Annotated in this window: 53 protein-coding genes (1 of these 53 only partly in view); 37 read left to right on the top strand and 16 right to left on the bottom strand. The window is 71.5% G+C overall.

Features of this window, described 5'->3' with window-relative positions; genetic code table 11:
* From ABD466_RS24350 to ABD466_RS24315, 8 genes are all read left to right on the top strand, one after another.
* Positions 1 to 314, top strand: the 3' portion of a protein-coding gene (locus tag ABD466_RS24350; protein ID WP_344659471.1) for an ABC transporter substrate-binding protein. It extends 1009 nt beyond the left edge of the window; the window shows 314 of its 1323 coding nt (coding positions 1010-1323); its start codon lies beyond the left edge, outside the window; its stop codon occupies positions 312 to 314.
* Between the two features lie 35 nt (positions 315 to 349).
* Positions 350 to 1078: a ThuA domain-containing protein gene (locus tag ABD466_RS24345; RefSeq protein ID WP_344659470.1), complete on the top strand. Its 729-nt coding sequence runs from the start codon at positions 350 to 352 to the stop codon at positions 1076 to 1078.
* The gene (locus tag ABD466_RS24340; protein ID WP_344659469.1) at positions 1075 to 2112 is read left to right on the top strand and encodes a Gfo/Idh/MocA family protein; all 1038 of its coding nucleotides are present in this window, start codon (positions 1075 to 1077) and stop codon (positions 2110 to 2112) included. The genes ABD466_RS24345 and ABD466_RS24340 overlap by 4 nt, the downstream gene beginning before the upstream one ends.
* Before the next feature lie 155 nt (positions 2113 to 2267).
* Positions 2268 to 4733 carry a glycosyl hydrolase family 95 catalytic domain-containing protein gene (locus ABD466_RS24335; protein WP_344659468.1) on the top strand — a complete coding sequence of 822 codons (2466 nt, stop codon included), beginning with the start codon at positions 2268 to 2270 and terminating at the stop codon, positions 4731 to 4733.
* Positions 4730 to 5650, top strand: coding sequence for a carbohydrate ABC transporter permease (locus tag ABD466_RS24330; protein WP_425558724.1), 921 nt, complete (start codon positions 4730 to 4732; stop codon positions 5648 to 5650). The genes ABD466_RS24335 and ABD466_RS24330 overlap by 4 nt, the downstream gene beginning before the upstream one ends.
* 95 nt (positions 5651 to 5745) lie before the next feature.
* Positions 5746 to 6591 carry a carbohydrate ABC transporter permease gene (locus ABD466_RS24325; RefSeq protein WP_344659523.1) on the top strand — a complete coding sequence of 282 codons (846 nt, stop codon included), beginning with the start codon at positions 5746 to 5748 and terminating at the stop codon, positions 6589 to 6591.
* A 9-nt stretch (positions 6592 to 6600) separates the two neighbouring features.
* A complete protein-coding gene (locus ABD466_RS24320) occupies positions 6601 to 8760 on the top strand; it encodes an alpha-galactosidase (protein WP_344659467.1) in 2160 nt (719 codons plus the stop codon).
* 47 nt (positions 8761 to 8807) lie between these two features.
* On the top strand, positions 8808 to 9848 hold the full coding sequence (locus ABD466_RS24315) for an alcohol dehydrogenase catalytic domain-containing protein (RefSeq protein ID WP_344659522.1): 1041 nt from the start codon (positions 8808 to 8810) through the stop codon (positions 9846 to 9848).
* On the opposite strand, the gene ABD466_RS24310 is transcribed toward ABD466_RS24315, so the two are convergent.
* Positions 9845 to 10444, bottom strand: a complete 600-nt coding sequence (locus tag ABD466_RS24310; RefSeq protein ID WP_344659466.1) for a TetR/AcrR family transcriptional regulator — start codon at positions 10442 to 10444, stop codon at positions 9845 to 9847. The two genes, ABD466_RS24315 and ABD466_RS24310, sit on opposite strands and share 4 nt — an antisense overlap.
* Positions 10445 to 10514: 70 nt before the next feature.
* Here ABD466_RS24310 and ABD466_RS24305 point away from each other — a divergent pair, with 70 nt between their 5' ends.
* The gene (locus tag ABD466_RS24305) at positions 10515 to 10703 is read left to right on the top strand and encodes a hypothetical protein (RefSeq protein WP_344659465.1); all 189 of its coding nucleotides are present in this window, start codon (positions 10515 to 10517) and stop codon (positions 10701 to 10703) included.
* Here the strand turns inward: ABD466_RS24305 and ABD466_RS24300 are convergent, their stop codons facing one another.
* On the bottom strand, positions 10704 to 11618 hold the full coding sequence (locus ABD466_RS24300; protein ID WP_344659464.1) for a helix-turn-helix domain-containing protein: 915 nt from the start codon (positions 11616 to 11618) through the stop codon (positions 10704 to 10706). It abuts the gene before it with no gap.
* A 207-nt stretch (positions 11619 to 11825) separates the two neighbouring features.
* Here ABD466_RS24300 and ABD466_RS24295 point away from each other — a divergent pair, with 207 nt between their 5' ends.
* The 7 genes from ABD466_RS24295 (at position 11826) to ABD466_RS24265 (ending at position 18952) form a co-directional block, all read left to right on the top strand.
* Positions 11826 to 12410: a papain-like cysteine protease family protein gene (locus ABD466_RS24295; protein ID WP_344659463.1), complete on the top strand. Its 585-nt coding sequence runs from the start codon at positions 11826 to 11828 to the stop codon at positions 12408 to 12410.
* An 11-nt stretch (positions 12411 to 12421) separates the two neighbouring features.
* Complete coding sequence (locus tag ABD466_RS24290; RefSeq protein ID WP_344659462.1) at positions 12422 to 13237, top strand: hypothetical protein; 816 nt, start codon at positions 12422 to 12424, stop codon at positions 13235 to 13237.
* Between the two features lie 129 nt (positions 13238 to 13366).
* Positions 13367 to 16210, top strand: coding sequence for an AfsR/SARP family transcriptional regulator (locus ABD466_RS24285; protein WP_344659461.1), 2844 nt, complete (start codon positions 13367 to 13369; stop codon positions 16208 to 16210).
* 99 nt (positions 16211 to 16309) lie between these two features.
* Positions 16310 to 16873: a UbiX family flavin prenyltransferase gene (locus ABD466_RS24280; protein WP_344659460.1), complete on the top strand. Its 564-nt coding sequence runs from the start codon at positions 16310 to 16312 to the stop codon at positions 16871 to 16873.
* 13 nt (positions 16874 to 16886) lie between these two features.
* Complete coding sequence (locus ABD466_RS24275) at positions 16887 to 18380, top strand: UbiD family decarboxylase (RefSeq protein WP_344659459.1); 1494 nt, start codon at positions 16887 to 16889, stop codon at positions 18378 to 18380.
* A gap of 21 nt (positions 18381 to 18401) precedes the next feature.
* Positions 18402 to 18815 (top strand): DUF3224 domain-containing protein, encoded by a 414-nt coding sequence (locus tag ABD466_RS24270; RefSeq protein ID WP_344659458.1) that lies wholly within the window; start codon positions 18402 to 18404, stop codon positions 18813 to 18815.
* Complete coding sequence (locus ABD466_RS24265) at positions 18812 to 18952, top strand: hypothetical protein (RefSeq protein ID WP_344659457.1); 141 nt, start codon at positions 18812 to 18814, stop codon at positions 18950 to 18952. The genes ABD466_RS24270 and ABD466_RS24265 overlap by 4 nt, the downstream gene beginning before the upstream one ends.
* A gap of 95 nt (positions 18953 to 19047) precedes the next feature.
* On the opposite strand, the gene ABD466_RS24260 is transcribed toward ABD466_RS24265, so the two are convergent.
* Both ABD466_RS24260 and ABD466_RS24255 read right to left on the bottom strand, forming a co-directional pair.
* Positions 19048 to 19590, bottom strand: coding sequence for a YbaK/EbsC family protein (locus ABD466_RS24260; RefSeq protein WP_344659456.1), 543 nt, complete (start codon positions 19588 to 19590; stop codon positions 19048 to 19050).
* 31 nt (positions 19591 to 19621) lie between these two features.
* Positions 19622 to 20116 (bottom strand): MarR family winged helix-turn-helix transcriptional regulator, encoded by a 495-nt coding sequence (locus ABD466_RS24255; protein ID WP_344659455.1) that lies wholly within the window; start codon positions 20114 to 20116, stop codon positions 19622 to 19624.
* Positions 20117 to 20233: 117 nt separating this feature from the next.
* Here ABD466_RS24255 and ABD466_RS24250 point away from each other — a divergent pair, with 117 nt between their 5' ends.
* Complete coding sequence (locus ABD466_RS24250; protein ID WP_344659454.1) at positions 20234 to 21757, top strand: MFS transporter; 1524 nt, start codon at positions 20234 to 20236, stop codon at positions 21755 to 21757.
* A 127-nt stretch (positions 21758 to 21884) separates the two neighbouring features.
* A complete protein-coding gene (locus tag ABD466_RS24245; protein ID WP_344659453.1) occupies positions 21885 to 22289 on the top strand; it encodes a hypothetical protein in 405 nt (134 codons plus the stop codon).
* Positions 22290 to 22292: 3 nt separating this feature from the next.
* Here the strand turns inward: ABD466_RS24245 and ABD466_RS24240 are convergent, their stop codons facing one another.
* Positions 22293 to 22706 carry an organic hydroperoxide resistance protein gene (locus tag ABD466_RS24240; RefSeq protein WP_344659452.1) on the bottom strand — a complete coding sequence of 138 codons (414 nt, stop codon included), beginning with the start codon at positions 22704 to 22706 and terminating at the stop codon, positions 22293 to 22295.
* A gap of 110 nt (positions 22707 to 22816) precedes the next feature.
* Here ABD466_RS24240 and ABD466_RS24235 point away from each other — a divergent pair, with 110 nt between their 5' ends.
* Positions 22817 to 23347, top strand: coding sequence for a TetR/AcrR family transcriptional regulator (locus ABD466_RS24235; RefSeq protein WP_344659451.1), 531 nt, complete (start codon positions 22817 to 22819; stop codon positions 23345 to 23347).
* Between the two features lie 2 nt (positions 23348 to 23349).
* On the opposite strand, the gene ABD466_RS24230 is transcribed toward ABD466_RS24235, so the two are convergent.
* On the bottom strand, positions 23350 to 24054 hold the full coding sequence (locus ABD466_RS24230) for a DUF4097 family beta strand repeat-containing protein (RefSeq protein WP_344659450.1): 705 nt from the start codon (positions 24052 to 24054) through the stop codon (positions 23350 to 23352).
* A 159-nt stretch (positions 24055 to 24213) separates the two neighbouring features.
* Between ABD466_RS24230 and ABD466_RS24225 the strand changes: the two genes are divergently transcribed.
* Positions 24214 to 24813: a helix-turn-helix domain-containing protein gene (locus ABD466_RS24225; protein WP_344659449.1), complete on the top strand. Its 600-nt coding sequence runs from the start codon at positions 24214 to 24216 to the stop codon at positions 24811 to 24813.
* A gap of 10 nt (positions 24814 to 24823) precedes the next feature.
* Here ABD466_RS24225 and ABD466_RS24220 read toward each other — a convergent pair whose 3' ends face one another.
* Positions 24824 to 26425 carry a CocE/NonD family hydrolase gene (locus ABD466_RS24220; protein ID WP_344659448.1) on the bottom strand — a complete coding sequence of 534 codons (1602 nt, stop codon included), beginning with the start codon at positions 26423 to 26425 and terminating at the stop codon, positions 24824 to 24826.
* 103 nt (positions 26426 to 26528) lie between these two features.
* On the opposite strand from ABD466_RS24220, the gene ABD466_RS24215 reads away from it, so the two are divergent.
* Positions 26529 to 27218 carry a TetR/AcrR family transcriptional regulator gene (locus tag ABD466_RS24215; RefSeq protein ID WP_344659447.1) on the top strand — a complete coding sequence of 230 codons (690 nt, stop codon included), beginning with the start codon at positions 26529 to 26531 and terminating at the stop codon, positions 27216 to 27218.
* Here ABD466_RS24215 and ABD466_RS24210 read toward each other — a convergent pair.
* Positions 27202 to 28164 (bottom strand): AraC family transcriptional regulator, encoded by a 963-nt coding sequence (locus ABD466_RS24210; protein ID WP_344659446.1) that lies wholly within the window; start codon positions 28162 to 28164, stop codon positions 27202 to 27204. The genes ABD466_RS24215 and ABD466_RS24210 overlap by 17 nt on opposite strands.
* Positions 28165 to 28255: 91 nt before the next feature.
* Between ABD466_RS24210 and ABD466_RS24205 the strand changes: the two genes are divergently transcribed.
* The 3 genes from ABD466_RS24205 (at position 28256) to zwf (ending at position 31308) form a co-directional block, all read left to right on the top strand.
* Entirely contained in the window at positions 28256 to 29086 is an 831-nt protein-coding gene (locus ABD466_RS24205; protein WP_344659445.1) for an NmrA family NAD(P)-binding protein, read from the top strand.
* A gap of 389 nt (positions 29087 to 29475) precedes the next feature.
* Positions 29476 to 29691, top strand: coding sequence for a hypothetical protein (locus ABD466_RS24200; RefSeq protein ID WP_344659444.1), 216 nt, complete (start codon positions 29476 to 29478; stop codon positions 29689 to 29691).
* A 144-nt stretch (positions 29692 to 29835) separates the two neighbouring features.
* Positions 29836 to 31308 (top strand): glucose-6-phosphate dehydrogenase, encoded by a 1473-nt coding sequence (gene zwf, locus ABD466_RS24195; RefSeq protein ID WP_344659443.1) that lies wholly within the window; start codon positions 29836 to 29838, stop codon positions 31306 to 31308.
* 105 nt (positions 31309 to 31413) lie between these two features.
* Here the strand turns inward: zwf and ABD466_RS24190 are convergent, their stop codons facing one another.
* Positions 31414 to 32241: a helix-turn-helix domain-containing protein gene (locus ABD466_RS24190; RefSeq protein ID WP_344659521.1), complete on the bottom strand. Its 828-nt coding sequence runs from the start codon at positions 32239 to 32241 to the stop codon at positions 31414 to 31416.
* A 95-nt stretch (positions 32242 to 32336) separates the two neighbouring features.
* On the opposite strand from ABD466_RS24190, the gene ABD466_RS24185 reads away from it, so the two are divergent.
* On the top strand, positions 32337 to 33350 hold the full coding sequence (locus ABD466_RS24185) for a zinc-dependent alcohol dehydrogenase family protein (protein ID WP_344659442.1): 1014 nt from the start codon (positions 32337 to 32339) through the stop codon (positions 33348 to 33350).
* Positions 33351 to 33444: 94 nt separating this feature from the next.
* Entirely contained in the window at positions 33445 to 34371 is a 927-nt protein-coding gene (locus ABD466_RS24180; RefSeq protein ID WP_344659441.1) for an RNA polymerase sigma-70 factor, read from the top strand.
* Between the two features lie 13 nt (positions 34372 to 34384).
* On the opposite strand, the gene ABD466_RS24175 is transcribed toward ABD466_RS24180, so the two are convergent.
* Positions 34385 to 35167 carry an ABC transporter permease gene (locus ABD466_RS24175; protein ID WP_344659440.1) on the bottom strand — a complete coding sequence of 261 codons (783 nt, stop codon included), beginning with the start codon at positions 35165 to 35167 and terminating at the stop codon, positions 34385 to 34387.
* Positions 35164 to 35901, bottom strand: coding sequence for an ABC transporter ATP-binding protein (locus ABD466_RS24170; protein ID WP_344659439.1), 738 nt, complete (start codon positions 35899 to 35901; stop codon positions 35164 to 35166). Before ABD466_RS24170 ends, ABD466_RS24175 begins: the two co-directional genes overlap by 4 nt.
* Before the next feature lie 131 nt (positions 35902 to 36032).
* Here ABD466_RS24170 and ABD466_RS24165 point away from each other — a divergent pair, with 131 nt between their 5' ends.
* Both ABD466_RS24165 and ABD466_RS24160 read left to right on the top strand, forming a co-directional pair.
* The gene (locus ABD466_RS24165) at positions 36033 to 37289 is read left to right on the top strand and encodes a sensor histidine kinase (RefSeq protein ID WP_344659438.1); all 1257 of its coding nucleotides are present in this window, start codon (positions 36033 to 36035) and stop codon (positions 37287 to 37289) included.
* Positions 37286 to 37939 (top strand): response regulator, encoded by a 654-nt coding sequence (locus ABD466_RS24160; RefSeq protein WP_344659437.1) that lies wholly within the window; start codon positions 37286 to 37288, stop codon positions 37937 to 37939. Before ABD466_RS24165 ends, ABD466_RS24160 begins: the two co-directional genes overlap by 4 nt.
* Here the strand turns inward: ABD466_RS24160 and ABD466_RS24155 are convergent.
* Positions 37902 to 38936, bottom strand: a complete 1035-nt coding sequence (locus ABD466_RS24155) for an RNA ligase family protein (RefSeq protein ID WP_344659436.1) — start codon at positions 38934 to 38936, stop codon at positions 37902 to 37904. The two genes, ABD466_RS24160 and ABD466_RS24155, sit on opposite strands and share 38 nt — an antisense overlap.
* 483 nt (positions 38937 to 39419) lie before the next feature.
* On the opposite strand from ABD466_RS24155, the gene ABD466_RS24150 reads away from it, so the two are divergent.
* The 5 genes from ABD466_RS24150 (at position 39420) to ABD466_RS24130 (ending at position 46148) form a co-directional block, all read left to right on the top strand.
* Positions 39420 to 41438 (top strand): S53 family peptidase, encoded by a 2019-nt coding sequence (locus ABD466_RS24150; RefSeq protein WP_344659435.1) that lies wholly within the window; start codon positions 39420 to 39422, stop codon positions 41436 to 41438.
* 171 nt (positions 41439 to 41609) lie between these two features.
* Positions 41610 to 41825, top strand: coding sequence for a hypothetical protein (locus ABD466_RS24145; RefSeq protein ID WP_344659434.1), 216 nt, complete (start codon positions 41610 to 41612; stop codon positions 41823 to 41825).
* Between the two features lie 116 nt (positions 41826 to 41941).
* A complete protein-coding gene (locus ABD466_RS24140; RefSeq protein WP_344659433.1) occupies positions 41942 to 43474 on the top strand; it encodes a hypothetical protein in 1533 nt (510 codons plus the stop codon).
* Positions 43475 to 43476: 2 nt separating this feature from the next.
* Positions 43477 to 44712, top strand: coding sequence for a sigma 54-interacting transcriptional regulator (locus tag ABD466_RS24135; RefSeq protein WP_344659432.1), 1236 nt, complete (start codon positions 43477 to 43479; stop codon positions 44710 to 44712).
* On the top strand, positions 44709 to 46148 hold the full coding sequence (locus ABD466_RS24130) for a vWA domain-containing protein (protein WP_344659431.1): 1440 nt from the start codon (positions 44709 to 44711) through the stop codon (positions 46146 to 46148). Before ABD466_RS24135 ends, ABD466_RS24130 begins: the two co-directional genes overlap by 4 nt.
* Before the next feature lie 81 nt (positions 46149 to 46229).
* On the opposite strand, the gene ABD466_RS24125 is transcribed toward ABD466_RS24130, so the two are convergent.
* From ABD466_RS24125 to ABD466_RS24110, 4 genes are all read right to left on the bottom strand, one after another.
* A complete protein-coding gene (locus ABD466_RS24125) occupies positions 46230 to 46970 on the bottom strand; it encodes an SDR family NAD(P)-dependent oxidoreductase (RefSeq protein WP_344659430.1) in 741 nt (246 codons plus the stop codon).
* Positions 46971 to 47087: 117 nt separating this feature from the next.
* The gene (locus tag ABD466_RS24120; RefSeq protein WP_344659429.1) at positions 47088 to 49313 is read right to left on the bottom strand and encodes a hypothetical protein; all 2226 of its coding nucleotides are present in this window, start codon (positions 49311 to 49313) and stop codon (positions 47088 to 47090) included.
* A 197-nt stretch (positions 49314 to 49510) separates the two neighbouring features.
* Positions 49511 to 49954 carry an Ohr family peroxiredoxin gene (locus tag ABD466_RS24115; protein ID WP_344659428.1) on the bottom strand — a complete coding sequence of 148 codons (444 nt, stop codon included), beginning with the start codon at positions 49952 to 49954 and terminating at the stop codon, positions 49511 to 49513.
* Positions 49951 to 50406: an SRPBCC family protein gene (locus ABD466_RS24110; RefSeq protein WP_344659427.1), complete on the bottom strand. Its 456-nt coding sequence runs from the start codon at positions 50404 to 50406 to the stop codon at positions 49951 to 49953. The genes ABD466_RS24115 and ABD466_RS24110 overlap by 4 nt, the downstream gene beginning before the upstream one ends.
* A gap of 247 nt (positions 50407 to 50653) precedes the next feature.
* Between ABD466_RS24110 and ABD466_RS24105 the strand changes: the two genes are divergently transcribed.
* The 4 genes from ABD466_RS24105 to ABD466_RS24090 all read left to right on the top strand — a co-directional run bounded on the left by ABD466_RS24105 (position 50654) and on the right by ABD466_RS24090 (position 56024).
* Positions 50654 to 51259: a VOC family protein gene (locus tag ABD466_RS24105; RefSeq protein ID WP_344659426.1), complete on the top strand. Its 606-nt coding sequence runs from the start codon at positions 50654 to 50656 to the stop codon at positions 51257 to 51259.
* A 44-nt stretch (positions 51260 to 51303) separates the two neighbouring features.
* The gene (locus ABD466_RS24100; RefSeq protein ID WP_344659425.1) at positions 51304 to 52077 is read left to right on the top strand and encodes an AAA family ATPase; all 774 of its coding nucleotides are present in this window, start codon (positions 51304 to 51306) and stop codon (positions 52075 to 52077) included.
* A gap of 41 nt (positions 52078 to 52118) precedes the next feature.
* Positions 52119 to 54857: a helix-turn-helix transcriptional regulator gene (locus ABD466_RS24095; protein ID WP_344659424.1), complete on the top strand. Its 2739-nt coding sequence runs from the start codon at positions 52119 to 52121 to the stop codon at positions 54855 to 54857.
* Between the two features lie 99 nt (positions 54858 to 54956).
* Entirely contained in the window at positions 54957 to 56024 is a 1068-nt protein-coding gene (locus ABD466_RS24090) for an alpha/beta fold hydrolase (protein ID WP_344659423.1), read from the top strand.
* Positions 56025 to 56250: the final 226 nt, after the last annotated feature.

The following is a 56250-nucleotide window of genomic DNA, read 5'->3' as shown; positions in this document are numbered from 1 at the left end:
TGGGCTTCCAGCTCGACAAGGACAACCTCGACAACAACGTGCTGCACGACGCGCTGTTCCCGGCGATCAAGGGCTACACCCCGCCGGACGGCACCGGGCCGGTGTTCAAGGCGTCCTACGACCTTTACCGAAAGGCGAAGAGCGACGGCACCATCGTCAAGGCCTTCAGCTGGGAGGCCGGCGACGACGCGCTGATCCCCGGGATGACCGACGTGGTGTACGGCGCGATCGAGGACGTGATGCTCGGCAAGAAATCGGCCGAGGACGCGGCTTCGTATCTGGACTCCGAGTGGGCCAAGAAGGCCTCCAACTAGTCGCGCGGTAGCAGAACCCCGAGAGGACTTCGCCAGTGCGGATACTCGTGTTCAACGAGAACCACCACGAACTCACCCGGCCCGAGATCGCCGAACGCTACCCGCTCGGCATCCACGGCACCGTCGCCGCAGGCCTGGCGGACCGGCTGGGAGCGGCGGCCGCCATCGTCACCGCCACCCAGGACCAACCCGGATACGGGCTCACCGCGGAAGCGGTCGAGGCCACCGACGTCCTGGTCTGGTGGAGCCACCTGCTGCACGCCGAGATGGACGACGAGACCATCGCCCGCGTGCGGCGCCGCGTGCTGGACGGCATGGGGCTCGTGGTGCTGCACTCCGGCGCCGGGTCGAAGCTGTTCAGGTCCCTGATGGGGACCAGCTGCGACCGGCGCTGGCGGCACGGTGACGACCGGCAGCTGGTGTGGACCGTCAAGCCCGGCCACCCGATCGCGGCCGGCATCCCGCAGCCGCTGGTGATCCCGCACGACGAGATGTACGGGGAGCCGTTCGACGTCCCGGAGCCGGACGAGCTGGTGTTCCTGTCCTCGTTCACCGGCGGCGAGGTGTTCCGCAGCGGCGCCTGCTACACCCGCGGCGCCGGCCGGGTCTTCTACTTCGGCCCCGGCGATCAGGAGTGTCCGGTCTACCACCAGAAGGAGGTCCAGGACGTGATCGCCAACGCCGTCCGCTGGGCGGCTCCCGCCGGCCCGGTCGGCGGCCACTTCGCGGACGCTCCGTCGCCGGTCGGGTGGTGGGAGCGGTGAATGCCTTCCACACCGTCGCCACGCCCGGACCGCTGCGCGCGCTCATCGTCGGCGCCGGGTTCATGGGCCGCAACTGGGCTCGCGAGATCGCGCTCCAGCCCGACACCGACCTGGCCGGGTGGGTCGACCTCGACGAGGCGGCCGTCCGCGACGCGGCGAAGGAGGCCGGTGCCGCCGTCGCGGTCGGCACCGACCTCGCCGCGATGCTGGACGAGCTCGGACCGGACATCGTCTTCAACAGCGCGCCGCCGGCCGCACACCGGGCCGTGACCACGACTGCCCTCGAACACGGCTGCGCCGTGCTGACGGAGAAGCCGATGGCCATGTCCCTGGCCGAAGCACGGGACTTGGTCGCGGTCGCCGAGCGGACGGGCCGGCTGCTGGCCGTCACCCAGGACCGGCGCCACCTGTCCGGCACCAAGGCGCTCCAGCGAGCCGCCGCGCGTCTGGCACCGCTGACCCGCCTCGAAATCGACTTCCGCCTCCCGCACCGCGCCGGGCCCTACGTCCACCTGTGGGACGAGCCGCTGCTGCGCGAGATGGCGATCCACCTTTTCGACGCGGCGCGCGCCGTCACTGGAGCTGAGGCGCAGTCCGTGTTCTGCAACGCGTACCGCACCCCGTGGTCCTGGTATCCCGGCAACGACTCCGCCGAGGCGCTGTTCCGGATGGACGGCGGCCTGCACTTCGCGTTCACCGGCTGCTGGACCGCGCGCTCGGACTTCACGTCCTGGACCGGCTCCTGGTACCTGGAGGGCGCCGGCGGATGCGCGACCTGGGACGGGGTCACCGCCCCGGTGCTCACCCCGGCCCGCGAGGAGGGCGGACCCGCACCCGCGTCCGAGACGTTGCCGGTCGCCCCCCAGTCCGCCGAGTTCCCCGGCCTGGCCGAGGTGCTCGCCGGGTTCGTGCGCGCGCTGCGCAGCGGCGAGGTCCCCGAGGGGGAGTGCCATGACAACCTGCGCAGCCTGGCGATGGTCGAGGCCGCGGTGGCCTCGGCCCGCACCGGGGCACCCGCCGTCGTCGAGAACTGACAGGAGACCTGCCCGTGTCCTCGGAACTCAGCCGCGGATCCCTGATCACGGCCTCGGCCGGTGCGGCCCTGTTTCCGACGGCTTCCGGCCGGACTTACCGGATCACCCCTTGATGTCCAGCTCAGTCCATCTTTGCGCACCAGTGAGGAGAGAACGTGAGCACCAACGAGCAACAGCAGGTCGGGCGTCGGGCACTGCTCGGCGGGACCGCCGCCGGGATCGGCGCGGCCATCGTCGGGAGCGGGGTTTCGAGCGCTGAGGCTGCTGCGACGCCGGGACGTGGCGGGTCGGCTGGCTCCGTCGCCGGCCCCCCAGCCCCAGCCCCAGCCCCAGCCGCAGCCGCAGCCACCGCCACCGCCACCGCCACCGGCGTCGACTGGTCCGCCGTCCAGGCCCAGCTGGCCGCCGTCGGCCCGCACGTCAGCGCCCCGATCAGCGGCGTGGTGACGAACAAGTACACGACCGGCATGCTGCTGGGCAACGGCTACTTCGGCGCCGTGGTCGGCGACTCCTCGGCCGCGCAGCAGACGTACCACTTCGGCTTCCACAGCCACTGGGGCAATGCGCGCAACGGCACGTCGTGGCAGAACTCGATCCTGGCGGCGAGCACGCTGACCGTCGCCGCGCCCGGGGCGACCGCCGCGTCCGGCTACTCGATGAAGACCGACTTGGCCGGTGCCGCGGTCACCACGGTGCTGGCGTTCTCCGGGGTCAAAGTGACGCTCCGTTCATGGACGGCCGACCAGGACAGCGTGCTGGTCACCGAGATATCGTCCCCGGCCGGCAGCGCGTCGATCACGCTCAGCGCGCAGCAGATCGTCGCCTCCGACGCCGCGTATCCCTCGGCTGGCGGCGTGAGCAACGGCGCGGTGTGGACGACCCGCCAGAACAACGCCTCCGCTTACAGCCCGACCAGTCTGCGCTCCACCGTGGCCGCGGCGACCAAGCTCGTGGGCTCCTCCTACAGCAGCACCAGTTCGACCTCCGTGTCCGGGACCGGCAAGTTCACGCTGCCGGGCGGTGGCACCGTCACGCTGGTCACGGTGCTGCGGGCGGCCGCGCAGGACGTGTCGGCGACGACGACCATGCCGTCGCCGACCCAGCTGCGGGACAAGGCGGTCACCGCCGCGGCTGCGATCGACGCCACGTGGCTGACGAACGCCAAGGCCACGCACACGGCGTTCTGGCAGGACTTCTGGACCCGGTCGAACATCGTCGTCGGCGACTCGCAGCTGGAGACGTACTACTTCAACGCGCAGTACGTGCTGGGCAGCGCCACCCGCGCCGGGGCCAACCCGCCGTCGCTGTGGGGCATGTGGCCGACCAACGACACGCCGAGCTGGGGCGGCCGGTACTTCCTGAACTACAACGAGGAGGCGCTGTACTACGGCGCCTTCTCCTCGAACCACGCGGATCTTTCGGAGCCATACCGGCGGCTGATCTACAACGAGGTCCCGTGGCAGCGGAACAAGACGCACAGCGCCGGGTATCAGGGCACCGCTTTCCAGCGAAGCCTCGCGCCGTTCCATCTGTACGAGACCGCGCCGTCCACGACGCCGGTCGCGTCGACGAAGGACTACACCAAGCTCCCCGCCGACCAGAAGTCCAACGCGAGCTTCGCGGCGCTGCCCTTGATCTGGCACTGGGAGTACACCCGCGACCAGACCTACCTGCAGAGCCAGCTGTATCCGCTGTTGAAGGAGCTGGACGCGTTCTGGCGGGACTTCGCGGTGTGGGACGGTTCGCGGTGGGTCTTCGAGCACACCTCGGCACATGAGGGCGGTGACGACACCAACCCCAACCTCGACCTCGGCTTCGCGCGCAAGGTGATCAACACGCTGTTGGAGACGTCGGTGATCCTCGGCGTGGACGCCTCGCTGCGGCCCACATGGCAGGACTTCCTGAACAAGCTCAGCAAGTACCCGACCGGGACCTACAACGGCGTGACCGTCTTCTACACGGCCGAGGTCATCAACAACCCGCAGCTGCCGGACAAGTTCGAGCCGGGCAACCAGCCGATCAACATGGAGGGCGTCATCTTCCCCGGTGAGCAGTGCTCGATCGGCGGTGACGCGAACCTCGTGCAGTACGCCATCAACTCCCTGGCGCAGATGAACTCGTGGGGCGTCACCTCCGGTGGGAACTCCAACAACGGGTTCCCCAAGGAGTTCCCGATCGCGGCCCGCGTCGGGTGGCCCGCGGAAGACCTTTTCCAGAAGTTCAAGGCGTCCATCGCGCACCTGTGGCGGTCCAGCAACGACACCGTCTTCCAGGGCGGCGGCGGCATCGAGACCACCGCCTCCACCGAGACGCTGAACTCGATGCTGATGCAGAGCGAGGGCGGCGTGATCCGGGTCTTCCCGTGTTGGCCGACCGCGCGGAACGCCTCCTTCACGCTGCTGGCCAAGGGGGCGTTCCTGGTGAGCAGTGCGATCAGCGGCGGCGCCGTCGCCTCCGTCGGGATCACCAGCCAGGCCGGCGGGAACGCGACGCTGGTCCTGCCGTGGACCACCGGCACGGCGACCGTCACCGCCGACGGATCCACCGTCCCCGTCACCGTCTCCGGTGGCCGGGCCACCTTCGCCACCACGGCGGGCACCACGTACAAGGTCACTCCATGACATCGATGCAAGACACACGGGGTCCACAGCGCTCGGCGCTGCCCCGGCGCGCGAACCTGGGGTACTTCCTCGGGTTCGGCGCGCCGGGTCTGCTCTTCTACGCGTGTTTCGTCTTCGCGCCGCTGGTCCTCAGTGTCGGCTACAGCTTCACCAACGCCGACGCGTTCCTGCCGCACACGAAGTTCACCGGGTTCCACAACTACGTGCGGCTGTTCCAGGACCCCGACTTCCTGATGCAGATTCGGGTCACGGCGATCCTGACGTTCATCATCGTGCTGGTGCCCAACCTCGGCGGGCTGGCGATCGCGGTGCTGCTGAACCGGCAGGGGCGCCTCTATCGCGCACTGCGGACGGTGTTCTTCGTGCCGGTGGTGCTCAGCTCGGTGGTGGTGTCCGTGGTGTGGCAGGCCATGCTCGCCGACGGGGGGCTGCTGGACACCGTGCTCAAGTCGCTCGGGGTGGACGACCCGCCGGGCTGGCTGTCCGATCCGTCGATCGCGCTGTACTCGGTGGGCTCGATCGCGAGCTGGCAGCTGCTGGGCTTCTGCACGGTGGTCTATCTGGCCGGGCTTCAGGGCGTGCCGGACGAGCTGCTGGAGGCGGCGGCGATCGACGGCGCGGGACGGTGGACGCGGTTCCGGCGGGTGACGTGGCCGATGCTGGCGCCGGCCTTGACGATCAACACCGTGATGCTGCTGATCACCGGGTTCAAGACCTACGACTTCGTGCAGGTGATCACGCACGGCGGCCCCGGGAGCGGGACCACTGCGACGGTGGCGTACAGCGTGATCCAGACCGGGTTCACGGAGAACAAGACCGGGCTGGCTTCGGCGATGGCTGTGGTGATGCTGGCGATCGTCGCCGTGGTGTCGAGCGTGGCCCTGCGGCTGTTGCAGCGGCGGGAGGTGGAGCTGTGATGGCCGGTTCGGTGGCGGGGGTGGAGCGGGCCGGGGCGGCCGGAACAGCCGAGGGGGCCGAGCGGGACGGGCGCCCGGACCGGCTCGGGTCCGGCATGCGGGCCGGGCGGCGGGACGAATCGCGGGCGCCGTGGGTGCGGCCGTTGGTCGCTCTGATGGTCACAGCGGTGTTCGCGCTGCCTCTGTATCTGGTCGTGGTGAACGTCTTCAAGCCGGGTGACGACATCAGTGGGTCGCCGACCTCGGTGCCGTGGCCGCCGACGCTGGACAACCTGAAGGCCGTGATGGACCGGCCGGACAATCTGTACTGGGCCGGTCTGCTGAACAGCGCTGAGATCACGGTGGTGTCGATCGTCGTGCTGGCGGTGTTGTCGGCGATGCTCGGCCACTACCTGTGCCGCACCCGGAGCCGGTTCGCCCGGCTGACGCTGCTGGTGCTGCTGGCCGGGCTGATGATCCCGCCGCAGGTGATCCTGGTGCCGGTGGTGCGGATCCTGCGCCTGACGCATCTGATGACGACGCTGAGCGGGATGGTCGCGTTCAACGTCGGCTACTACATCCCCTTCGGGGTGTTCGTGTTCGCCGGCTTCATCCGCTCGATCCCCATCGAGCTGGAGGAGGCGGCGGCCTTGGACGGCGCCGGCCGGTGGCGGACGTTCTGGACGGTGGTCTTCCCGCTGCTCCGCCCGGCCACGGCGAGCGTCCTGATCTTCCTCGGGGTATGGATCTGGAACGACTTCCTGGACCCGCTGATCATCCTCGGCCCGGTCGGGGGCACGACGGTGACCGTCGGCGTCTATCGCGCTCTGGGCGAGCACCAGTCGGACTACGGGCAGCTGTTCGGCTTGATGTTCCTGGCCGCGCTCCCCGTGGTGATCTTCTACTTCCTGTTGCAGAAGCACTTCGTCAAGGGCCTGACCGGCGGCGCGGTCAAGGGCTGAAAGGGAATCATGACGCTCATCAGGCCGATTCCCGGAGCACGCGCCTGGGTGCTGACGGCCGGCGGGTCGTGCTCGGTGCTGTGGATCGATGCGAAGGATCGGTTGCTCTCCGCGCACTGGGGTCGAGGGCTGAGTTCGGAGCAGGCGGCGGGGCTGGTGGGAGGCTGCCAGGCGAGCGGTGCCGGCGCCGGCTTCGGAGCGGTCGCCCTGGGTGGGCAGTGGCCGTTCGAGGACGACGTGGAAGGGCCGCTGGAGCTGGCGGTCGGGGCGGCTTTCCAGTTCGGGCACGCGCAGTTGGCGGTGCGGTTCGCCGACGGGACGCGCGAGCTGGAGGTGGAGTTCGCCGGTGCCGACGTCGACGCCGGACCCGACGCCGCGGAACTCGTCCTGAGCTTCGCCGACCGGCACTATCCACTGGCTGTGGAAAGCCACCATCGGGTTCGGAGGGGAAGCCCGGTGATCGAACGCCATCTCGTGGTGCGTCACACCGGTGCCGCCGGCGACGAACCCGTCGACGTGCTGCGGGCCGACTCGGCGTCGTGGACGCTCCCGCCGCTGGCGGACTACCGGCTGAGTCAGGTGCGGGGGCGATGGGCGGCGGAGACGCGCCTGAACAGGTCGTCGCTGCCCTATGGCGAGACCGTGCTGACGAGCCGGCGCGGCATCACGAGCCACCACGCGAATCCGTGGGTCATGGTCGACGACGGCACCGCGGGGACGAGCCACGGTCAGGTGTTCAGCTGCACGCTCGCGTGGAGCGGCAGCTGGCGGATCACGGCCGAGCGGACGCCGGCCGACCGGATGGCGCTGTCCGCCGGGTTCGGCCACGAGGATCTGGTGTGGCCGCTGGCTCCGGGCGAGACGCTGACCACGCCGGTGAGCGCGGGCGCCTGGACGGACGGCGGGTTCACCGCTGCTTCGCAGGCTTGGCACGCGTACCTGTCGGGCCATGTCCTGCCGCACACCGACGAGCTGCGGCCGGTCGTCTACAACTCGTGGGAAGCGACCGGCTTCGACATCTCCCTGGAAGGCCAGCTGGCCTTGGCACGGCAAGCGGCCGAGCTCGGTGTGGAGCTGTTCGTCATGGACGACGGCTGGTTCGGGCGGCGGACGTCGGACCGAGCAGGGCTGGGGGACTGGTGGCCGAGTCCGGAGCGGTTCCCGGACGGGCTCGCGCCGTTGGTGAAGGGCGTACGGGAACTGGGGATGGACTTCGGCTTGTGGGTCGAGCCGGAGATGGTGAACGCGGACTCCGAGTTGTACCGGGAGCATCCGGAGTGGGTTCTGCACCAGCCCTTTCGGCAGCGGAGCGAGCACCGGAACCAGCTGGTGCTGAACCTGGCGCGCGCTGACGTGGCGGCCTGGGTGCACGAGCGCCTCGACCGGTTGGTGGCCGAGAACGACATCGGGTTCTTGAAGTGGGATATGAACAGGCCGCTTTCGGAGGTGGGGCCAGGCCCCGAGTTCGGCGACGCGGTTTGGCGGGGCTACGTCGACAACCTCTATGCGGTGCTGGACCATTTGCGCACTGACCATCCAGGACTGCGGATCGAGGCGTGCAGCGGGGGCGGTGGCCGGCTCGATGCGGGGATCCTGCGGCGGGTCGACCAGGTCTGGACTTCGGATAACACGGATGCCTTGGACCGGTTGGCGATTCAGGACGGCTTCGCGCAGATGTATCCGGCGCGGGTGATGTCCGCGTGGGTGACGGACTCGCCGAATCCGCACACCGGGCGCGCGATCCCCCTGGAGTTCCGCTTCCACGTCGCCATGGCGGGAGTGCTCGGCATCGGCGGCGACTTGACGCGGTGGAGCGGGGCGGAGCGGGAGACCGCGAAGGAGCTGGTGACGCAGTACAAGCGGATCCGGCCGGTGGTGCAGCACGGAATCCGCTACGGCTTCGGCGACGCGGCGGGTGATCTGAGCGGTGTGGAGTACGTCGCGGCTGACGGGTCGGAGGTCGTGCTGATCGCGTATCGGCGGGAGCGGCGCTTCGCGCAGGTGGAGCGTCCGGTGGTGCTGCGGGGAGTTGATGCCGGGGGACGGTACCGGGACGTGCGGACCGGGACGGTGCATCACGGTGCTGTGCTGCTGAGCCGGGGACTGCCTCTGGGACTGGGAGGTGGGGATCCGGCGAGTGTGGTGGTGCATCTGGTGCGAGAGACATGACCGCTTGGTGATCCGTGATCCTCGGTGCTTCGGAGAGGCGTAGGGCTATGCGTGCTGTGCAGGTGGTGGAGTTCGGGCGGCCGCCGGTCGTGGCGGAGGTGCCGGAGCCAGTGGTTCAGGGGCCTGATGACGTGGTCGTGCGGATCGCCGGGGCGGGGATCTGCCGGACCGATCTGCATATCGTCGAAGGCGGGTTGGAAGCGGCGTTCCAGCAACGGCTGCCGTTGACGCTCGGGCACGAGAACGCAGGGTGGGTCGAGGCCGTCGGCACGGGTGTCTCGCACGTGGCGGTGGGCGATCCGGTCATCGTGCACCCCGCGGTCACCTGCGGGTTCTGCGACGCATGCCGCCGCGGGATGGACATGCACTGCGGGACGTGGCGGTTTCCGGGCGTCGACGGCTGGGCTGGCGGCTACGCCGAGCTGATGGTGACGTCGGCCCGCGCGTTGGTGAAGCTGGCGCAGGGGACCGAGCCCGCGACCCTGGCCCCGTTCGCCGACGCGGGTCTGACGGCCATGCATGCGGTGCGGCGGCTGGCGCCGTTTGTGAGCGGGGGTGGTGTGGGCGCGACAGTGGTCTGTCTTGGCGCTGGGGGAGTGGGTCAGATCGCCGTGCAGCTCCTGAAGATTCTGACCCCCGCCACGGTCGTGGTCGTCGAGCCTGACTCCGTGCGCGCCGAAACCGCACGGACTCTGGGCGCCGACGCGGTCCTGCCCCTCCCGGCCGAGCAGGCGGCCGACGCGGTCTTGGACCTGACCGGCGGCCGCGGCGCCCAAGCCGTCCTGGACCTCGTCGGTGAGGGCGCCGTGCCCGAGCAGGCGATGCGCATGCTGGCGAAGGGCGCGGTCTACTCGATCGTCGGCTACGGAGGCGGCGTGCGTATCGAGCATCTCGACATGATCAACCGTGAGCTGACCTTGCTCGGCAACCAGATCGGCACGCACGCGGAGTTGAGCGAGCTGATGAGGCTGGTGGCGGCGGGGAGGGTTTCGCTGGCGACGGAGGTCTTCCCCTTGGATGCCGCTGCGGAGGCCATGGCGGCGGTCGGTGAGGGGAAGGTTGCGGGACGGGCCGTGTTGGTGCCTTAACCTTCTGCCAGATCCGCCAAGTGTCGCGCGACCACCGCTTGCGCGTCCTCCGCTCCCAACCGCGGCGGCTCCGCCATCAGTTGCAGCACCAATCCATCGAGCAACGCGTGCAGTCGCTGCGTCTCCACTGTCTCGTCGCGGCCTTCGCCCAGCTGACCGATCTCGCGGAGTGCCAGCACGACGCTGTGGACCGAGTCGCGGATCATGCCGTCGATCTGGGTTCGGCGTTCGGCGACGCGGGCGTCCGTGTGGGCGAGGGTGACCAGGGCGAACCAGACCTCTGACTCGATACGGCGCGGGGTGTCGAGGGGGAGCAGTTGCTCGAGATGCTGCTGGATCGCGGCGGGGGTGGCTTCCTGCATGCCCGCGTAGACCGTCTGGATGCGGCGGGCTGACTCCTCGGCCACCAGGTCCATGGCGAACAGAACCATCTCCGCCTTGTCCGGGAAGTAGTGGCGGAGGGCGCCGGGGGACCAGCCGGCCTCCTGCGCCACGGAGCGGACGGTCACCGCGTCGAAGCCGTCGCGGAGGGCCACGCGCCAGAGAGCTTCGGTGAGCTCGGCGCGGCGGGCGGTGTGGTCGACGACTTTGGGCATGGCGCGATTATCACACGCGTGTGCTAGATTGGTTGTGATACGGGTGTGTTAAAAACGACGGGAGTCGGGGATGCGGCGCTTTCCGTGGGGCGTGTTCATCGTGGTGGCGGTCGTGCTGAACGTGGTGCGGCAGATCGTCTTCCCGCCGGGGGACGTGGGTGCGGGGGCGACGGTGGGGCTGTTCTTCGTCGTGCTGGCGGTCTCGTATGCGGTGGTCGGGGTGCTGCGTGCGCTCGGGATGGGGCGCGTGCGGGAGTGATCAGCGCCAGTCCCATCGGATGCCGACGATTCCGGGTGGAACCGGGGCGACGTTGATGTGGACGGCGTGGTGGCCGGTCATCGGCAGTTCCTGTTCGGTGCTGCCCTGGTAGGCGAAGCAGGCCACCGGGAGCCTCTGCTGGTCGAAGCGGACTTGGAGGGCGTACTGGCCGGCCGGGAAGCGGAAGCCGCGGTGGAAGTCACTGCACTCGACCGCTGAGCGGTCCACCACCGCGTAGCGGATCAGGTGGGTCTGGTTCGGTCGGAGGGTGAGGTCGAAGAGCAGCTCGGCCACGAGGAGGCCGGCCTCGGCGTCTCTGCGGATGCGGCCGACGCGGCAGTTCTCCAGTGCCTCCAGGTCCACGCGCTCTATGTCGGCGCCCGGGTCGGCGTCGACGATGGCCACGTAGCGGTCGACGCTGTCCTGGTGGGCGCGGAGGACCTGGAAGGTTTCGCGGCGGGGGCTGGAGCCGGTGGCGTCGATCCAGACCTGTTCGTGCTGGGCTGCTATGTGGAGTTTGGTGTCGGCGGCTGTGCCCAGGGAGGCGAGCAGGCCGGTCAGTGCGGCCCAGGTGGGGAGGATGTGCCGGTACTCCCGGGAGCCGGCGGGCAGTCCGATGCCGTGGCCCCGGGGGCGCGGTGGGCCGAGGAGGACCAGCAGGGAGCCGGAGGGCAGTCCGAGGATGTCCTCGAGGGCTGATACGGCGCGGAGCGAGGACGGGCGCTCGGGCCGTCGCCGGCCGTTCTGCCAGCAGCTGAGGGTGGCGGTGCCGACGCGGACGCCGCGGTCGGCGAGGTGGCGCTGGAGGCTGTCCAGGGAGAGGCCGCGGGCGGTGATCGCGGCGCGGAGGGCGTCGGCGAAGGGGCCGGTGCGCAGGGCTGTCGTGGGGTTGGGCGAACCGGTGTGAATGTTCACAGGGAAACAGGCAACTGCGGTGTTCAGGAGCCTGTCAAGGTGCGCTGACCCGGGGTTTGCGCAGTGTTCACAGGAGGGGCGGGTGTGAACCCTTGACGGGGCCTTCACCGTGTCGCCGTGGGGGCTCGACGGGCTCTGTCCGGGCTGGTCAGGGCGGTCCTACGCTCACGCCACCATCCACCCGGACGGACCCGAAGGGAGTCCCCCGTGCCCCCCACCTCGCATGCCAAGCACACCGGACGGCTGCGGGCCGCCGTGCTCGCGGCGGCACTCGCGCTGTTCACCGCCGTCGCCGCACCGGCCTCGGCCGCGACCGCCAACAAGCTCGACATCACCATGCAGGCTCAGCAGTACTCGAACTGGTGCTGGGCCGCCTCCGGCAACACCGTTGCCACGTTCTACGGCTACAACTACTCCCAGAACCAGTTCTGCAACATGGCGTTCGGCAACGACCTGAACGCCTCGTGCTCCAATTCGCAGGCCACCTTGGCCGACGACCAGACCGCCTTCCAGCAGATCGGGATCTCGCCGGGCAACTACGTCACCGGCTACCTGTACTACTCCTCGATCATCCGCGAGGTCGACGCCGGCCGACCGGTGATGGCCCGCATCCAATGGTCCTCCGGCGGCGGGCACATGGAGGTGCTCTACGGCTATGACCAGAGCCAGAGCTGGGTCTACTGGGGCGATCCCTGGCCGTCCGACTACCGCTACAACTGGGGCTCCTACAACTACTACGTGAGCAACGGCTCGTTCTCGTGGACGCACTCTCTCGACTACATCGGCGCGTGAGGAGGCGGACGATGAAGCTCAGCAAGGTTCCCGTCGTCGGCGCGGTGGTGGCGATGACGTTCGCGATGGCAGGCGTGGCGCACGCCGGTACGGCGCCCGCGATCCCGGCAGCACCCTCCGGTGGTGACGTGGCTGCCGCGCGGGATGCCGCGGCCGGTGCGCTCGGCACCGTCGGCCAGTTCTTCGCGGCGGGCGGGCAGAAGCCGCAGGGAGACGCGAAGCAGCTGGCGGCCGCGGCGGTCGCGGAGGCACCGCGCATCGACAGCGCGACGGTGCCGGTCTACTCCCTCGCTCCGGCGTTCGTCGCCGATCCGTCGGCGGCGGGGACGGCGGCGCCGATCGCCCAGCTCGCCTTCATGGCCACGGACACGGTGAGCGCGTCCGGTTCGCATGCGTCGGTGTGGACGGCGCGGGTCGACGGCGGCTGGAAGGTCGTGAACATCGCCTCGGGTGCGGATGAGACCACGTACACGGCCAAGGCCGTGCCTGGCGCCACCGTCTTCCAGGAGCCGCAGATCGGCGCCTGGTACCAGGTGGTCGGCGGCCGGGTCCTGCCCTTGAACGACACCGCGCACGCCTCGGTCGGGAATGGGCTGACGCTCGCGCAGTATCACAAGCTGGTGCGGTCCCGGTACGCCGACAAGCTCCCGGGCAGCGCCTACGACCGCGAAGGCCGCGCCGGCGGGTTCCAGCCGCAGGCCCCGGGCGCGGGCTCCACGGACTCCGCGAACACCGGAGTGATGACCGCCGGCCTGATGCTGACCGGCTTCGGCGCCGCCGGTGCCGGGGTCGTGGTCTGGCGGCGGTCGAGGGTGCGTCGCGACTGATCAGGGCCCGCATCAGGATGCCGCCCGGCGCTCCGCGCGATGGAGTGCCGGGCGGCATCTCGCACCGCCGTAGATGATCGATCCGAGTTAAAGTGCTGACGGCAGGGGACATCAACGGGAAGGTCGGCAGTGCGCTTCGGACTGCTGGGGCCGCTGGAAGTCGACGCCGAAGGCGATCCGACGGCCGTCGCCGCGCCCAAACAGCGCGTCATCCTGGCGTGCCTGGCGCTGCGCCCGAACCAGGTGGTCGCCTGCGAGACCCTGATCGACGCGCTGTGGCCGAACACGAAGCCCGCCAACGCCCGCATGGCTTTGCTGAACTACGTCGCCCGGCTGCGGCGCATCCTCGGTCCGGCCGCCGAGCGGGTGCAGACCGGCAACGGCGGCTACCGCCTGCTGATCCGCGAGGATTCAGAACTCGATCATGTTCACGCCGCGTGCCTCGAAGCGGCGGCGCGGCGCGCGGTGGAAGCGGGTGACTGGCAGCACGGGCAGGTGGTCGCAGAGGCCGCGCTCGGGCTGTGGCGTGGTGAGCCGCTGGAGGACGTGCCGTGCGAGATCTTGCGTGCGGAGTTCGGGGGAGCCTTCGATGCTTTGTGGCTGCGGCTGGAAGAGTTGCGGATCGACGCGCTGTTGGGCGCGGGCCGTTATGAAGCAGCGGTGCCGTACCTGGACAACCTGATCAAGGCGCGCCCGCTTCACGAACCTCTCTATGAGCGGCAGTTGATCGCCTTCTACGGTGCCGGGTGGCGCGCCGAGGCGCTGGCGTCCTACCGAACGCTGCGGGCCACGCTCAGGGAGAACCTCGGCGCCGATCCCTCCGTACAGATGGGCAAACTGCATCAGCTGGTTCTCGCGGATGCGCCGATCAAGTCTCTGCTTTGCCTGTGGCGGGCGACGGATCCGCCGACGGCGGCCACACCACCCACAGCCCCGGTAGTGCAACTTCCTCGACGTCCCCGCTTGCTCATCGGCCGAGATCGCGAACTCGAAGTCCTGACGCGGATGCTCGCCGAGGACGGCACCGACGCCGACGCCGACACCGACGCCGACTGCCGCGTCGCGGTCCTGACCGGCCCGGCCGGCGTCGGCAAGACCTCGCTCGCCCTGACCTGGGCCCACGCCGTCGGCGACCGCTTCCCCGACGGCCGCTACTACCTCGACCTCAACGGCTTCGCCGCCGACGACGCCCCGCTGTCCGCCGACGACGCCGTCGGCGCGCTGCTGGACTTCCTCGCCGTGCCGCCGGACAGCATTCCGGCCACCCCGGCCGGCCGCATGGCCCGCTACCGCGCCGCCACGGCCGACCGCGGCAGACTCCTGATGGTCTTCGACAACGCCCGCGACGCCGCTCAGGTGCGTCCGTTGCTGCCGGCCGGCGACGGCTGCCGGGCGCTGGTGACCAGCCGCCGCGCGCTCGGCGGGCTGGTCGCCCTGGACGGCGCCGAGCAGATCGCCCTCGCCCCGTTGTCCGCCGAGGACTCGCGCACCCTGCTCGTCCGCCGCCTGGGCGATCACCGCGTCGCCGGTCAGGAATCCGCCGTCGAAGCCATCGCCGAACGCTGCGCGCACCTGCCGCTGGCGCTGTCCGTCGCCGCCGCCCGCGCCGCCTCGATGGCGGGCATCCCGCTCACCGCGCTCGCCGAGCAGCTTCAGGCCCGCACGCTGGACACCCTGCACGTCGCCGACGACGCGGCCAGCAGCGTGCGCGCCGTGCTGTCATGGTCATATCTGCGGCTGTCCGAACCCGCGGCCCACGTCTTCCGCCTGCTCGGCCTGCATCCGGGCCCTGAGATCACCGTGCCGGCCGCGGCGGCGCTCGCCGACATCGCGCCCGGCCGGGCGGCCGCACTGCTCGACGAACTCGCCGCGATGAACCTCCTCGCCGACCACGGCGATCCCGGCCGCTACACCATGCACAACCTGCTGCGGGCGTTCGCCGCCGAGCTGGTCGTCGACGCGGCCGTCCCCGAGGCCCGTCACGCCGCGGTCCACCGCCTCTACGACTACTACCTCGGCAGTGCCATCGCCGCCGACCACAGCTTCACCACGCTGCCGGTCGCGGTCGAGCCCGACGGCATCCCCCTCCCACCCGAGCTCGCCGCGCCGGCCTTCGCGGGCGAACGAGAAGGGCTCGAGTGGTCGGCAGCGGAGCAGACCGTGCTCTCCGCCCTGATCAGCCATGGGGCCGACGGCTTCGACGACTACGTCTGGCGCCTGGTCGCCGCCACCTCGTGCGGCCTGATGATCCGCGGCCGGTTCCACGACGCCGCCCGCCAGGGCCGCCTCGCCCTGGCCGCGGCCCGCCGCCTCGGCGACCGCGCCGCCGAGAGCCGGGCGCTGTTCCTCATCGGCCGCGCCCTGGCTTTCACCGGCGAGCACGTCACCGCCCGCTACCAGCTCGAGCGCGCCCTGCGCATCCAGCGCGCGCTCGGAGACCGGGCCGGCCAGGCCGAGACCCACCGGACCCTGGTCACCTGCTGCCGCAACCTCGGCGACCCGGAGCGGTCCTTGCGGCACGCCGAGGAGTACCTCGCCGCGGCCCGCGACATCCGCCACGAGCCCAGCGTGTCCATCGCCATGCACTTCATGGGATCCAGCCTGCTCAACCAGGGGCGCTACCAGGAAGCGCTGAAGTGGAGCACCGCCGCGCTGGAGACGACCCGGCCGCTGGGCCGCCGGCGCAACCAAGCGCTGATCCTGGACACCCTCGGCGCCATCCACCGCGCGCTCGGCGACCTCGACGCGGCCTACGTCTGCTATCAGAGCTCCGCCAACCTCTACAACGACAACGTGGCGGCGGACGAGTTCGACGGATTGCTGGCCCTCGCGGACGCCTACGACGCCTCCGGGCGCCGGGATCGGGCCTGCGAGATCTGGACCTCCGTCGCCGCCCAGGCCGAGAACTACCCGTACATCCTCGAGCGGATCCGGGCCCGGCTGGCCGGCGTCAGCCGGGACGTCTACGAGTGACCTGCGGGATATCGCCGCCGCTCGGCATCGCGATATAGCCGCGATATCGCCCCTTCCTAACGTCTGCCGCGAGAACCGGACGGAGAGGCGGGCGGCACGATGGAACGGCGGCGGCTGGTGGTCGGCATCAGTGGGGCGACCGGGATCGCCTACGGGCTGAAGGTCCTGGAACTGGCCCGCAAGGCCGACGTCGAGACCCACCTCGTGGTCACCCCCGCGGGACAGCAGACCCGAGCCTACGAGACCGGCCTCTCGGCCGCCGACCTGGCCGCGATGGCCGACGTCGCCCACCGTCCCGCCTCGATCGGGGCCGCCATCGCCTCCGGATCGTTCCGCACCGCCGGGATGATCGTCGCGCCCTGTTCCATCAGAACCCTGTCCGCGATCGCCTACGGCAACGGCGACAACCTGCTGACCCGCGCCGCCGACGTGACGCTGAAGGAACGCCGCCGCCTGGTCCTGATGGTCCGCGAGACCCCGCTGACGCTGGGCCACCTGCGCGCGATGACCGCCGTGACCGAGTCCGGGGGCGTCGTCATGCCGCCCGTCCCGGCCTTCTACCTGCGTCCGCGGACCGTCGCGGACATCGTCGAGCACACCGCCGGGCGGGCGCTGGACCTGCTCGGCATCGACGTTCCGGACCTGCCCCGCTGGGGCGAGTGAAGAAGGAAGAACCGTGACCCACCTCAAGAGCCTGCGCGAGTTCCTCGACGCGCTCGACGCCGTCGGCGACCTCAAGCGCATCGACACCCAGGTCGACTGGGATCTCGAAGCCGGCGCCGTCATCCGCCGCTGCTACGACCTCCAGGCTCCGGCCCCGCTGTTCACCAACCTCACCGGCTACGGCGACACCGGCTTCCGGCTGTTCGGCGCCCCCGGCGCGCTCAGCGCCTCCGGCCACCCCTTCGCGCGCATCGCGCTCGCCCTGGGCCTGGCGGCGGACGCCACCGGCCAGCAGATCGTCGAGGCGCTCGCCGACGCGCGCGGCAAGCCCGGGATCCCGCCGGTGGCGGTGCCGCGCGAGCAGGCGCCGTGCAAGCAGAACGTGGTGCTGGGCGACGACGTCGACCTGTTCGTCTTCCCGACCCCGCGGATCCACGGCAACGACGGCGGCCGCTATATCCAGACCTACGGCATGAACATCGCCCGGACGCCGGACGGGACGTGGACCAACTGGTCGGTGAATCGGATGATGATCAGCGACCGCCGGACCCTGGCCTGTCTGATCCCGGCGCCGCAGCACCTCGGCGTGATCCGGCAGCAGTGGATCGAGCGCGGCGAGCAGATGCCGATCGCGCTGGCGCTCGGCGTCGAGCCGGGGCTGCCGTGGGTCGGCGGGATGCCGCTGCCGGCCGGCGCCGACGAGTCGCACTTCCTCGGCGCGGTGTTCGGCGAGGGGATCGAGGTGGTCCCGGCCGAGACCGTGGACCTGATGGTGCCGGCCACCGCCGAGATCGTGATCGAGGGCCACATCGCGCTGCCCGAAGAGACGGCGATGGAGGGGCCCTTCAACGAGTTCCCCGGCTACAACGCCACCGAGGCCACGCCCAAGGCGGTGTTCCACGTCTCGGCGATCACCTACCGGGACGGCGCGATCCAGCCGGTGGTGGCCGCGGGGCCGCCGGTCGAGGAGGACCACACGATCATCGGTGTCACCTCGGCCGCCGAGATCCTGTATCTGCTGCGGGAGGCCGGTCTGCCGGTCTCGTCGGCCTGGTACAACTTCGAGGCCGCGGTGCACTGGCTGACCCTGGCGGTGCGGCAGGACTGGCACGAGACCACGGGCCTGGGCTCGCACGAGCTCGCGGAGAAGATCGCCGCTGTGATCTTCCGCGGCAAGCCGTCGGTGAACGCGCCGAAGATCCTGCTGGTCGAGGACGACGTCGACATCACCGACCTGGCGCAGGTGGTGTGGGCGTTCGCCACCCGCTCGCACCCGGACGTGGACCGCGGCGAGTTCCACTTCCCGCCGGAGCTGAGCATGCAGCTCGCGGTCTACCTCTCCAACGAGGAGAGCCGCTCCTTCCGCGCCGGCAAGGTCATCTACAACTGCCTGCTCGCCGACCTGTATCCGGAGGGGGGCCGTCCGGTGAAGGGGAGCTTCGAGAACGGCTGGCCGGCCGAGATCCAGGAACGCGTGCTGAAGAACTGGCACGAGTACGGCTACTGATCAACCACCTAGGAGAAGACGATGAGCACACCCGCCGCCACCCGCGCGGAGGCCGTGATCACGGTCGCGAAGTACGAGCCCGCGGCCTACGGGGAGCCGGCCGCCGGCGGCACCCTGAGCCGGATCCACGTCGAGGAGCGGTTCTCCGGCGACATCGAGGCCGACGGCGTGGTCGAGTTCCTGCAGGCCGCGTTCGCCGACGGATCCGCGAGCTTCGTCGGCGTCGAGCGGGTTTCCGGGACGCTGGCCGGCCGCGAGGGCACGTTCGTGTTGCAGGACCAGGGCACGGTCGCGGGGGAGCTGGTTTCCGGCGAGTGGTTCGTCGTGCCGGGCTCCGGGACCGGCGAGCTGACCGGGCTGCGCGGGACCGGTGGCTTCAAGGCGAACCTCGGCGAGGGGGCGAAGGTCTGGCTCGACTACTGGTTCGAGGTGTGAGCGGACCGGGCGACGGCAGCGGCGGCACCGGCAAGGCGATCGCTCTGGACGTGGCGTTCGCCCTGGGGCACCGCGCTGATTCTCCGGCCGGATGGATCACGGCGCAGACCATCCGGGTGAACGTCGGGACCGTCTAGCAACGCTTTGTCGTTCCCGCAACGTCGAATAAGGGAGAGCCGGGTTCTGGGCCGTGGGGCGGTCCAGAACCCGGCCTTCCCGGCTCAGTGGTCGATCACCGCGGGACGCCGAGCCCCTCCAGGACCTCGGCTCCCGGCAGCCCGGCCAGCGACGCTCCCGGCAGCCACAGCTTCGAGCCCCGGATCCCGGAGCCCACCACCGCGACCGGGGCGGCGGCCACGGCCGCGTCCACCAGGATCGGCCAGTCGGCGGGCAGGCCGATCGGCGTGATGCCGCCGTACTCCATCCCGCTGAGTTCGACCGCGGTGTCCATCGGCGCGAACGAGGCTTTGCGGGCGCCGAGGTGCTTGCGGACCAGGGTGTTGACGTCGGCCTTGGTGGTGGCGAGGACCATGCACGCGGCGTAGGTGGTCTGCTCGCCGCGCCGGGCCGCCACGATCACGCAGTTCGCGGACTCCTCGGGCAGCACGCCGTACGCGGCGCAGAAGGCCTCGGTGTCGGCGAGGGCGGGGTCGATCGCGGCGACCTCGACCAGCGGGGCGAGGGCCGGCAGCGCGTGCAGGGCGGCTTCGACCGGTTCGGCGAGGAGTTCGGGGCGGTCCAGGGCGGGGGTGCGGACTACGGCTTCGGTCGGCATGCCCCGAATCTACGCCCGCACCGCCGGGTGGTTACGTCCGCGCGGCGAGTGCCGACTCGGCCCGCGAGGCGTCGGACGGTGTCTCGGACGCCGTGCCGGAGGGAGCGCCGGACTCTGTATCCGTATCGGGCGTCGCCGACGTCCCGAACTCGGCGGCCAGCACCGCGCGGTGCGTCGGCCGCGCCTCGGCCAGCTTGGCGAGGCCCTGCTCGGTCAGCACCACGAACACGCCGCGCCGGTCGTCGGCGCACAGCGTGCGCGTCACGAGGTGCTGCGACTCCAGGCGGCCGATCATCCGGGACAGGGCGCTCTGGGTGATCGGGACGTGGTCGGCGAGCTCCTGCACGCGCGGGGGTGTGGCGCAGTCGTACTCCGACAGGGTGTCGAGCACCTCGAACTCGCTGGCCGACAGGCCGTGCCGCCGGTCGAGCTCCAGCTCCAAGGCGTTCCACACGCGGGTCTTGCGCGCGACGAGCTCCCGCCACTGTTCGACGAGGCTTCGCTCAAGGAGGGACTCGGTCTCCATGTCCGCATGGTAACACATGCGAGCGCACAAGGTGTAGCTGCATAAGGTTCTATTGCATAAGGTGCCTCAACATAAAATGCTTGCTCACTAAGTGCACGTGCATGTAATCTCGTCCGCATGAGCCACAGCGACACCTCCACCACCCTGCGTCCCGGCGAGTCCGCCGCGTCGGGACGCTGGCCGCTCCGTCTGTGGGGCGCCCTGATAGTCCTGTGCGGCGCCCTGTTCCTCGATGCCCTCGACACCTCGATGGTCGGCGTGGCCCTGCCGTCGATCAAGGAGTCCCTCGACCTGTCCACCTCGTCCCTGCAGTGGGTCGTCAGCGGCTACGTGCTCGGATACGGCGGGTTCCTGCTGCTCGGCGGACGTGCGGCGGACCTGCTCGGCCGGCGCCGGGTGTTCCTCACCGCCCTGGCCGTCTTCGCGGTCGCCTCGCTGCTGTCCGGCGTGGTCAACGACGGCGACCTGCTGATCGCCACCCGCTTCGTCAAGGGCATCAGCGCCGCCTTCACCGCTCCGGCGGGCCTGTCGATCATCACCACGACCTTCGCCGAGGGGCCGGACCGCAACCGGGCCCTGAGCATCTACACGACCTGCGGTGCCGCCGGCTTCTCGCTCGGCCTGGTGCTCTCCGGCCTGCTCACCGAGGCCGGCTGGCGCTGGACGCTGCTGGTCCCGGCGCCGGTGGCGGCGCTGATCCTGCTGGCCGGCTGGAAGCTGATCCACCGCGACCAGCCCGCGGCCGACCAGCACCGCGGCGGCTACGACATCCTCGGCGCGGTCACCAGCACCGCCTCCGTCCTGCTGCTGGTGTTCGGCATCGTCCGGGCGCCGGAGGAGGGCTGGGCGTCCCCGGTCACGCTGGGCACCTTCGCCGCGGCGGTCGCGCTGGGCGTGGCGTTCGTCGCCGTCGAGCTGCGCGTCGCCAACCCGCTGGTGCGGCTCGGGGTGCTGCGTTCCCCGTCCCTCATCCGGGCCCTGATCGGCGGCGGCCTGATGTTCGGCGGCTACGCCTCGTTCCAGTTCGTCGTGACCCAGTACCTGCAGACGCTGTCCAAGTGGAGCGCCCTGCACACCGCGCTGGCGTTCCTGCCGGCCGGCCTGATCGTGCTGTTCTCCAGCTTCAAGATCGCCGATGTGCTCAACCGCTACGGCACCGCGCGGGTCGGCGTCGCCGGCTTCGCCTTCCTGTCGCTGGGTTACCTGCAGTTCCTGCGGATCGGCCAGACCCCGAGCTGGTGGGTGATCCTGCCCTCGATCGTGGCGCTGGGCCTGGGCTTCGGGATGGCTTTCCCGGCGATCAACGTGCAGGCCGCCTCCGGGATCGCGGACGAGGAGCAGGGCCTGGTGTCCGGGCTGCTGAACACCGCGCTGCAGGTCGGCATCACGGTGGTGCTGGCCGCCTCGACCGCGATCATCGCCGCCAACGGCGGCAGCGGTGCGAAGACCGACGCCCAGGTGCTGTCCAGCTACCGTCCGGTGCTCGTGTTCGTCGCGGTCGCGACGGTCGCCGGGCTGCTGATCCTGGCCAGCGGGCTGCTCAAGCGCAGCCGCTCCGACGTGGAGTCCACCCTCGCCGAGGAGCTGGAGGACGAACTCGACGTCCTGGCCCTGCGAGAGCAGGACGCGCTGATCGGCTAGACCGGCTGCGAGCGACACATCGGCGCCGGCCCCGGAAAGAAAGGGGCCGGCGCCGATGAGTTTCCCGGTGGCACTCCGTCTGACCCGGTGAGAGCTTGAAGACCACCCACCGGAAGGACGCCCCACCATGGCGGAGAAGACCATCGCCGAGAAGCTCGGGATCAAGTCCGGCAAGACCGTCTGGACCTCCCACCCGGACCGCTTCGCCGAGATCGGCGACCTGCCCGCGGGCGTGACCGTGACTTCGGACCTGGGCGCCGCGGCCGTGGCCGTGCTGTACGTGGACGACGCCGCGTCGGCCCGCGCGCTGCTGGAAGCGCACAAGCAGGACGTCGCCAAGCCGCCGGCGGTCTGGGTCGCCTACCCGAAGGCGAACCGGACCGACGTCAACCGTGACACCCTGTGGCCGATCGTCGTGGCCTACGACTTGCGGCCCAACGGACAGATCGCCCTGGACGAGGTGTGGTCGGCCCTGCGCTTCCGCGCGAACAAGCCGGGCGAGGAGGCGTTCAGCGGCGGAAGCAAGAAGTAGCGGCTACTCGACCACTATCTCGACCGGGATGTTGCCGCGCGTGGCGTTCGAGTAGGGGCAGACCTGGTGTGTGGCCTCCAGGAGCTCCTGTCCCTTCTCGTTGTGCAGCGCCTCCGGGAGCTCGGCGCGCAGCACCACCGACAGGCCGTAGCGGCCGCCGTCCAGAGCGTTCAGCGTGACCTCGGCGGTCACCGACGCCTCCGAGACGTCCAGTCCCATCCGCTTGCCGACCAGCTGCATCGCGCTGGCGAAACAGGCGGAGTAACCGACGGCGAACAGCTGCTCGGGGTTGGTGCCCTCGCCGCTGCCGCCGAGCGAGGCCGGCGGCGCCAGCGTCAGGTCGAGCGTGCCGTCGTCGGTGACCGAGCGGCCTTCGCGGCCGACCGACGTGGCGACGGCGGTGTAGATGGGCTTCATGGCGGACCTCCTGCTGGACCGGCTGGTGGGCGGGTGCTCACGGAACTAGACAGATCTGTCTGTCTGGCTGTCGCCGATACTAGACAGACCTGTCTGGTATCGTCAAGTCCGTGAGCTCCGCACGTGACCGCGTCCTCGGCACCGCCACTCGGCTCTTCTACGCCGAGGGCATCCACACCGTGGGCGTCGACCGGGTCATCGCCGACGCCTCGGTGGCGAAGGCGACCTTCTACCACCACTTCAAGTCCAAGGAAGACCTGGTCCTGGCCTATCTGGCCACGGAGTACGCGCGGCAGCGCGGCGTCCTGGAGGCCGTGCCCGGAACCGGCCTGGACCGCCTGGCCTCGATCCTCACCGAACTCGCCGACCTCAGCCGGGGCCCCGGCTTCCGCGGCTGCCCGTTCCTGAACGCCGCCGCCGAGTACCCCGACGCCGCCACGCCGGTGCGCCGCCTCGTCGACGAATACCGCGCCTGGTACCGGGGCCTGATGTACGACCTGCTGGTCGAGGCCGGCCGCTCCGACCCCGACCGCAAGGCCGACCTGCTGCTGCTGGTCCGCGACGGGATCGCGGTCGCCGGCGGGCTCGGCGACCAGGCCGCCGTGCAGGCGGGCGTGCGGACCGCGCTCGAGGTCGTGTGAGCTCACGCGGGCTGCACGGTGACGGCGCCGGCGTCGGACCAGACGGTCAGGCGGCGCGGTGAGGCCGGACTGTCGGTGACGTCGACGCTGCGGTGGCCGGCGTCGGCCTTCGCGTCGACCGCGTAGGCCCCGTCAGGGACGGTGACCGTCACCTCGCCGGCGTGACTGTGCGCGGAGACGGTCGTCGGGGCGGTCGCGAAAGCGAGGTCGACCGCGCCGGCCGAGGCCTCGACCGTCACGGCGGTGGCGCGCAGATCGGTGCCCTCGACGTGGCCGGCGGCGGCCTTGATGGCGATCGGCCCGGACAGGCCCGCCACCCTGACCTCGCCCGCGCCGTCGATCACGGTGAGCGATGTGGACTCCGGGACCGTCACGTCGTAGGCGATGCCGCAGTCGGAGCAGTTCGCGGTCAGGTGCAGGGTGCCGTCGGTCACCGTCTGACCGGGGGTCGGCGGCCGGTCTCCGTGGTAGTCGATGTCCCGGCGCACCACGATGCCGCCGGAGGCGTCGCCCCGGTGCACCGTGACCTGGCCGGCGCCGTTGTCGATCCGCACGGCGCGCACCGGTTCGGTGATCGTCGCGTCGTTCTCGACGTGCCGGTCGTTCAGCCATCCGCACCCTGAGACGCCGACGGCCAGTCCCGCCGCCGCGCCCGCGGCGGCCGCCAGCACGATCCGGCGTGTTCCGGTGCCATTCCCCGCGCGCATTCCACCCACCCCATCGGTTTCCTCGTCGGAGCCGCGCGGGCGCCGATCGCCCCGCGGTCAGGCTCCAGCGTAGGGTTGCAGAGAGTCTTTGCAAAGAGGTTCTGCAAAATCCTTTGCAGAAGTCTCGGCAATGCCGGGCGGGCGGAGTATCGTGACGCCGTGTCCCAGACCCCTCCCGAGCCCATCGGCGACGCGAACGGCGACCGGTCCGCCATCTTCCGCACGCTGACCCACCCGCTGCGCCGCCGCATGCTCGCCTACCTGCAGCAGCACCGCGAGGCGAACTCCACCAGCCTGGCCAAGGCCCTCGGCGAGAGCACCGGCACCACCAGCTACCACCTGCGCAAGCTCGCCGAGCTGCGGTTCGTCGAGGAGATCCCGGAGCGGTCGACGGGCCGTGAGCGCTGGTGGCGTGCGCTGCCGGTCCAGCTGGAGACCCCCGACCCGGCGACCATGGACCCCGCCGAGTTCGCCGCGCTCGCCGAACACGTCCGCGAGCGCGCGGGTGAGGACATCGACCTCTACTACCGGGCCCTCACCCAGTACGAAGGGCCGGACGGCTGGGCCCAGAGCTTCCGTGGCGGCTTCTTCATGAGCAAGGAGGAGCTGCAGGGGTTCGTGCGGGAGTACAACGAGCTGCAGTGGAAGTACGGCCACGTCGATCCGCGTGAGGCGCCGGACGGTGCGCGCCGTATGGCGTTGCGGATGTTCGTCGTCCCCGCGCCGCCGCAGGATGAGGCCGACGCTCCTGCGGAATGAGGCCAGACCGTCAGATCACGGGGACGACGACCGCTGATCCCGGAAGGATCTCGATCCGGTGAGCATGGCGGGTCGCGGCGAAGCGTGGGTGGGCGCCGCCGCTGATCTGGACCCGTATTCGATGGCCGGGGAGGAAGCGGTGCGCGGTCGCCGACATGGCCACGGCGACGGCCACCGCGGTGACCTCCTGCACGGCCCCGTCGGCTGGGACCTTGGCGATGCCGTCGCAGACGTTCCACGACCGGCCCCGCTCGTCCACGTCGCAGAGCCGGACGAAGACCGTCGCGTCGCCCGTGGCCGGGATCCGCGCCATGACGTCTGCCGCGACCGGTCCGATCACCTCGACCGTCTCGGCCAGCGGCGGGGTGGAGTACACGAGAACGTCGGAGCGCTGTTCGACCTTCGAGGTGTCGCGCACGCCCGCGGTGCGCCCGAGGCCCATCCCGCCGAGCGACGGCGTCGGGTCCGCGGGGTCGTAGTCGAGTGCTCGGGCGGCCGAGCCCGGGCCCGGACAGTCGCGGCTCAGCGTGCCGTCGCCCTGGAGGTACCAGGTGACCGGTACCGCGGCGGGCGGCCAGGCCGGCAGTTCGCGCCAGACGGCATCGGGACCGACGCTCACCCGCACGCGCCCCTTCGGCGGCGTCGGGTCGACGAGGTGCCCCTGAAACCAGGCCAGCGTCTCCTCGAAGACCCTCCCGATGCCTTGTCGCAGCGCCGATGTGTGAGTCCACGGCCCGATCAGCAGTGATCGCCCGCCTGCCGGCAGCCGGCCGTACTGCTGGAGCGCTTGGTCCAGTGCGACGTCGGACCAGCCGCCGACGACCAGCGTCGGCACCGTGCGGCCGTCGGCGGACGCCGGGTGGTCCGTGCCCTGCCAGTAGCCGTCGCCGGGATCGGGGTGCGTTATAGCGCCGTCCAGTACGGGCACCCGCTGCCCCATCACCCGCGCCAACTCCTCCGCCGGCTGCTCGGCCCGGACGATCCGTTTCATCCCCCGGGCCAGCCGCACCGTGGCCCCGAGGAACCGGCGCGGCCCGAGATGCTGCGTCTCGAAGGCCGTCGAGGCGATCAGTGCGTCTTCGAGGGCGAACACCTCGCCCCGATAGAAGAACCCGTACGGGTCGTGCAGCGGGATGTGCACCACCATCGCCTTCACCTCTGGCGGCGGCGCGGCGGCCAGGGCCCAGGCCGCGTAGGCCATGGCGCTGGGGCCGAGCAGGCCGAGGCGGCCGTCGAACCAGGTCTGCTCGCGGAGCCAGGCGACCGTGGCGCGGCCGTCGGAACCGTCGTCGCGCCAGGGCTGGACCGTGCCTCCGGATCCGCCGGTCCCGCGCGAGCTTTGCAGCAGCACGTGGTAGCCCTGTCCGGCGAACGCTGCCCCGTACAGCGCGGCCCATGGGAACCCGCGGCCGTACGGAGACCGCACCAACAGGGTCGGAAAGTCGAGGATGCCCTGCGCCCCGGTCAGGTCCGGGAAGTAGCGGTCGGCCAGAAGCTCCACACCGTCCGGCATCGGTATCCGGATGCCGGGTTCGTAGCCGACGCCGTACTTCGGTGCCGGCAGGCCGCGCAGTGTGCGGCGGAAGATCCGGGTGCTTCGGGGGAGCTCCATGTCTCTCGTCTCCTCGGCGTCGGCGGCTTTTCCGTACAATGTACGAGAATAGAGCTGGCAAGATTGTCCGCGCAAGCGATCTCAAGGAACCGAGGGAACGGCCGTGGATCCCGAAACGCTGTGGTCCGACCGCCGCCACCAGCGCGGACGCCCGCCGGCCCACACGCGGGAGGCGGTGGTCGCCGAGGCGGTCGGCGTCGCCGACACCGAAGGCCTTTCCGCCGTGACCATGCGCCGGGTCGCGACGGCGCTCGGCTCCGGCACCATGTCGCTGTACACGTACGTCTCCGAGCGTGACGCGCTCCTGGAGCTGATGGTCGACGCGGTCACCGGCGAACAGGACCTCCCGCCCGCGACCGGCGACTGGCGGGCGGACCTGGCAGCCTTCGCGCGAGGCCAGCGAGCCCTGATGCGCCGCCATCCCTGGCTGCCCGTAGCGCTCACCGGCCGACGCACCCTGGGGCCCAACACGCTCAAGGCCCTGGATCACGCCCTGGCTCTGCTCGCGCCGACCGGGCTGCCGCCGCAGTCCCGCCTCGAAGCCTTCGCGCTGGTCAGCGGGTTCGTCGCCAGCCACGTCGGCTACGAGGTGGCGCAGGAGCAGGCTCTCGGCCGCGCCGAGGACGCGAAGGAATTCGCCGAGTCCAACGCCCGCTATATGACGAGGGCTGTGGCGTCCGGCGCCTATCCCCACCTCGCCGAGGCGATGGCCGCTTCCGGTGCCGGGCCGGCGCCTGAACCCGACGCGACTTTCGAGCGGCTGCTCGCGCGCGTGATCAATGGGCTGACGTAGCCGTCTCGCGCCCCCAGCGCGACGGGCTGACGCCCTTGACCCGCTTGAACGCGACGCTGAAGGCGAACGCGTCCTGATACCCGACGGCTCGGGCCGCCGCGGCGACGGTGGTCCCGGAGCCGTCCCGCAGCAGGTCCGCGGCCAAGGTCATGCGCCAGTCGGTCAGATACGCCAGCGGCGGCTGCCCGACCAACTCGGCGAAACGCGCGGCGAACGCGGCCCGGGACATCCCGGCGGAGGCCGCCAGCTCGGCGACCGTCCAGCGGTGTGCCGGCTCGGTGTGGATCCGTTCCAGCGCCGCGCCGACCGCGGAGTCGGACAGCGCGCGGTACCAGGTCGGCCGCTCCAGCCCGGAGTGCGCACAGCCCTCGCGCAGCGCCAGCACCAGGATCAGGTCCAGCATGCGGTGCAGCACCGCGTCCTGGCCGGGCTCGTCCAACGCGGCTTCCGCGCTGAGCAGGTCCAGCGCCGCGCCGGTGCGAGGGTTGGCCGGGATCCGCGCCACCGGCGGAAGCGTGGACAACAGCCGCCGCCCGGCGTCGCCCTGCGGCTCGTACGTTCCGCGCAGCACCGTGGTCGCACCCGGCAGGCCGTCACCATACGTGCGAGGAGCCAGAGTGGTGACCAGGCCGGCGTGGTGCTCGGAGGCTCCGAGCAGCTGCTTGTGCCCGGCGCGGATCACGACCTGCGGGGCGGTCCCCAGGTCGTCGGAGATCGTGTGCCGCCTGGTCTGCGTGACCAGGGCGATGTCCCCGGCGGCGAGGTCGGCCGGCGCCACGTCCGGCCGGTCGTCCAAGCGCAGCACCGCCGGGCCGCCGAGGGCGGCGAACACGGTCAGCGGCGGGGCCTCGTCGAACGTCATGGACCACGGCGGCCGCTGGATCAGCTGCCGCACGTCGGCGTCGCTGGTCCGGGAGCGGCGGAGCAGGTCGCTGAGGGCGTCCACGGCTCCACGGTAGCCGAAGGGCAGACGATCACAAAGGTTTCAGCGACAGATTCCCATGGATCGTCCAGGCGATCAGCGATTCCCTGAAGTCATGAAGCACACCCTGATCCTCGCCGGCACCGGCAAGACCGGCCGCCGCGTGGCCTCCCGCCTCACTTCCGCCGGCCACCCGGTCCGCACCGCGGCCCGCACCGGCGGCGACGTCCACTTCGACCTCGACGACGCCGCCACCTGGCCGGCCGCCCTCGACGGCGTCGCCGCCGCGTACCTCGTCGAGCCCAGCCTGGAAGCCGGCGCCGAGCACCCGCCGCGCATCGCGCGCCTGGTCGCCGCGGCTGTCGCCGCCGGCGTCCGCCGCCTGGTCCTGCTGTCGGCCCCGGGCGCCGACGTCGAAGGCCACCCCCTCCACACCACCGACCTCGCGGTCCGCACCTCCGGCGTCGAGTGGACGGTCCTGCGCCCGAACTGGTTCTCGCAGAACTTCAGCGAGGACTTCTGGCTCCCGGCGGTCCGCGGCGGCACCCTGGCGCTCCCCACCGGGCAGGGCCGCGTCCCCTTCATCGACGCCGAGGACATCGCCGACGTCGCGGCCGCCGCCCTCACCGAGGACCGCCACGCGGGCCAGGTCTACGCGTTGACCGGCCCCCGTGCGATCAGCTTCGGCGAGGCGGCGGAGCTGATCGCGACCGCATCGGGACGCCCACTGCGCTATGTGGACACCGCTCCTGACGACTTCCTTCAACAGCAGCTCTCTTACGGAATCCCGCAAACGGCGGCCGAGCGCCTGACCCAACTCTTGGTGAGCATCAGCACCGGAGGGCACGAGGACCTGCACGACGGTGTCCAGCGGGCCCTGGGCCGTGCGCCAAGGCGGTTCGAGGACTTCGTCGTCGAGGCTGCCGCCACGGGCTGCTGGAGCTGAGACCGTAAACAGCTTGCAGGGTCCTGCAACGCTTGTGCGGTGACCTCGACCAACCGGCCCGACGTCGATCCTTACCGCCTCTATCTGAGTCTCCAGGCGGGGATGGCGTTCCTGAACGCGCTCGCGTTCACAACGGCTGTCGTGTACTGGGTCCAAGGCGCCGGACTCAGTCCGCTCCTTGTCGGCATGGTCGGCTCCGTAGCGTCGATCCGTATAGCGCTGCTCACAGGGGCGGCTGCCTTGGTGCCCGCCTCCGGGATCCTCATGCGTCTACGCTCCCGAGCTCGCTAGTCCGGGCCGCCATCCGAATGGCGGAACGCCCGCTCCGGATGGCGGCAGCCCGGCGCTCCCCGGGGGCGGCGGACGCAGGCCTCGGATACGAAGGACCCATGTCCGACTTCGTGACCGGCGAGCAGTACGAGATCACCGCCGGGCCCTACAGCGCCGTGATCACTGAAGCGGGAGCGGGCCTTCGGGAGCTGACGCACGAGGGCGGGCACCTGATCCTCGCCCACGGTCCCGATGAGCCCGCGCCGGCCGCGTTCGGCCAGCTCCTGATCCCGGGGCCGAACCGGGTCGACCGGGGCCGGGCTGCGAGCCGATGACCGGGCCGCCGAACGCCCTGGCCGGCGGCGTCGACCTCATCCGTCTGGAACCGGGGGCCGAGTACCGCGGTTCCTGGGGGATTCGAGCCGACTGACCCGCGGGCGGACGCCCCGCGGCCTTTCCACCAGCAAGGAGTCCCGCTCATGCCCCTGACCCCCGCGACCTCCACGATCCAGGCCCACGACCTGGAGGTCGCCGACGTCCTCGTCCTCTACGGCATCACCGGCGACCTGGCGAAGAAGATGCTGCTGCCGGCGCTCTACAAGCTCACCGAGCGCGGTGTGCTCAAGGTCCCGGTGGTCGGCGTGGCCGCCGCGGACTGGGACGACGCCGCGCTGCGCGAACACGCCCGGCAGGCCGTGGCCGAAGCCGGATACGAGGTCGACGACAAGGTCTTCCAGCGCTTCGCCGACGGCCTCAGCATCGTCACCGGCGACTTCACCCGGGACGCGGTCTACGGCGAGGTGGCCAAGGCGATCGAGGGCAGGGGATTCGCGGCGCACTACCTGGCCATTCCGCCCTCCCTGTTCGACAAGGTGGCCGCGGGCCTGGCCAGGGCGGGCCTGAACAGGCACGCCCGCCTGGTCGTGGAGAAGCCGTTCGGCCACGACCTGGCCTCGGCCCGGCAGCTGGAGCTCGACCTGGAGCAGTACTTCGACCGCGACCACCTGCTCCGCGTCGACCACTTCCTGGGCGACGAGTCGGTCGAGGGCCTGGGCACCTTCCGCTTCGCCAACACCCTGCTGGCCCCGGTGTGGAACCGGTCGTACATCGACAACGTGCAGATCACCCTCGCCGAGGACTTCGACGTCGCCGGCCGCGGGTCGTTCTACGACGGCGTGGGCGCCCTGCGCGACGTGGTGCAGAACCACCTGCTCCAGGTCATGACCCTGCTGGCGATGGACCCGCCGACCGTCGGCGACCCCCGGGCCCAGGCGCTGGAGAAGTGGCGTCTGCTGCACGCGGTGCGGACCATCGAGCCGGCGGACACCGTGCGCGGCCAGTACTGCGGGTACCAGGACGTGGAGGGGGTCAAGCCCGGTTCCACGACCGAGACGTACATCGCGCTGAAGCTGTTCATCGACAACTGGCGCTGGGCCGGCGTGCCGTTCTCCCTCCGCAGCGGCAAGGCGTTGGCGGTGACGGCGACCGAGGTGTGCGTCCAGCTGCGCCGGCCGCCCGCGGAGCTGTTCCGCGGCCTGGGGCACGACATCCCGCCGAACCTGATCCGCATCCGGCTGGAGCCCGGCGCCGCGATCGCGTTCGAGCTGATGGCCCGCAAGTCGGCGACCGGGCAGCCGCCGGTGCGGTTCCCCATGGGCATCGACTTCGAGCGCGTGCTCGGCGGGCAGGCGAAGCCCTACGAGAACATCCTCGAAGCGGCGATCGCCGGGGACTCCAGCGGCTTCGCGTTCTTCCCGGCGATCGAGGAGTCCTGGCGCATCGTGAGCAAGATCCTCGATCCGGTCACGGCGCCGCTGCAGTACGAGGTCGGGAGCTGGGGGCCGGACGCGGCCGCCGCCATGGCGGGCGAGGACGGGTGGCACGATCCGGCGAAGCACATGTTCGCGGCGGAGGAGATCAAGCCGGGAGCGCCGACCCAGCCGTCGGACTGAGCCTCACGCCTTGCCTTCTGGCTTCCTGGCCGGCGCCGGGAGCGACCACACCCCCGGTGCTCCGAATGGTGACCGTTCCCGGCCGGTGTTCCGGCCCGCGGCGCACTAGCGCCCCAACGCGAGCAACCGCGGCTCCCCTCGCTCCTCGGCCCGCTTCTCGCGCTCGGCGAGGATGGCCGTGGTCGCGGCGTCGGCGGGCAGGAACGACTCCAGCATCACCTCGGCCACGGTCACGTCCAGCGCCGTGGCGAACGACGACAAGGCGGTCAGCAACCGCAGCTCACCCTCCGGCGCCGTCAGCCGCAGCGGCACGGCGAAGCCGAGGTGCTCCTGGTCGGTGCGGACCTCCGGCACGTAGCCCGCGAGCTCGTCCACCAGGTCGTCGGTCTCGCGATCAGGGCTCTGGGCCGCCAGCGCGCGCAGATTGTCCACGACGTGCCGTCCCCACTGCCCCAGGTTGGCGACCCGCGGTGCCACGCCGTCGGGGTGCAGCATGATGCGGAGGACGTTGACCGGCGGCTCGAGCAGCGCCGGGTCGCAGCCCTCCAGGAACACCGCGATCGCCCGGTTCGCCGCGAGCAGCCGCCCCGGCCGCCGGATCATCAGGGCCGGATAGGGCAGGTGTCCCTCGATCACCTGCGCCAGCGCCTCCCGGACCGGGGCCAGCGCCGGCGCGTCGAAGCTCGTCTCCTCGAAGGCCGGGGCGTAGCCGGCCGAGAAGAGCAGCGCGTTGCGCTCCCGCAACGTCAGCCGCAGCGACTCGGCCAGCCGCAGCACGATCGCCCGACCCGGGTGCGAGCGCCCCTGCTCCATGAAGCTGAGGTGACGCTGCGTGGTCCCGGCCTGGTTCGCCAGCTCCAGCTGGCTCACGTGCCGCAGGGCCCGCCACCGCCGCAGCTCGGTCCCGAAGGCCGGCGGCGTCCTGGAGATCATCGTGTTCACCCCCCGAAGTCTTCGTCACGCCGGTGACTCCGGTCCATTCCCTGCGGGGAATTGGAATGCCGCACGCTCCCGGACAGCCTTGATCCATGCGTACTTACCGCCTCGCCACACCGGGCTCCGGGGACCCGATCGAGCTCGGCACCGAGGAGCGTCCGATTCCCGGGCCGCGCCAGCTCCTGGTCAAGACCCGCGCCGCGGCGATCAACCGCCGGGACCTGCTCATCACCACCGGCCGTTACCCGCTGCCCTCGCGCCCCGGCGTCGTGCCGCTCAGCGACGGCGCCGGCGAGGTCGTGGCCGTCGGCGCGGACGTCACCCGCTTCGCCGCGGGCGACCGCGTCACCGCCTCCTATTGGCCGCGCTGGGTCAGCGGCCCGCTCCGTCCGGACCTCGTGGACCAGCTCGGCTGCACCACCGACGGCTGGCTGGCCGAGTACGTGCTGTTCGACGAGACCGCCGCGGTCGCCATCCCCGAGCACCTGACCTGGGCTGAAGCCGCGGCTCTGCCTTGCGCGGGCGTCACGGCCTGGAACGCCCTGACCCGGCCCGGCACGCTCACCGCGGGCCAGACCGTGCTGACGCTCGGCACCGGCGACGTCTCGCTGTTCGCCGTCCAGCTCGCCAAGGCGATGGGCGCCCGCGTCATCGCGACCACGTCCAGCCCGGCCAAGGCCGACCGGCTGCGTGCCCTCGGCGCCGACGAGGTGGTCGACTACGTCGCGAACCCCGACTGGTCCCAGGAAGTCCGCGGCCTCACCGGCGGCCAGGGCGTCGACCACGTCGTCGAGACCCAGGGCCCGGCCACTTTCGGCCAGTCCCTCCGGGCCGCGTCCCTCTACGCGCAGATCTGCCTGTTGTGGGTCGTCTCCGAGAAACCGGAGACCCTCACCATCACCGAGGAGGACCTCGGTGGCTCCCTCGCCACCATCCGCCGTGAGTTCGTCGGGAACCGCACGGAGCTCGAAGCGCTGTGCCGGGCGGTCGACACCGCCAAGCTGCGCCCCGCGGTCGACCGGGCCTTCGGTTTCGACGAAGCGGTGTCCGCCTACCGCTCCTACCGTGACGAGGGCAGCTTCGGGAAGGTCGTCATCGAGTTCTAGCCGGACCGGCTGTTCGGGATCCATGTCACATTCGGCGGAGCTGTCTCGTCCCATGAAGAAGCCGAGTGGCAACCTGGTCCGAGGAGGTACCGCCATGACCCGCGAGCAGGAGTTCGAGGATCTGCGCCCGCTGCTGTTCTCGATCGCCTATCGGATCCTGGGCAGCGTCGCTGAGGCGGAGGACGCGGTCCAGGAGACCTGGGTCCGCTGGCAGGTGTCCGACACCGAGCCGGCGTCGGTCAAGTCGTTCCTGTCCGCCATCGTGACCCGGATCTCGATCGACGTGCTGCGGTCGGCCCGGGTGCGGCGCGAGGAGTACGTAGGACCGTGGATCCCGGAACCGCTGCTCTCCGACCCGTACGAGGACCCGGAGCGCGCCGCGGAGCTCGCCGACTCGGTGTCCATGGCGGCGCTGGTGCTGTTGGAGCGCCTCAGCCCTCTGGAACGCGCGGTGTTCGTCCTGCGTGAGGTCTTCGGCTTCGGGTTCTCCGACATCGCCTCGGCCGTCGGCCGTTCGGAAGGAGCCTGCCGGCAGTTGGCCCACCGCGCGCGGCAGCACATGGACTCCGGGCGCCCGAGGTTCGAGGCCGACCGCAAGGAGCGGGAGGAGCTGGCCAACCGGTTCTTCGACGCCTTCCGCGTGGGCGACGTGGACGGGCTGCGCGAGCTGCTCGCCGCCGACGTCGTCCTGGTCGGCGACGCCGGCGGCAAGGCGCCGCTGCTCTCCAGCCACGTGGCCGGCGCGCACCGGGTCGGCGAGGTGATCGCCCGGCTCATCGGCTACTTCGGCCATCTCGGCGTGGCGTTCGAGGTCCATGACCTCAACGGCCAGCCCGGCGCCATCTTCCACGACGCCGACGGCAAGGTGCTCAGCACCCTGACGCTCGAGGTCGCGGACGGCCGGATCACGACGATCCGCGGCCTGGTGAACCCTGACAAACTCGGCCACCTCGGTCCGGTCGCCGACGCGTACGCGCTGCGCCGGGCCGCCCTGGACGCGGCGCCTCCGACGCAGGGTTGAGGACCGGGTCCGGTCAGACGTCGCGCCGGCGGATCGCGAGCAGCGCGAGCAGCAGCGCTATCGACGGCCAGAGCAGGTAGACCAGCCAGCTCCCCCCGATGGTCGGGTTCGCGAAGCCGCCGTCGCCGGGGCGCCACCCGTTCAGGCGGCCCAGGGTCAGACGCTGCCACGCCGCGAACGGCGTCGCGTTGTGCAGGTCGTTGACCCAGGCGCGCTTCTGCGACGTGACGAACGTCGGCAGCAGCACGAGGAGCACGCTCACGGCCACGATCGTGGTCGCGGTGTGCCGGACGACGACGCCGACGCCCAGACCGGTCAGCGCGCTGAGCGGGAAGAGCAGGATCGAGGCGGCCATCGCGCGGTGGAAGTCCGCGTCGTGGAGGAGGACGGAGGGGAAGCGGTGCTGCCCGGCCAGGATGAGCGTGACGATGAGCGAGACGACGTACGTCACCAGGCCCGCGAAGGCCGTCACGGCGGCCACCACGATCGCCTTGGCGGCGAGGACCTCCGTCCGGGCCGGAACCGCAGTGAAGGTGGTGCGGATCAGGCCACTGCCGTACTCGCTGACCATGACCATGGCGCCGATACTGCCGAACAGGTAGAGGACGACGATGTGGGCGTCGTTGGTGAACACGCCTCCTCCGCCGAGCAGCCGGACGCCCCGATGAGGCGAGCGGTCGGCGATGACGGCGTTCACGTTGCAGGAGAGGACGCCGAGGGCGCCGAGGAGCAGCCCGGCGACGAAGGAACGCAGAGAACGGATCTTGATCCACTCGGCGCGCAGGAGGTTCGTCACTTCGTGTCTCCGGCGCGGTGGTCGAGGCGGTCGGCGGTCAGTTCCATGAACACGTCCTCCAGCGAGGCGGAGGGCGCGGCACCCCGAGCCGCGAACTCCTCGACCGTCTCGTCGGCGATCAGCGCGCCGCGGCCGATGACGACGAGACGGTCGGCGAGCTGGGCCATCTCGGACAGCAGGTGGCTGGAGACGAACACCGTCCGGCCTTCCGCGGCCAGCCTGCGGAACAGGCCTCGGATCCAGACGATCCCCGCGGCGTCCAGTCCGTTGAAGGGCTCGTCGAAGATGAGGACCGGTGGATCGCCGAGCAGCGCGCCGGCGATGCCGAGCCGTTGCTTCATCCCGAGGGAGAAGCCGCCGATGCGCCGCCGTGCTGCGCTCTCCAGGCCGACCTCCGCCAGGACGTCCCCGACCCGCCGCCGGGACAGGCCGTTGCTGCAGGCCAGCGCGGCGAGGTGGTCTCGTGCGCTGCGTCCGCCGTGGGCGTCGTTCGCATCGAGCGACGCCCCGACGTGGCGCAGGCCCCGGCGGTGCTCGCGGAGAGCGCGGCCGTCGACCGTGACCCGCCCGCTGTCCGCCGCGTTCAGGCCGAGGACCAGGCGGAGGGTCGTGGACTTGCCGGAGCCGTTCGGGCCGAGGAAGCCGGTGACGTGGCCGGGGCGGATCGTGAACGTGAGGCGGTCGACGGCGGTGGTGCGGCCGTAGCGCTTGGTCAGTTCCTGGGCTTCGATCACGCTATGACCTTGCCGCCGGGTGGTTCCCGCGTCATCCGAGCGGGGAAGGCAATCCAGGCGCGGCGTGTCTGCCACGGTCGTACACCCGACGGCCGATGCCCGGAGGCCGCCGCCGCGGATAGCATCGGCGCATGGCGGTGCTACCGCGGTTCGCGCAGCTGAGACGGGTCGCGCCGAGTGCGTGGATGATACTGGCCTGGGTCGCGGCCACCGGGTACGCGTTGTGGCTTTCACGGTCCGCATACCTGGTCACGCCGGTCGGGCCCCCCGCGCTCCGCGGGCCCGAGGGCGGGGTGCCGCTCGGAGCCGGTTCCGGCCCGGGATTCCGCGCGATCGGGCCGGGGACGGAGCTTCCGATCCTGGTGGGCGCGACGGTGGCGACGGTGGCGGGCAGCGTGCTTCTCCGCCGCCTGCCCCTGGTCGCGCTCGGCTTCCTGCTCGCCGGGGCGGTCGCCGCGTCTCTGGTCTTCCGCACGCCGCTGACCGTGCTGCTCGAGTACGTGCCCGCCGACATCGCCTTGTGGTGCTTCGCCGACCGGGGACCTCGACGGACCTCGGCGGTGGCCCTGGCTATGGCGGCGGCGACCTGGGCCGGCTACGTCGTGGCACTCCGCATGCTGGCGGACGCCGGCATGGTCGGGGTCCTGCTCCGGGCCGGTCCTTCGAACGACTACTTCAGTCTGGCGGCGGTGGTGGCTCTGTCAGGGCTGGTGTTCTGGCTGGCCGGGGTGTCGGGGCGGCAGGCCCGCGCGCACGCGGTGAGCCAGGCCGCCGCGGCCTCGGCCGCCGAGCGGCTGCGGCTTTCGCGCGACCTGCACGACAGCGTCGCCCACGACATCGGGATCATCGCCGTCCTGGCCGGTGCCGGCGCGCGGGTCCTCGACACCCGTCCCGAGGCGGCCCGCGAGGCCCTCGCCGGGATCGAGACCACCAGCCGCGAGACGCTGACGGGGCTTCAGCACATGCTGCGCACGCTGCGGCAGGACGGGGCGCGCGCCGATCCGGGGCTGCTGGACGTCGAACGCCTCGCCGCACGGGCTTCCGGCGCCGGGGTGCGCGTCGAGCTGACGTGGAGCGGTGAGCGCAGAACGCTGCCGCCGGAGATCGACCGCTCCGCGTACCGGATCATCCAGGAGGCGGTGACGAACGTGGTCCGGCACTCCGGCACGAACGCCTGCCACGTCGCGGTCGGGTTCGAACCCGGCGCGCTGGCGATCGAGATCGTCGACGAGGGCCGGCCACCGGCGGCCGACGCCTCGGCGCCCTCTTCCCAAGGCGGCTTCGGCCTGCTCGGCATGCGCGAACGCGTCACCATGCTCAGCGGCCAGTTCAGCGCGGGCCCACGCCCCGAGGGCGGTTTCCGCGTGGCCGCCCGGCTGCCGGCATGAGCATCAGGGTCCTCCTGGTCGACGACCAGCCCCTGATGCTCGTCGGCCTGCGCATGGTCATCGGGGAGACCCCGGACCTCACCGTCGTGGGCACCGCCGGCGACGGCCGCGAGGCGGTGCGCCTGGCCCGTGAGCTGCGTCCGGACGTCGTCCTCATGGACATCCGCATGCCGGGCATGGACGGCATCGAGGCCACGCGGATCGTCACCTACGGGCCCGAAGCGCCGAAGGTCGCCGTCCTGACGACCTTCGACGACGACGAACACGTCTACGCCGCACTGCAAGCCGGAGCGAGCGGCTTCCTCGTCAAGAACATGGCCCTGGACGACATCCTCGCCGCCGTCCGGGTGATCGCCGCAGGCGACGCCCTCCTGGCGCCCGGTGTCACCCGCCGCATGATCGAGCGCTTCACGGCCCGCCCCACACCCGCGGCCGCGTCGCGCCGCCTGGCGGCCATCACCGGCCGCGAGCGTGAGGTCCTGACCCTGATCGGGCACGGCCTGACCAACTCCGAGATCGCCGACCGCCTCGCCATCACGGGCACCACGGCCAAGACCTATGTCACCCGGCTGCTGGCCAAGCTCGACGCCCGGGACCGGGTGCAGTTGGTGATCATCGCTTATGAGACGGGGCTGGCCGTCGTGCCCTGAGCCTGTCCTCGGCATCGAACGCCGCCAGCGTCCGCGCCCCGGGCAGCAACGCCTCGCCGAGCCCGGCCGCCGGCTCTGCATCCAGCCCCCCGAGATCCTCCGACACCTCGTCGACCGCGTCCCGCACGATCTCCGCGGCCACTTCCTCGATCCCGCTGCCCGGCCCGAGCTTGCTCACCGCCGCGGCGGCACGTGCCGGCGTGAGCAGCGCGGCCGCCTGCACCACCAGCCACGCCGGTACTCCGGCCGCGCCCTCCGGCGGTGCCAGGAACGGCCGTGCCCCGGCGTACCGCTCGTCCTCGGCGAACGCCTTCTGTTTCACCTTGAGCATCGGCCGGGTGCCGTCACCGTCGCCGTGCTCCTCCCACTCCAGCGCGGGCTTCAGCACGTAGCCCTCGGCGAGGTTGTCCTCTATATACGGCAGCCCGAACAGTGCCGGCACCCGGCTGGGAAACACGGCCGGCAGGTCCTGCAAGCGGGCCAGCCCACCGCGCGCCACCACCGGCACGAGCGTCAGCCCGGCCTCCTCGGCTGCTTCCCGCAGGTCCCGCTCGGCCGCCCACCAGCGCCGGTCGCCGACCGTCAGCTGCGCGTCGAACAGCAGCCAGAACAGGTCCGGCGCGTACCAGACGCCGGTCTGCACAGGCTGTGCGCCGTCCACGGCCGGGACGTCAGGATGTGGATAGCCGCCGCCTGCCAGCTCCCCGTACAGGGTCACCACGGCGTCCTCGGCCGCTGACTCCCTCAGCGTCGTCGCGCACCGGGCCGCAGCCACGGCCACTGTCGGCCAGATCCGGCTCACCCCGAAGAACCCGTCGAGGTCGTCCTCGTCGAGCAGTTCCCGCCGCTTGGCCGGCCGCACTCCTGTCGCGTCGCAGACCAGTGCGAAGTGCGCGCCGTGCACCTTCTCCGTCGCGACCCACTCGTGCGCCCCGGGCGTGTCGCCCTTCCCCCTGGACGCCATCTTCGGATACGGACGCAGCGGTATTGCGGACATGCGCGGGATCCTCGTCCACGCGTCGATCACCGGCAACCGAAAAAATACCGTCGCGCGCTGCACCACTGGTACGGACCACTCGCCGCCTCTGGGGCGTTACCGCAGCACGCTGACCCCACTACTCTCCTTCGGCGCGGCAGGGCCGACGGCGTCACCCGACAGACCCGGCTTTCGCATAGGAAAGCCCTCATTGACGCGTACCGCCGTCGGTGGTCGCGGACCGGTGAGTTCGGCCGGCGTTCACCATCGAAGGGCTCGGAGGGCCGAATGGTGAGCGGTGGGTGTCAGGACGATCACAAGGGGTATCCACTTCGTAAAATTCTGATCAACTCGGCGACGGGCGGCCAAACTCTCGTACTTTCTACCCTTGTTTTCGCCTTGCAGCGTCTATAGAAATGACCGACGCGGGCTCGTATCCCTGCCCGACATCCGTCCAGTTCGGGCAACGGATACCTTCGTCCCTCTTTTCGGGAAGGGAACACTATGACCAAAGCCGTACCCCGGCACCGCAAGCGAATAGCGACGGCCACCACCCTCACGGCCGTCGCCGCATTCGTGTCCGCAGGCGTCGCGCTCGCCGCGCCGTCGAACGCCGACAGCGGTACCACCACGACGCTGGCCGGCACCACGCCGGGCTACGCGACGGCCTCCGCCGACCTCGGCGCGACCGGCGCGAGCACGCAGGTGACCGTGCGCGTGTACCTGGCCGGCCAGGACGCCGCGGGCCTCGAGGCCTACGCGCGGGCCGTGTCCGACCCCAACAGCGCCAGCTACAAGCACTTCCTGAGCGCGACCGAGGTCCGCAACCGGTTCGGCGCCTCGCAGGCGCAGATCGACGCCGTGAGCGCGTGGCTGAAGGGGGCGGGCCTGACCGTCACCGGCAGCAACATCCACTGGGTCGACGTCACCGGCACCGCGGCCGCGGCGCAGAAGGCGTTCGGGACGCAGCTGCACAACTTCAGCACGCCGCAGGGCACGCTGCGCAGCAACACCAGCGACGTGAAGATCCCGGCGAGCGTCTCCGCCGCGGTCCTGGGCGTCGCGGGCCTCGCGCAGAGCACCCAGCACGCGGTGACCAACCACCAGAAGATCGACAACACGGCGCGCGGTCCGGTGCAGAACAACGACCCGTCGTGCTCGGACTACTACGGCCAGAAGAAGGCGCCGTCCTCGGCCCCGGCCGTCCCGGCGGGCTACACCACGCCGGCCACGCTGGCGCAGTGCTCGCTGGTGCCGTCGGAGCTGCGGGACGCCTACGGCGTCACCAAGACCGGCCTCACCGGCAAGGGCGCCACGATCGCGATCGTGAACTGGTACGGCTCCCCGACCATGGAGGCCGACGCCAACAAGTACTCGATCGCCCACGGCGACAAGCCGTTCGCCCCGGGCCAGTACTCCGAGGTGAACGACCCGTCGCAGTGGACGCACCAGGACCTGTGCGGCGGCGGCGACTTCGGTGAGGAGTCGCTGGACGTCGAGATGGCCCACGGCCTCGCGCCGGACGCCAAGGTGATCACCGTCGCGGCGAACTCCTGCTTCGACAGCGACCTGCTCGCCGCCGAGGCGAACATCGTCGACAACCACCTGGCCGACATCGTGTCGAACAGCTGGGGCGAGATCATGTACTCGACCTCCGGCGACATCGACCCGGCGTCGATGAAGGCGTACGACCAGATCTTCAAGCAGGGCGCCGTCGAGGGCATCGCCTTCGACTTCTCCAGCGGCGACTGCATGAACAACGACGCCTTCTCGGTCTCCAGCGGCCTGAACTGCGACCCGACCGCCTCGCGCGCGCAGGTCGACTGGCCGACGAGCTCGGCGTGGGTGACCTCGGTCGGCGGCACCGCCCTCGGCCTGGACAAGCGCGGCTACAGCTTCGAGGCCCCGATGGCCGACAACCGCAGCGGGCGCACCGCTCCGGGCGCGGCCTCCTGGGCCCCCGGCGGCCAGACCTTCGGCGCCGGCGGCGGCGTGAGCGAGACCATCGCGCAGCCCTGGTACCAGAGCTGGACCGTGCCGCACAGCATGGCCAGCACGCTGATGGACGGGACGAAGACCACGCCCAAGCGCACCATCCCGGACATCTCGCTCAACGGTGACCTGTACTTCAGCAGCACCCTGGTGGGCCAGACGGACCAGGCCTCGGGCACCTACTCCGAGGGCGGCTTCGGCGGCACCTCGGTGTCGGCCCCGGCGTGGGCCGGCGTCCTCGCCGCCGCCCAGCAGGCCCAGTGGGGCATCCCGGTGGGCTTCGCCAACCCGGCGATCTACGCCCGCGCCTGGCTGACCAACGACGTGGTCCAGAACCCCCGCCAGATCGGCTCCTCGCCGATCCACTCGGTGGTGTTCCAGTACCCGGCGAGCAGCCCGGCCGCCGGCCAGTACCGCCTGATCCAGTACGGCAACGACGAGGGGCTGCCGGCCTCGCGTGGTTACGACCTGGCCACGGGTGTGGGCTCGCCGACCGCGCTGTTCCTGCGGTCGTTCGGGTTCGGGCACTGAACTGACGCGACCGAACGCCGCGGCTCGTTGACGGGTCGCGGCGTGAGGTGACCGGGCCGGCCGTTCCGCTCCCTCGGGAGTGGGGCGGCCGGCCTCTTGCGCGGGCGCGTGAGGTCGCCGTTCGGCCGCCGCCGGGTCGCGGTCCCCCGGAACGTCGCCGACGATGGCGTCATGAGCGCTGCCGAACATCCTGGTGAGGACTCCGCCCTGCTGCCTCTGGGCCAGGCGAAGCCGGGCGAACCGACGTGCGAGCTGGACCCGGTCACCTGGGACGCGATGGTGATGTGGATGAGGGCCCACGGGGTCTCCGACGAGATCGTCGGGCGAGTCTGCCACGACGCACTCCGCACGATCTGCCTGACGCCGTCGTCCGTCCGGCCGAACTGATCGGTTGCGCGGCGCGCCGTCGCGGGTGCATCATCGAGCCTGTCCATCGTCCCCGATGACCACCGACGAAGTATGCTGATGATGAGAACGGAGGCCGCCGACACCACCGTGACCCGATGACGGGAACGGAGCCGGTGCGGACGGCGATTCTCTCCGACACCCGAGCCTCGGCGGCCGTCGCCGCCCGGCGCTACGGGGTCCCCCCGACGATGATCGCGGCCGCTGCCGAGCGGCGTGCGGTCGGTGACTGGCGCGGCGCCTGTGCGGCGGCCGACGTCGAGGTCTATCTGAACCCTGATGCGGTCCGGCGCCGCCACGGCGCCGAGGTCGCTGCCCGGCTTCTCACGGCGTTGCGCGGCCTCGCCCCGGACCTGCTGCGGTGGCATCTGCCGCGACGCGGGCACGGGGCGGGGGAGTTGCTGGCCGAGCTCCTGGTTCCATTGGCCGAGCTCGCCGACGACGGTGACCGAGCCCTGGCTCTCGTGGCGATGACGCCGCGGCTGGCGCTGGACGCCGGGCAGCGCATCGTGCTGGCGGTGATGGAGACCGGAGGGCGCCGACGGCCGACGGCCGACTGCGACCCGGTGATCCGTGCGCTGCTGGACCGGGTCCGGGTGAAGCAGGCGGAGCGGCACAGCCTGGTGCGTCATCCGATGTTCTGGAGTGCTTCGCAGCCGCCTGGGTCCGCCGGCCGGCAGGACGTCACGGCCGAAGCACTGGCTATCACACGGTTGCAGGACGTGGGCGACTTCGCCGAGGCCTGGCGGCTCGGCGGCTTCACGCTGTCCTGCGACGCAGGGGTACCGAGCCGGCTGCGGTGGCTGGCGGCCCTTCCCGTGCTGCTGACAGGGCTGGCGGACCGGGTCCGCGCGGCTCTGCCCGGGGTCGACGCCGCCGCTCTTCGCTCCGGGCCCGGTGCCATAGTGCTTTCGGGCTTGAACGCTGCCTCCGGACCGATCGACGCCCGGGCTGTGGCGAACCACGACGCCTACGGCCTGCCGACGATCCCGACCGCCGCGTGGGCTCGCTCGACCGATGCGGATCTGGTGCGGTGCGGGCTGCTCGGCGTCCATGAGCTGCACCCGCTGGTCGCGTCGGCGCTCGTCACCGGACCGATGCCGCCCGCGCCGGAAGCGGACGAGTGGCTGTATCGCGAGGTCCCCTTCATCGCAGGACCCTGCGTCGCCGACGTCCCCACCTTGTGGATCCGGTGCGGTGCGAGCACCCACCGGGTGGCACACGTCGACGGAACCTGGCGCCCGATCGACCACGGCGGCCACCCCGACCGTGAGTTGTTCCTCCACCGCCTCGGCGGCCCGACGAACCCGTGTCTCCAGGCGACCATGTACTTGGGCTCGGGCCGTCACGTCATCGACCTCGCCGAATCCCTGCTCGTCCATGGGCGGGCCGCCGAGGTCCGTACCCTTCTGCACACCCATGTCGGCGCCCAGGCCGCTCTGGACGACCTCGACCTCCCTGCCGGCGGCACTGTCAGCGAAGCCCTCGCCGCTCTACACGAGAACACGCTCCAACTCCGCATGCTCCTCGCCGGTGCCACGCGGCCGCGCGACACCGTGAGCTACCGGACGTTGTACCGAACCGTCCACCGGCCGACCCGGAAGGGGGTACCGGCCCGAACCCACAGGTGATCATGACACTGACGACTTTTGATGTTCAGACCGCCACCGACGCCCTCTCCGCCGGCACTCTGACCGCCGAGCGCCGCCAACTCCTCGCCGCCGACCACCTCATCGCCCTGACCCGCGTCTCGCGGACCGAGCCCGGCACCGATGCCGACGTCCAGGCCCTGGCCCTGGCCACCGCCGCCAACCTCCCGGTGCTCCTGTGGGGCCAGCCCGGCATCGGCAAGTCCTCGACTCTGGTGCAGCTGGCCCGCGGCCTGGAGCTCCCGCTGGAGACCGTCATCGCCAGCGTCCACGATCCCTCCGACTTCGCCGGCCTGCCCGTCGTCGGTGCCGACCCCGCGGCGCGCGGGGTGGCGATGGCGCCGCCGGACTGGGCGGTGCGGCTGCACCGAGCCGGACACGGCCTGCTCTTCCTCGACGAGATCTCCTCCGCGCCGCCGGCGGTGCAGGCCGCCTTGCTGCGGGTCGTGCTGGAACGCCACGTCGGCAGCCTCGCGCTCCCCGAGGGCGTGCGCATCGTCGCCGCCGCGAACCCCGCGGGGAGCGCCGCCGACGGCTGGCAGCTGGCGCCGCCGTTGGCGAACCGGTTCGTCCACCTGGCGTGGGTCCACGATCCCGACGTCGTCGTCCGCGGCCTCGGCGGCACCTGGCCGCGCATCCCGCTGCCGCGCCTCGATCCCGAACGGCTGGAGGCGTCGGTGGCCCGGGCGCGGGCAGCGATCTGCGCCTTCCTCACCGTGCGGCCCGACTACACCCATCGCATGCCGACCACCGCTGCCGCGCGTGCCGGGGCCTGGCCGTCGCCGCGCACGTGGGAGATGGCGTTGCGTCTGCTGGCCTTCGGTTACGCCGCGGACGCCGACCTGGAGGCCGTCGCGATCGCGATCCGCGGCACCGTGGGCGACGGTGCGGGGCTGGAGCTGATGGCGTTCCTGGACCGCCGGGACCTCCCGGACCCCGAGCGGGTCCTGGCCGCGCCCGCGGACGTCGAGCTCCCGGAACGCGGCGACCTGGTCCACGCGACGCTCACGGCGGTCGTCGACGCGGTGGCCCGGAACGCGACCCGCGAACGGTGGGAGGCCGCCTGGCACCTGATCGCCCGCCTGATCAGAACGGTGCCGGTGGACCTGCTGGCGGCTCCGGCCATGCAGCTCGCGGCCCTGCGACAGCCGGAGTGGGAACCGCCCGCGCACCTGGACGGGCTCGGGCCGCTGGACGCGATGCTGGTGTGGGGCGCATGAAGACGCCGACGCCCCCCACCCCGGCCGTCATGGCCGGCCCGAGCCGCCTGACCGCCCGTCCCGTCCACGCCCCCGTCGTCAGCGTCCCGGCACCCGCCAGAACCCGGCCTCCCGACTCCTCCTCTTCCGCGATCACCCCGCTCGACACCCCCAAACTCCTCGCCGCCCGCCATCTCGCGGTCACCGCCTGCCCCTACCTCGCCGTCGCCCTCCACGCGATGGCCGTCGTCCCGAGCCGGGCCGTCCGCACCATGGCCGTCGACCGGCACTGGCGCTGCTACGTCAATCCGCGCTTCGTCGCCGAGACGCCGGTCCGCGAGCTCGCCGCCGTCTGGCTCCACGAGGTCTCCCATCTCGTCCGCGACCACCACGGTCGCGCCGAAAGGCTCCGCGAGGCCAGCGTCCGGCACGAAGCCGTCGGCCGCGCCGGCACCGCCGCCCTCGATCCGGACCAGCCCGTCCGGGACCGCGTGCGCCTGAACCTCGCCATGGACCTGGAGATCAACGACGACCTCCTCGAAGGGGTCGCGGGAACCGGCGAGGACGGCACCGGCCCCCGCCTCCCGCCCGGCGCGCTGAGCCCGGCCAAGCTCAGGCTCCCCGAACGCGACCTGTTCGAGGAGTATCTCCGTGACCTGACACCCACCATCGTCGACAGCTTCCTGGAACAGCAGCTCAACTGCGGCTCCGGCGCCCACAACGGATCAGGCCCCTGGGAAGAGGACGCGGAGGGCGCCCACCCCCTCGGCCCGTACGAGGCGGAGTCGATCCGGATCAGCGTCCGCGACGCCGTCACCGCCGGCCGCGGGACCGCGCCCGCCGGCTGGCGCCGCTGGGCCGAGGACCACGGCAAGTCACCGCAGGACTGGCGGACGCTGCTCGGTGCCGCGTTCCGCACCAGCCTCGGTGCCGCCGGCGGCGCGGGTGACTACACCTACCGCCGCCCTGGCCGCCGGACGCAGAGTCTGGGCGGCGGCGTGGTCCTGCCCAGCCTGTACCGGCCGGTGCCCCAGGTGGCGGTGGTGATCGACACCTCCAGCTCCGTCTCCGACGAGGACCTCGGCAGCGCCCTGACCGAGCTGGCGGCCATCGCCCGCGCCGTCGGCGTCGCCGGCCACCAGGTCGCCGTCTACAGCTGCGACGCCGCCGTCCACACCGCCGAGGCGGTCTGCCGGTCCGAGGAGATCACCCTGGTCGGCGGCGGTGGGACCGACCTGCGTCGCGGCATCAAGCGTGCGGCCGCCAGGGCTCCGCGGCCCGATGTCGTGGTGGTCCTCACCGACGGCGACACACCGTGGCCCGAGGCCGAGCCGGGCTGCCGGGTGATCGCCGGGATCTTCCGTTCGGCACGCCGGGCCTGGTTCCGGTACGACGACGATGGCAGCCTCATCGATCTCCGTCCGCCGGCGTGGGTGGAGACGGTGCAGCTGGAGTGACTGTGCCCGCCGAGTGCACGACAGGTCGGGGCGGCCGACTCGCCGCCCCGGCTCCCTGCCGTCACATCGCAGAACCCGTCCTCAGACGGTGTAACCGCCATCGACCGCGATCGCCGTCCCAGTGATGTACCGTCCACCCGGCCCCGCCAGGTAGGCCACCGCTTCCGCGATGTCCGCCGCCTCCCCGTACCGCCCCAGCGCGGTCAGCCCGCGCTGGAACTCCGCGCTGTCCCCGTCCGCCGGGTTCATGTCGGTGTCGATCGGCCCCGGGTCGACGATCGTCGCCGTGATCCCGCGCGGTCCCAGCTCCCGGGCCAGCCCCTTCGTCAGGCCGACCAGCGCCGACTTCGCCGTCGCCTGCAGGACGAAGTTCTCGCCGGGCACCCGGCCGTTGAAGCACGAGCCGATGCTGATGATCCGGCCGCCTTCGCCCATGTGCCGCGCCGCCGCCTGGGTCGCGAGGAACACCGACCGCACATCCACCGCCAGCACCCGATCCAGTTCCTCGGCCGTCACCTCGGCCAGTGGCCCATAGGTCAGGAACCCGGCGTTGTTGACCAGGATGTCGATCCCACCCAGCTCCCGCACCGTCTGCTCGACCGCGGAGGCCGCGGCCTCCGGCCGGGTCAGGTCGGCCTGGACGAGCACGGCCCGGCCACGCGCCGCCTCGATCTGCTTCGCCACGCCCCGCGCCTGTTCCTCGGCCTGCACATACGTCAGCGCCACCGCCGCGCCCGCCTCGGCCAGCCGGATCGCGACCGCCGCCCCGATCCCGCGGCTTCCGCCGGTCACCAGCGCCACCTTGCCGGTCAGGTCGTTCATAGCGATTCCCTCCGTCGTCTCCGCTTGTTCGTGCCGTGATCGAGCATGCGACGTTGACACTGATGTGAAGGTCAAGCCCGACCACCAAGCAGCGCACGGTGATGGAGACGACGTCGTTCAAGACGCTTCCGGAGGGTGCTCCGGCCGATCGCGCGTGAGCAGGTCCTCGATCCGCCGGCGCAGGGCTTCGTCGTCGCCGGCCGGTGACAGGCCTGTACCGTGCCGGACCAGGCGTTCGTCGCGGGCCGCCAAGTCCTCCAAGGCCAGCCGGACGTCGCCGGAGATCGCCGCGGGCTCCAGCGCGGCGAGCGCGTCCACGACAGGACGCTGATACATGAACTGGGTGCTCGCGGCGAGAGCCGCGACGAGCTTGGCGGCCAGGTCCCGTTGCCCGGCCTCGGTGTCGAACTCCGCCGGCCGGACGGCGCGGAGCGCGTCGGCCGCCGACGAGCAGTACTCGGGCACCTCGAGCAGCCGGGTCAGGGCCGGGACGAGCGGGGCGCCGGCGGTGCCCAGCTCCGCGGCGGCCCGGATCGCGGCGATGACGGTCCACGTGCTGGGGATGGCGCTGTCGGCCCAGGTGAACGCGTCGGCGTAGACCTCGACGGCGGCTTCCGGCCCGGCGCCGAGAGACCACAAGGCGTGCGCCACGTGGATCCTGGCCTCGGTGTCCGGTGTGGTCCTCGTCGGCCCCGCCGGCCTGGCCAGCGCCTCGGACAGCAACGGGACCAGACGTTCGCTGTGTTCTGTCAACTGCGCGGCGGCGTGGGCGGCGGCTGCCAGTTCGTGTCCGGTGCCGGCCAGACCGGTCTCGACGGCTGCGAGGAGGGAAGCCTCGTCGCCGGTCAGCCCCCGCAGCGTCAGCGAAACGGCCTCCCGCTTCGAGAAGCCACCATCCTGTGCCGCATGCCGGAGCGCCTCGACGACTTCCGGTGTCGCCACCCCCGACGTGGCGAGTGTTCGCGACGCTGCGAACGGCGAGAAGTCCAGCACCGCGAGGACGTCCGGCACGGCATCAGCAGCCTCATGTCCCCACGCCGAGAGCACATTACAGAGATAGACGGGTTCGTTGAGCGCGTGCGTTCTGTCCCTGAGGCTCGTCGGTCGGCTCGCGCCGGACGCGGACGGCGCAGCCAGGTCCCGCAAGCGGCTCCGGACCGCGGCGAAGAGCCCGGCATGGAACGGGAGCCGGGTCCGGTTCGGCCGGTTGGGCAGCGGATTCGCGGCGGCCTCCAACGCCCGCGGTCGATCCGGGAGGTCGCGGGCCAGGAGATCGAGAGCCGCCGGCACGCGCCACTCGAAGAGAGTGGCCAGAGCGATGTCCGCGTCCTGGTCGGCACCGGGCCGGTCGGCGACGGCGAGCACCGCGTCCGTCGCCGCTGCCGCCGCCGCCGGGCCGATGAGCCGGAGGACTTCCAGAGCGCGCACGCCGACCTTGTCCGGACCGGCCAGCGGTGCCAGCAGCGGAACGAGCAGCACGGAGGCGTGACGGGACCGGCCGACGAGATCTTGCGCCGCGTCGATCCCCCGCAGCCGGACGCTCTCGGGCACAGGCCCGTCCGTGCCCAGGGCGTGAGCCACGACCGAGACCGCGGTGTCGACGCCGTGCTGCCGGAACACCACCTCGACGAGGTCCTGGAACCGGGTGTTCCACGGCAGGTCGCGCCGTGCCTCCCGTTCGTGTGTCATCCAGGCCGTCGCGGCCGCGAACATGGCGGCGTCCCACGGTGCCCCGGTCGCGGTCAGAACGTAGGCCGCCACCATCCGGAGTTCCGGCGGCTGTTCGGCACCGACGACCGAAGCGAAACCGCCCACGAGTTCGGGATCGAGCTGATGGAGGGCACGGAGCAGGCCGCAGCGGACATCGGTGTCCGGTTCGTGCTCCCAGCGCTCGGCGACCGCCGCCGCGAACAGGTCGCCGCGCCGGGTCTGGGCCAGCATCCACCCGGTCGTGGACCGGACCTCGGGATCGTCCGCGGCCAGCAACGGCACCAGCGGTCCGCACGCGTCGGCGACCGCCCGCCGGGCCGCGTCGGCGGGGTCCGACGCCCGCGTGCCGCGGCTCTCGGCGATCGAGCCCAGCAAGGCCAGCAGCCCGGTCGTCCGGACCCCGGCCGCGGCCAATCGCGCCAGGAACGGCACCGCGAACGGCGTCGCCAGATAGACAGAACCCTGATGGCAGAGGCTGCCCCAGAGCCCGGCCACGGCCTTGTGGGCCCGGCCCGGATCGTCCGAGGCCAGCTGTCGCAGCAGCTCCGGCGTGTCGGTCGCGGGACCGTAGGCATGCGTGAGGGCGGACCACCGCACCGAGTCCAAACCGTCGAACGGATCGTCTACGCGCATGGACTGTCAGCATGGCACGGATCGCCGACGGCCGCGTCCGGCACCGATGCGATCACGCTGACCGGTCCGCATGCCGCGGGAGCGGTCAGGAGCGAACCACGCCGCGGCCTGACCGCGGCCCCCGCGACGATCCTCGTCGCGACGACCGCGTTGGGGGCCGCGGCGCACATCGTCAGAACCCGGCTCGGAACCCGGCTTCACATCGCGCAGGCGTTGACGACCACTGAGATGTTCCCGCGCGTCGCCCTCGAATAGGGACAGTTCCGGTGCGCGATCGCCGCCAGCTCCTCCGCGGTCTGCTGGTCCACTCCGCTCAGGCGCGGGGTCAGCACGGCCGAGAGGGAGAGGTCGCCGTCCTCGCCGTGGTGCAGCGTGACCTCGACCGTGATCTCCGAGCCGGTCGGCCGGATCCCGCGCTGCGCGGCTGCGGCGCGCAGCGCGGTGAGGAAGCACCCGCCCCAGCCCGCGGCGAACAGTTGCTCCGGGTTGGTGGCGCCGCCGACGCCGCCCAGCTCCTTCGGGACGGCCAGGCGGTGTTCGAGGCGGCCGTCCATCGCGCGCACGACACCGCCGTTGCGGCCCTCGCCGGTGATCTCGACGGCGGCCGTGTAGCGGGCCGCGCCTTCCGGGGCCTTGATCACCGGCTCACCAGCCGGTTGCGCTCCTCGACGGCCTTGATCGTCTGCTTCAGGGCCTTCTCCAGGACGCCCTTGCCGACGCTGCCCAGCAGGAGCCCGGTGGCGCGGCCCTTGAAGTTCTTGCCCTCGCGGACCACGACGACGTCGAGCTGCGTCCGGCCGCCGGGGAGCGGGGTGAAGGTGTAGGTGTGGCCGGACGCGCCGCCCCAGATGTTGGAGTCCACCGTCTTCATGACCACGCGGTGCGGGTCGGACCAGTCGTATTCCAGACGCTCCCAGACACCGCCGGAGCCTTCGGTGACGTCGGCGTGGCCGACACCGGTCGAGTGGACCTTGAGGTAGTCGTCCGAGCTGTTCTTGAACAGCTCCTGGCGGCCCGGGCCGAAGTCGGTGAGGCTCGCGACGAACTGCTCAGGGGTGGCCGTCGTCTGCTCGGTGAAGTGGATGGTCGCCATGGTGATCACTCCTCGTGGTCGGTCTGGGGTTCCTTTGCGCCGCCCTCAGCCTCCCGCCGGGCCAGGGTCCTGCGAGCCGGTGTCGGACCCTGGTCGCCGCCACCCGTGTCCCCGGGGTACGGGCCCGGGCCCCGGGGCCCGGGTACGGGCCAGGGTTCGCCACTGGGGCGACGGACCGGGAGCCGGGGCGAAGGTGATGGTGGTCGGTGAGTACCGGCCGACGGTCACAGCGGCGAAGGAGCTGACGATGGTGGACTTCAAGATCGAGATCGTGGTCGTGCCGGTCTCGGACGTGGACCGGGCGAAGGAGTTCTACACGCGCATCGGGTTCCGCGAGGACGTCGACTACTCCGGCCCCGGCGGGTTCCGGGTCGTGCACCTGACGCCGCCCGGCTCGACGGCGTCGATCATCATCGGGAGCGGCGTCACCGACGCGGCGCCGGGCTCGGAACGCGGTGTCCACCTGGTCGTGGACGACGTCGTCGCCGCCCGCGCCGAGCTCGCGGCGGCCGGGGCCGAGGTCAGCGAGGTGTTCCACGACGCGGGCGGCGTGTTCCACCACGCGGGCACCGTCGACCGGGTGGCCGGTCCGCATCCCGCACGGCAGTCCTACGGCTCCTTCGCGTCCTTCGCCGACCCGGACGGCAACACGTTCGTCCTGCAGGAGGTCACCACCCGCCGCCCCGGACGGATCAGCCACGTGGTGTACCGGTCCGCCGCCGAGGTGGAGCAGGCGCTGCGGAACGCGGCGGCGGCCCACGCCGAGCACGAGCGGGAGCTCGGCCGGCGCGACGAGGACTGGCCGTCCTGGTACGCGGAGCACATGGCGCGCGCGGCCGGGCTCGGCAGCTGAGCTCGGTGAGTGGGACCGACGACGACGAAAGCCGGAAGAGCACCATGAACACCCCGATTTCGGATGCGGCACCCAGCCCGGTCCCGGTGACGCTGTACGGCCGGGCCCGGGAACAGGAAGTCCTGGACCGGCTGCTGCTCACCCTGCGCGGGGGCCGGAGCCGTGCGCTGGTCCTGCGCGGCGAGTCCGGGGCCGGGAAGACCGCGTTGCTCGCCTATCTGGCGGCGCACCCGGACGCGGGCCGCGTCGTCCGCACCGCCGGGGTGGAGACCATGTCCGAGATCGCGTACTCGAACCTTCACGAGCTTTGCGCTCCGCTGATGGATCGTCTCGGCCTGCTGTCCCCGGCGCAGCAGGAGGCCCTGGCCACGGCCCTGGGCCTGAGCCTGGGCCTGGGCCTGGACGGCGATCACGGCGGCTCCCCGGGGCACCTCACGATCGGGCTGGCCGTGCTGGACCTGTTCGCCGAGGCCGCCGCCGACGAGCCGCTGGTGTGCGTCGTGGACGACGCGCAGTGGGTGGACAGGATGTCCGCGGCCATCCTCGCGTTCGTCGCCCGCCGGCTCGACGCCGAGGCGGTGGGCCTGGTGTTCGCGGTGAACACCACCGCCTCGGCGCTGGCGCCGGCCAACGCGGGGCTGCTCGCCGGGCTGCCGGAGCTGCGCGTCGAGGGGCTCGGCGACGAGGACGCCCGCGCGCTGCTGGCGGCGGTGCTGCCTGATCCGGACGGGGTGGATCCCGCGGTGCTGGACCGGATCGTCGCCGAAGCGCGCGGCAACCCGCTGGCGCTCCTCGAACTTCCCCGCAATCCCAGGTGACACAGGTAGTCGACACAGGTAGTCAAGGACAAGGAAGAATCATGATCACGACGTTGGTCGGGCGGCTGGAGGAGCGGGCGGAGCTCGCGGCGTTCGTGACGGACGCCGCGGGGCGGGCGCTGGTTCTGCGCGGGGAGACGGGAGTCGGGAAGAGCGCGCTGTTGCAGGACGCGGCGGCCCTGGCCGAGCGCGAGGGGCACCGGGTCGTCCGCGCGGCGGGAGTCGAGGCCGAGGCCGGGCTGCCGTATGCCGGGCTGCACCAGTTCCTGTATCCGCTGCTCGGGGATGCCGCGCAGCTCGACGCCGGGACACGGGCGGTCCTCGACGCCGTCTTCGGCGGCGGGGAAGGCGGGCCGGCCTCGGTGATGGCCCTGGGGATCGCGGTGCTCAACCTGCTGGCCCACGCCGCCGCCACGCGGCCGCTGTTCCTGGTCCTGGACGACGGGCAGTGGCTGGACGACGCCAGCGCCGACGTGTACGGGTTCGTCGGCCGGCGCCTGGCCGGGAGCCCGGTGAAGCTGCTGCTGGCCGTCCGCTCCGACCTCCCGTCGCGGTTCGACACCGCGGCGCTGCCCGAACTGCCGATCGTCCCGCTGCCCGACGCGGACGCGGCCGTCCTGCTGGACCGGAGCCACCCCGGGCTGGCCACGTCCGTGCGCCGCGCGGTCCTGGACCAGGCGCAGGGCAATCCGCTGGCGCTGCTGGAGCTTCCGGCGCACCACGCCGGGCGCGCCGACGACCAGTTCGGGCTGAACGGCGTGCCGCTGCCACGCCGCTTGCGGAACCTGTACGGCGCGCGGATCACAGGGCTCAGCGACGCGGTGCGCGCGGAACTGCTGAAGGGCGCTCTCGACGGAGTCGGGGTGGGAGCCGAGGACGGTGTCGCCCCCAGCCCGCGCTACCGCATGCGCGACGCCGACGAGGCGGTGGCGGCGGGGCTCCTCGAGATCGAGCCCGGCACCGACGACTTCACGTTCCGGCACCCGCTCGTGCGCTCCACCGTGGTGCAGATGGCGACCCCGAACCAGCGCCGTGCCGCGCACCAGGAACTGGCCCGGGTGCACCGTGAGCACCTGGAGCGGCGCGCGACCCACCTGGCGGCGGCGACCGTCGACCCGGACGAGGACGTCGCCGACATCCTGGAGGCGGCGGCGGAGTCGGCCACGCGGCGCGGAGGAGCGCTGGCGGCGGTCGCGTGGCTGACGCGGGCTGCGGAGCTGAGCGAGAACCACGCCGACCGGTCGCGACGGCTCGCGGACGCGGCGTTCGTCGCGAGCCACGCCGGACGGCTGGGACAGGCGCACCGGCTGGTGCTGGCCGACCTCGCGGCGGGCACGACGGATTCGCCGGCGGGGGTGCTGGCCGCGGGGTATCAGGCGCTGTATCAGGACGGCGATGTCCGGTCCACGCATCGACTGGTCTCGGCGGCGATCGAGAAGCTGCGGGACGGCGTGACCGAGCCCGACGAACTCCTCACCCGCCTGGTGAACCTGCTGACCGGACTCAGCGCGTATGCGGGGGACGAGGCTTCTTGGGAACGCGCCCACGAACTCTTCGACTCGCTGAGCGATCTCGTCTCCGAGAACTCCCGGCTCTACAGCGACGTGTGGAGTGATGTCGTCCGACGCGGCGCGGGCCGGGCCGAGGCGGTGGAGGACGCCGCGGCGACCATGCAGGACCTGGAGCCCTGGGAGCTCACGCGCCTGGGGGTCACGGCCTACCACCTCGACCTTCTGAGCCAGTTCCGTCCGCATCTGCAGCGCGTGGTCGACCGGGAGTTGGAGACCGGGGCGGTGGCCAGCGGGCTGGCCATGCTGCACCTGATCATGCTGGATCAGATGGCGGTCGGAGAGTGGGACGAGGCCGAGCGCACCGGTGAGCGCGTGCTGACGCTGGCGGCGGAGCACGGGCTGGAGCTTTTCGTCGCCCAGAGCCGGGGATACCTGGCGCAGCTGGCGGCGTTGCGAGGGCAGGTCGTCCGGGCCCGGGACTTGCAGGCCGAGGTCGAGGCCTGGGCCCGGCCGCGCGGGCTGGGGCTGCTGACGCAGACCGCCGACGCCGCCGGGGCGGGCGCGGCCTTGAGCGCCGGTGACTTCGAGGCCGCGTATCTGTTCGCGGCGGGTGTGACGACTCCGGGGAGCTTCCATGCGTACGCACATCAGGCTCCGAGGATGCTGCTGGACCTGGTCGAGGCGGCCCTGCACACCGGTCGTGCGGAGGAGGCGCGCGAGCACGCGCTGGCCGCGCGCGACGCGGGGCTGCCGGGGATCTCACCGCGGCTGGCGCTGGTGACGTACGGCGCGCTGGCGATGACCGCGGAGACCGAGCGGGAGGCCGCGGCGATGTTCGCGCTGGTCGAGGCGCATCCGGACGCGGCGCGGTTCCCGTTCGAGGTGGCGCGGATCCGCTTGGCGCACGGGACGCGGGTGCGGCACGTCGAGGGCCGGGCCGCGGCGCGGCAGTACCTGCTGCCGGCGGCTGAGGCGTTCGAGCGGCTAGGGGCCGCCGGATGGAGCGAGCGGGCGCAGGCCGAGCTGCGCGCCACCGGCGCCGCGCCCCGCGCGTCGATGCTGCACGTGGCGACGCTGACGTGGCAGGAGCGGCGGATCGCGGATCTCGCGGCCAGCGGGCTGACGAACAAGGAGATCGGGACGCGGATGCACCTGTCGCCGCGGACGGTGAGCTCGCACCTGTACCGGATCTTCCCGAAGTTGAACATCACGACCCGCGCCGCGCTGCGCGACGCGTTGAGCCGGACCGAGGAACTCGCCTTGGTCTGACCACCTCTCGGGTGTCTCGGCGTCATGTGACTGATGTGCGGCCGTCGGGACTCGACGACAGTGGAGATGCCAGCAGACATCTTGTGAAAGGGTTCTGATATGATCAACAGGCGTACTTTCAACAAGGCGGTGGGGTTGGGGGTCGGCGCCACCGCGGTGTCGATCGGGGGCGCATCGGCCTCGGCGTCCGCGGCGACCGGAGTCACCGCCCACCGGCCGGGTGTGAAGCCCACGATCCCGGGCGTCGTGCCCGGCACGCACACGGAGTTCCCGGAGATCAAGCAGGTCCGGGCCGGCGTGCTGAACATCGGTTACGCCGAACTCGGGCCCCGGCACGGTCCGGTCGTGATCTGCCTGCACGGGTGGCCCTACGACATCCACAGCTTCGTCGACGTCGCCCCGCTGCTGGCCGACGCGGGCTACCGCGTCATCGTCCCCTACCTGCGCGGGCACGGAACCACGACGTTCCTGTCCGGCGCGACGTTCCGCAACGCGCAGCAGTCCGCGATCGCCGTGGACGTCATCGCGCTGATGGACGCTCTGAAGATCCGCCAGGCGGTACTCGCCGGCTTCGACTGGGGCTCGCGGACCGCGGACATCGTCGCCGCCCTGTGGCCCGAGCGGGTCAAGGCCCTGGTCTCCACCTCCGGCTACCTCATCACCAACGTCGAGGCCCAGAAGACGCCGCTGCCGCCGAAGGCGGAGCAGGTGTGGTGGTACCAGTACTACTTCGCCACGGACCGCGGCCGGACGGCGATGCAGACCCCGAACCTGCGCGACGGCCTGTGCCGCCTGGTCTGGGACGACGTGTCGCCGACGTGGAAGTTCGACGACGCGATCTTCGCCCGCACCGCGCAGGCGTTCACGAACCCCGACTACGCGGCCATCGTCATCCACAACTACCGCTGGCGCCTCGGCCTGGCCGACGGCGAGCGCCGTTACGACGCCCTGGAACAGAAGCTCGCCGCCCGCCCGACGATCGGGGTGCCGACGATCACGCTGGACCCGGAGCTCGACCCGTTCCTGGCTTCCACCGACGGCACCGGCTACCGCCGGTTCTTCACCGGCAAGTACGAGCACCGTGTCATGACCGGGGTCGGCCACGACGCGCCGCAGGAGGCGCCCACCGCGTTCGCGCAGGCTGTGGTGGACGCGGACTACATGTAGTCCGGCGTAACGCAAAAGACTGCAACCGGGGCGGGGCGCGGTCGTCCAACCGTCGTGATGCGGCGGTGGGCGACCGTGCCTGGCTTGGTGTGGTGATGGTGGCTTGGTGTGGTGCCTGGCTTGTGTCGTGGGTGGCTTGGTGTGGTGCGTGGCCTGGTGTGGCGCCTGGCCTGGTGATGGTGGCCGCTTGGTCTGTGGGTTGAAAGTCAAAGGCTGGATACGACCT

This window comes from Catenulispora subtropica (assembly GCF_039531675.1).
In the GTDB taxonomy this organism is placed as follows: domain Bacteria; phylum Actinomycetota; class Actinomycetes; order Streptomycetales; family Catenulisporaceae; genus Catenulispora; species Catenulispora subtropica.
Note: the sequence above shows the minus strand (reverse complement) of the source record. Positions and strands in the feature narration are given on the sequence as shown.

What these genes read in the sequence shown, in the direction of transcription:
- ABD466_RS24315 (WP_344659522.1), top strand. Translation starts at nt 8,808, where the DNA reads ATGCGTGCTGTGCAGGTGGTGGAGTTCGGGCGGCCGCCGGTCGTGGCG.
- ABD466_RS24125 (WP_344659430.1), bottom strand. Translation starts at nt 46,970, where the DNA reads ATGAACGACCTGACCGGCAAGGTGGCGCTGGTGACCGGCGGAAGCCGC.
- ABD466_RS24240 (WP_344659452.1), bottom strand. Translation starts at nt 22,706, where the DNA reads ATGAAGCCCATCTACACCGCCGTCGCCACGTCGGTCGGCCGCGAAGGC.
- ABD466_RS24095 (WP_344659424.1), top strand. Translation starts at nt 52,119, where the DNA reads ATGATCACGACGTTGGTCGGGCGGCTGGAGGAGCGGGCGGAGCTCGCG.
- ABD466_RS24145 (WP_344659434.1), top strand. Translation starts at nt 41,610, where the DNA reads ATGAGCGCTGCCGAACATCCTGGTGAGGACTCCGCCCTGCTGCCTCTG.
- ABD466_RS24150 (WP_344659435.1), top strand. Translation starts at nt 39,420, where the DNA reads ATGACCAAAGCCGTACCCCGGCACCGCAAGCGAATAGCGACGGCCACC.
- ABD466_RS24100 (WP_344659425.1), top strand. Translation starts at nt 51,304, where the DNA reads ATGAACACCCCGATTTCGGATGCGGCACCCAGCCCGGTCCCGGTGACG.
- ABD466_RS24165 (WP_344659438.1), top strand. Translation starts at nt 36,033, where the DNA reads ATGGCGGTGCTACCGCGGTTCGCGCAGCTGAGACGGGTCGCGCCGAGT.
- ABD466_RS24155 (WP_344659436.1), bottom strand. Translation starts at nt 38,936, where the DNA reads ATGTCCGCAATACCGCTGCGTCCGTATCCGAAGATGGCGTCCAGGGGG.
- ABD466_RS24250 (WP_344659454.1), top strand. Translation starts at nt 20,234, where the DNA reads ATGAGCCACAGCGACACCTCCACCACCCTGCGTCCCGGCGAGTCCGCC.
- ABD466_RS24090 (WP_344659423.1), top strand. Translation starts at nt 54,957, where the DNA reads ATGATCAACAGGCGTACTTTCAACAAGGCGGTGGGGTTGGGGGTCGGC.
- ABD466_RS24310 (WP_344659466.1), bottom strand. Translation starts at nt 10,444, where the DNA reads ATGCCCAAAGTCGTCGACCACACCGCCCGCCGCGCCGAGCTCACCGAA.
- ABD466_RS24325 (WP_344659523.1), top strand. Translation starts at nt 5,746, where the DNA reads ATGCGGGCCGGGCGGCGGGACGAATCGCGGGCGCCGTGGGTGCGGCCG.
- ABD466_RS24135 (WP_344659432.1), top strand. Translation starts at nt 43,477, where the DNA reads ATGACACTGACGACTTTTGATGTTCAGACCGCCACCGACGCCCTCTCC.
- ABD466_RS24290 (WP_344659462.1), top strand. Translation starts at nt 12,422, where the DNA reads ATGAAGCTCAGCAAGGTTCCCGTCGTCGGCGCGGTGGTGGCGATGACG.
- ABD466_RS24200 (WP_344659444.1), top strand. Translation starts at nt 29,476, where the DNA reads ATGTCCGACTTCGTGACCGGCGAGCAGTACGAGATCACCGCCGGGCCC.
- ABD466_RS24330 (WP_425558724.1), top strand. Translation starts at nt 4,730, where the DNA reads ATGACATCGATGCAAGACACACGGGGTCCACAGCGCTCGGCGCTGCCC.
- ABD466_RS24120 (WP_344659429.1), bottom strand. Translation starts at nt 49,313, where the DNA reads ATGCGCGTAGACGATCCGTTCGACGGTTTGGACTCGGTGCGGTGGTCC.
- ABD466_RS24260 (WP_344659456.1), bottom strand. Translation starts at nt 19,590, where the DNA reads ATGCCGACCGAAGCCGTAGTCCGCACCCCCGCCCTGGACCGCCCCGAA.
- ABD466_RS24255 (WP_344659455.1), bottom strand. Translation starts at nt 20,116, where the DNA reads ATGGAGACCGAGTCCCTCCTTGAGCGAAGCCTCGTCGAACAGTGGCGG.
- ABD466_RS24245 (WP_344659453.1), top strand. Translation starts at nt 21,885, where the DNA reads ATGGCGGAGAAGACCATCGCCGAGAAGCTCGGGATCAAGTCCGGCAAG.
- ABD466_RS24280 (WP_344659460.1), top strand. Translation starts at nt 16,310, where the DNA reads ATGGAACGGCGGCGGCTGGTGGTCGGCATCAGTGGGGCGACCGGGATC.
- ABD466_RS24320 (WP_344659467.1), top strand. Translation starts at nt 6,601, where the DNA reads ATGACGCTCATCAGGCCGATTCCCGGAGCACGCGCCTGGGTGCTGACG.
- ABD466_RS24140 (WP_344659433.1), top strand. Translation starts at nt 41,942, where the DNA reads ATGACGGGAACGGAGCCGGTGCGGACGGCGATTCTCTCCGACACCCGA.
- ABD466_RS24160 (WP_344659437.1), top strand. Translation starts at nt 37,286, where the DNA reads ATGAGCATCAGGGTCCTCCTGGTCGACGACCAGCCCCTGATGCTCGTC.
- ABD466_RS24305 (WP_344659465.1), top strand. Translation starts at nt 10,515, where the DNA reads ATGCGGCGCTTTCCGTGGGGCGTGTTCATCGTGGTGGCGGTCGTGCTG.
- ABD466_RS24205 (WP_344659445.1), top strand. Translation starts at nt 28,256, where the DNA reads ATGAAGCACACCCTGATCCTCGCCGGCACCGGCAAGACCGGCCGCCGC.
- ABD466_RS24190 (WP_344659521.1), bottom strand. Translation starts at nt 32,241, where the DNA reads ATGATCTCCAGGACGCCGCCGGCCTTCGGGACCGAGCTGCGGCGGTGG.
- ABD466_RS24185 (WP_344659442.1), top strand. Translation starts at nt 32,337, where the DNA reads ATGCGTACTTACCGCCTCGCCACACCGGGCTCCGGGGACCCGATCGAG.
- ABD466_RS24180 (WP_344659441.1), top strand. Translation starts at nt 33,445, where the DNA reads ATGACCCGCGAGCAGGAGTTCGAGGATCTGCGCCCGCTGCTGTTCTCG.
- ABD466_RS24110 (WP_344659427.1), bottom strand. Translation starts at nt 50,406, where the DNA reads ATGGCGACCATCCACTTCACCGAGCAGACGACGGCCACCCCTGAGCAG.
- ABD466_RS24270 (WP_344659458.1), top strand. Translation starts at nt 18,402, where the DNA reads ATGAGCACACCCGCCGCCACCCGCGCGGAGGCCGTGATCACGGTCGCG.
- ABD466_RS24105 (WP_344659426.1), top strand. Translation starts at nt 50,654, where the DNA reads ATGGTGGACTTCAAGATCGAGATCGTGGTCGTGCCGGTCTCGGACGTG.
- ABD466_RS24220 (WP_344659448.1), bottom strand. Translation starts at nt 26,425, where the DNA reads ATGGAGCTCCCCCGAAGCACCCGGATCTTCCGCCGCACACTGCGCGGC.
- zwf (WP_344659443.1), top strand. Translation starts at nt 29,836, where the DNA reads ATGCCCCTGACCCCCGCGACCTCCACGATCCAGGCCCACGACCTGGAG.
- ABD466_RS24130 (WP_344659431.1), top strand. Translation starts at nt 44,709, where the DNA reads ATGAAGACGCCGACGCCCCCCACCCCGGCCGTCATGGCCGGCCCGAGC.
- ABD466_RS24230 (WP_344659450.1), bottom strand. Translation starts at nt 24,054, where the DNA reads ATGCGCGCGGGGAATGGCACCGGAACACGCCGGATCGTGCTGGCGGCC.